46 protein-coding genes and 1 pseudogene (2 of these 47 running past the window's edge) are annotated in these 57,671 nt (G+C 64.6%); 27 read left to right on the plus strand and 20 right to left on the minus strand.

Annotated features, from left to right (window positions below; all coding sequences use genetic code 11):
• Both ABIC75_RS07735 and ABIC75_RS07740 read right to left on the minus strand, forming a co-directional pair.
• Positions 1–2,005 carry the 5' portion of a bifunctional aspartate kinase/diaminopimelate decarboxylase gene (locus ABIC75_RS07735; protein ID WP_354013269.1) on the minus strand. Its footprint begins 614 nt before the window's first position, so the window shows 2,005 of its 2,619 coding nt (coding positions 1–2,005); its start codon is at positions 2,003–2,005; its stop codon lies off the left edge, out of view.
• Positions 2,006–2,300: 295 nt separating this feature from the next.
• On the minus strand, positions 2,301–3,815 hold the full coding sequence (locus ABIC75_RS07740) for a fumarate hydratase (protein WP_354013270.1): 1,515 nt from the start codon (positions 3,813–3,815) through the stop codon (positions 2,301–2,303).
• Positions 3,816–4,237: 422 nt separating this feature from the next.
• Between ABIC75_RS07740 and ABIC75_RS07745 the strand changes: the two genes are divergently transcribed.
• From ABIC75_RS07745 to ABIC75_RS07770, 6 genes are all read left to right on the plus strand, one after another.
• On the plus strand, positions 4,238–6,157 hold the full coding sequence (locus ABIC75_RS07745; RefSeq protein WP_354013271.1) for a S53 family peptidase: 1,920 nt from the start codon (positions 4,238–4,240) through the stop codon (positions 6,155–6,157).
• Positions 6,158–6,291: 134 nt separating this feature from the next.
• Entirely contained in the window at positions 6,292–7,617 is a 1,326-nt protein-coding gene (locus ABIC75_RS07750; RefSeq protein WP_354013272.1) for an APC family permease, read from the plus strand.
• 52 nt (positions 7,618–7,669) lie between these two features.
• Entirely contained in the window at positions 7,670–8,200 is a 531-nt protein-coding gene (locus tag ABIC75_RS07755) for a (2Fe-2S)-binding protein (protein WP_354013273.1), read from the plus strand.
• A complete protein-coding gene (locus tag ABIC75_RS07760) occupies positions 8,197–10,461 on the plus strand; it encodes a xanthine dehydrogenase family protein molybdopterin-binding subunit (RefSeq protein WP_354013274.1) in 2,265 nt (754 codons plus the stop codon). Before ABIC75_RS07755 ends, ABIC75_RS07760 begins: the two co-directional genes overlap by 4 nt.
• Before the next feature lie 197 nt (positions 10,462–10,658).
• A complete protein-coding gene (locus tag ABIC75_RS07765; RefSeq protein ID WP_354013275.1) occupies positions 10,659–12,896 on the plus strand; it encodes a patatin-like phospholipase family protein in 2,238 nt (745 codons plus the stop codon).
• A gap of 108 nt (positions 12,897–13,004) precedes the next feature.
• The gene (locus tag ABIC75_RS07770; RefSeq protein WP_354013276.1) at positions 13,005–13,586 is read left to right on the plus strand and encodes a DUF4136 domain-containing protein; all 582 of its coding nucleotides are present in this window, start codon (positions 13,005–13,007) and stop codon (positions 13,584–13,586) included.
• Between the two features lie 37 nt (positions 13,587–13,623).
• Here ABIC75_RS07770 and ABIC75_RS07775 read toward each other — a convergent pair whose 3' ends face one another.
• From ABIC75_RS07775 to ABIC75_RS07785, 3 genes are all read right to left on the minus strand, one after another.
• Positions 13,624–16,176 carry a hypothetical protein gene (locus tag ABIC75_RS07775; protein ID WP_354013277.1) on the minus strand — a complete coding sequence of 851 codons (2,553 nt, stop codon included), beginning with the start codon at positions 16,174–16,176 and terminating at the stop codon, positions 13,624–13,626.
• Positions 16,177–16,335: 159 nt separating this feature from the next.
• Positions 16,336–18,252 carry a hypothetical protein gene (locus ABIC75_RS07780; protein ID WP_354013278.1) on the minus strand — a complete coding sequence of 639 codons (1,917 nt, stop codon included), beginning with the start codon at positions 18,250–18,252 and terminating at the stop codon, positions 16,336–16,338.
• 57 nt (positions 18,253–18,309) lie between these two features.
• Positions 18,310–19,230, minus strand: a complete 921-nt coding sequence (locus ABIC75_RS07785) for a hypothetical protein (protein WP_354013279.1) — start codon at positions 19,228–19,230, stop codon at positions 18,310–18,312.
• Positions 19,231–19,651: 421 nt separating this feature from the next.
• On the opposite strand from ABIC75_RS07785, the gene fusA reads away from it, so the two are divergent.
• Both fusA and ABIC75_RS07795 read left to right on the plus strand, forming a co-directional pair.
• The gene (gene fusA, locus ABIC75_RS07790) at positions 19,652–21,691 is read left to right on the plus strand and encodes an elongation factor G (protein WP_354013280.1); all 2,040 of its coding nucleotides are present in this window, start codon (positions 19,652–19,654) and stop codon (positions 21,689–21,691) included.
• A gap of 126 nt (positions 21,692–21,817) precedes the next feature.
• Positions 21,818–22,321, plus strand: a complete 504-nt coding sequence (locus ABIC75_RS07795; protein WP_354013281.1) for a GreA/GreB family elongation factor — start codon at positions 21,818–21,820, stop codon at positions 22,319–22,321.
• 75 nt (positions 22,322–22,396) lie between these two features.
• Here the strand turns inward: ABIC75_RS07795 and ABIC75_RS07800 are convergent, their stop codons facing one another.
• Complete coding sequence (locus tag ABIC75_RS07800; RefSeq protein ID WP_354013282.1) at positions 22,397–22,864, minus strand: SET domain-containing protein; 468 nt, start codon at positions 22,862–22,864, stop codon at positions 22,397–22,399.
• Between the two features lie 192 nt (positions 22,865–23,056).
• Between ABIC75_RS07800 and ABIC75_RS07805 the strand changes: the two genes are divergently transcribed.
• From ABIC75_RS07805 to ABIC75_RS07820, 4 genes are all read left to right on the plus strand, one after another.
• Positions 23,057–23,539 (plus strand): LptM family lipoprotein, encoded by a 483-nt coding sequence (locus ABIC75_RS07805; RefSeq protein ID WP_354013283.1) that lies wholly within the window; start codon positions 23,057–23,059, stop codon positions 23,537–23,539.
• 36 nt (positions 23,540–23,575) lie between these two features.
• Entirely contained in the window at positions 23,576–25,351 is a 1,776-nt protein-coding gene (locus ABIC75_RS07810; RefSeq protein ID WP_354013284.1) for an acyl-CoA dehydrogenase C-terminal domain-containing protein, read from the plus strand.
• A gap of 193 nt (positions 25,352–25,544) precedes the next feature.
• Entirely contained in the window at positions 25,545–26,018 is a 474-nt protein-coding gene (locus tag ABIC75_RS07815; protein WP_354013285.1) for a GNAT family N-acetyltransferase, read from the plus strand.
• Positions 26,019–26,053: 35 nt separating this feature from the next.
• Positions 26,054–26,761 (plus strand): DUF899 family protein, encoded by a 708-nt coding sequence (locus ABIC75_RS07820; protein ID WP_354013286.1) that lies wholly within the window; start codon positions 26,054–26,056, stop codon positions 26,759–26,761.
• 24 nt (positions 26,762–26,785) lie between these two features.
• On the opposite strand, the gene ABIC75_RS07825 is transcribed toward ABIC75_RS07820, so the two are convergent.
• Together ABIC75_RS07825 and ABIC75_RS07830 are read right to left on the minus strand one after the other, a co-directional pair.
• Positions 26,786–27,187, minus strand: coding sequence for an ester cyclase (locus ABIC75_RS07825; RefSeq protein WP_354013287.1), 402 nt, complete (start codon positions 27,185–27,187; stop codon positions 26,786–26,788).
• Between the two features lie 196 nt (positions 27,188–27,383).
• The gene (locus tag ABIC75_RS07830; RefSeq protein WP_354013288.1) at positions 27,384–28,148 is read right to left on the minus strand and encodes a SapC family protein; all 765 of its coding nucleotides are present in this window, start codon (positions 28,146–28,148) and stop codon (positions 27,384–27,386) included.
• Positions 28,149–28,402: 254 nt separating this feature from the next.
• On the opposite strand from ABIC75_RS07830, the gene ABIC75_RS07835 reads away from it, so the two are divergent.
• Positions 28,403–29,005, plus strand: coding sequence for an HNH endonuclease (locus tag ABIC75_RS07835; protein WP_354013289.1), 603 nt, complete (start codon positions 28,403–28,405; stop codon positions 29,003–29,005).
• Here ABIC75_RS07835 and ABIC75_RS07840 read toward each other — a convergent pair.
• Positions 29,002–29,424 (minus strand): low affinity iron permease family protein, encoded by a 423-nt coding sequence (locus ABIC75_RS07840; protein WP_354013290.1) that lies wholly within the window; start codon positions 29,422–29,424, stop codon positions 29,002–29,004. The two genes, ABIC75_RS07835 and ABIC75_RS07840, sit on opposite strands and share 4 nt — an antisense overlap.
• Positions 29,425–29,554: 130 nt before the next feature.
• On the opposite strand from ABIC75_RS07840, the gene dxs reads away from it, so the two are divergent.
• On the plus strand, positions 29,555–31,444 hold the full coding sequence (dxs, locus tag ABIC75_RS07845; RefSeq protein ID WP_354013291.1) for a 1-deoxy-D-xylulose-5-phosphate synthase: 1,890 nt from the start codon (positions 29,555–29,557) through the stop codon (positions 31,442–31,444).
• Between the two features lie 65 nt (positions 31,445–31,509).
• Here dxs and prmC read toward each other — a convergent pair whose 3' ends face one another.
• Entirely contained in the window at positions 31,510–32,403 is an 894-nt protein-coding gene (gene prmC, locus ABIC75_RS07850) for a peptide chain release factor N(5)-glutamine methyltransferase (protein ID WP_436407893.1), read from the minus strand.
• Positions 32,404–32,509: 106 nt separating this feature from the next.
• Here prmC and ABIC75_RS07855 point away from each other — a divergent pair, with 106 nt between their 5' ends.
• Positions 32,510–33,109: a hypothetical protein gene (locus tag ABIC75_RS07855; protein ID WP_354013293.1), complete on the plus strand. Its 600-nt coding sequence runs from the start codon at positions 32,510–32,512 to the stop codon at positions 33,107–33,109.
• A gap of 50 nt (positions 33,110–33,159) precedes the next feature.
• Here the strand turns inward: ABIC75_RS07855 and ABIC75_RS07860 are convergent, their stop codons facing one another.
• Together ABIC75_RS07860 and ABIC75_RS07865 are read right to left on the minus strand one after the other, a co-directional pair.
• The gene (locus tag ABIC75_RS07860; protein ID WP_354013294.1) at positions 33,160–34,836 is read right to left on the minus strand and encodes an FAD-dependent oxidoreductase; all 1,677 of its coding nucleotides are present in this window, start codon (positions 34,834–34,836) and stop codon (positions 33,160–33,162) included.
• Between the two features lie 130 nt (positions 34,837–34,966).
• Positions 34,967–35,890, minus strand: a complete 924-nt coding sequence (locus tag ABIC75_RS07865) for a LysR family transcriptional regulator (protein ID WP_354013295.1) — start codon at positions 35,888–35,890, stop codon at positions 34,967–34,969.
• A 100-nt stretch (positions 35,891–35,990) separates the two neighbouring features.
• Between ABIC75_RS07865 and ABIC75_RS07870 the strand changes: the two genes are divergently transcribed.
• The 7 genes from ABIC75_RS07870 (at position 35,991) to ABIC75_RS07900 (ending at position 41,973) form a co-directional block, all read left to right on the plus strand.
• Positions 35,991–37,220: an acyl-CoA dehydrogenase family protein gene (locus ABIC75_RS07870; protein ID WP_354013296.1), complete on the plus strand. Its 1,230-nt coding sequence runs from the start codon at positions 35,991–35,993 to the stop codon at positions 37,218–37,220.
• Positions 37,217–38,284, plus strand: coding sequence for a phosphotransferase family protein (locus tag ABIC75_RS07875; RefSeq protein WP_354013297.1), 1,068 nt, complete (start codon positions 37,217–37,219; stop codon positions 38,282–38,284). The genes ABIC75_RS07870 and ABIC75_RS07875 overlap by 4 nt, the downstream gene beginning before the upstream one ends.
• Before the next feature lie 3 nt (positions 38,285–38,287).
• On the plus strand, positions 38,288–38,977 hold the full coding sequence (locus tag ABIC75_RS07880) for a histidine phosphatase family protein (protein WP_354013298.1): 690 nt from the start codon (positions 38,288–38,290) through the stop codon (positions 38,975–38,977).
• 97 nt (positions 38,978–39,074) lie between these two features.
• The gene (locus ABIC75_RS07885) at positions 39,075–39,845 is read left to right on the plus strand and encodes an SDR family oxidoreductase (protein ID WP_354013299.1); all 771 of its coding nucleotides are present in this window, start codon (positions 39,075–39,077) and stop codon (positions 39,843–39,845) included.
• Positions 39,846–39,861: 16 nt separating this feature from the next.
• Positions 39,862–40,650, plus strand: coding sequence for an SDR family oxidoreductase (locus tag ABIC75_RS07890; RefSeq protein ID WP_354013300.1), 789 nt, complete (start codon positions 39,862–39,864; stop codon positions 40,648–40,650).
• Positions 40,651–40,664: 14 nt separating this feature from the next.
• Complete coding sequence (locus ABIC75_RS07895) at positions 40,665–41,681, plus strand: NADP-dependent oxidoreductase (RefSeq protein ID WP_354013301.1); 1,017 nt, start codon at positions 40,665–40,667, stop codon at positions 41,679–41,681.
• A gap of 103 nt (positions 41,682–41,784) precedes the next feature.
• Positions 41,785–41,973 (plus strand): hypothetical protein, encoded by a 189-nt coding sequence (locus tag ABIC75_RS07900; RefSeq protein WP_354013302.1) that lies wholly within the window; start codon positions 41,785–41,787, stop codon positions 41,971–41,973.
• 193 nt (positions 41,974–42,166) lie between these two features.
• Here the strand turns inward: ABIC75_RS07900 and ABIC75_RS07905 are convergent, their stop codons facing one another.
• The 6 genes and pseudogenes from ABIC75_RS07905 to ABIC75_RS07930 form a co-directional block, all read right to left on the minus strand.
• Complete coding sequence (locus ABIC75_RS07905; RefSeq protein WP_354013303.1) at positions 42,167–42,760, minus strand: hypothetical protein; 594 nt, start codon at positions 42,758–42,760, stop codon at positions 42,167–42,169.
• Between the two features lie 103 nt (positions 42,761–42,863).
• On the minus strand, positions 42,864–45,110 hold the full coding sequence (locus tag ABIC75_RS07910) for a peptidoglycan-binding domain-containing protein (protein ID WP_354013304.1): 2,247 nt from the start codon (positions 45,108–45,110) through the stop codon (positions 42,864–42,866).
• Entirely contained in the window at positions 45,107–46,627 is a 1,521-nt protein-coding gene (locus tag ABIC75_RS07915; protein WP_354013305.1) for a hypothetical protein, read from the minus strand. Before ABIC75_RS07915 ends, ABIC75_RS07910 begins: the two co-directional genes overlap by 4 nt.
• Positions 46,624–47,697 (minus strand): hypothetical protein, encoded by a 1,074-nt coding sequence (locus tag ABIC75_RS07920; RefSeq protein ID WP_354013306.1) that lies wholly within the window; start codon positions 47,695–47,697, stop codon positions 46,624–46,626. The genes ABIC75_RS07915 and ABIC75_RS07920 overlap by 4 nt, the downstream gene beginning before the upstream one ends.
• Positions 47,698–47,787: 90 nt before the next feature.
• Positions 47,788–49,464, minus strand: a pseudogene (locus ABIC75_RS07925) (type IV secretory system conjugative DNA transfer family protein); the annotation flags it as partial.
• A gap of 220 nt (positions 49,465–49,684) precedes the next feature.
• A complete protein-coding gene (locus ABIC75_RS07930; protein WP_354013307.1) occupies positions 49,685–52,375 on the minus strand; it encodes a M1 family metallopeptidase in 2,691 nt (896 codons plus the stop codon).
• Between the two features lie 236 nt (positions 52,376–52,611).
• Between ABIC75_RS07930 and oxyR the strand changes: the two genes are divergently transcribed.
• Together oxyR and ABIC75_RS07940 are read left to right on the plus strand one after the other, a co-directional pair.
• The gene (oxyR, locus tag ABIC75_RS07935) at positions 52,612–53,556 is read left to right on the plus strand and encodes a DNA-binding transcriptional regulator OxyR (protein WP_354013308.1); all 945 of its coding nucleotides are present in this window, start codon (positions 52,612–52,614) and stop codon (positions 53,554–53,556) included.
• A gap of 7 nt (positions 53,557–53,563) precedes the next feature.
• A complete protein-coding gene (locus ABIC75_RS07940) occupies positions 53,564–54,163 on the plus strand; it encodes a hypothetical protein (RefSeq protein WP_354013309.1) in 600 nt (199 codons plus the stop codon).
• 8 nt (positions 54,164–54,171) lie between these two features.
• Here ABIC75_RS07940 and ABIC75_RS07945 read toward each other — a convergent pair whose 3' ends face one another.
• Both ABIC75_RS07945 and ABIC75_RS07950 read right to left on the minus strand, forming a co-directional pair.
• Positions 54,172–54,705 carry an adenine phosphoribosyltransferase gene (locus ABIC75_RS07945; RefSeq protein ID WP_354013310.1) on the minus strand — a complete coding sequence of 178 codons (534 nt, stop codon included), beginning with the start codon at positions 54,703–54,705 and terminating at the stop codon, positions 54,172–54,174.
• A gap of 113 nt (positions 54,706–54,818) precedes the next feature.
• A complete protein-coding gene (locus tag ABIC75_RS07950) occupies positions 54,819–55,097 on the minus strand; it encodes a putative signal transducing protein (RefSeq protein WP_354013724.1) in 279 nt (92 codons plus the stop codon).
• Between the two features lie 199 nt (positions 55,098–55,296).
• Here ABIC75_RS07950 and ABIC75_RS07955 point away from each other — a divergent pair, with 199 nt between their 5' ends.
• The 3 genes in view from ABIC75_RS07955 to ABIC75_RS07965 are tightly spaced (at most 24 nt apart) and all read left to right on the plus strand, a layout consistent with a single transcriptional unit that may run on beyond the window.
• Complete coding sequence (locus ABIC75_RS07955) at positions 55,297–57,069, plus strand: glutamine--tRNA ligase/YqeY domain fusion protein (RefSeq protein WP_354013311.1); 1,773 nt, start codon at positions 55,297–55,299, stop codon at positions 57,067–57,069.
• 24 nt (positions 57,070–57,093) lie between these two features.
• Positions 57,094–57,651 (plus strand): nucleoside deaminase, encoded by a 558-nt coding sequence (locus tag ABIC75_RS07960; protein WP_354013312.1) that lies wholly within the window; start codon positions 57,094–57,096, stop codon positions 57,649–57,651.
• Positions 57,648–57,671, plus strand: the start of a protein-coding gene (locus tag ABIC75_RS07965; protein WP_354013313.1) for a TVP38/TMEM64 family protein. The gene runs 714 nt beyond the window's last position; the window shows 24 of its 738 coding nt (coding positions 1–24); it begins with the start codon at positions 57,648–57,650; its stop codon lies off the right edge, out of view. Before ABIC75_RS07960 ends, ABIC75_RS07965 begins: the two co-directional genes overlap by 4 nt.

Consider the following 57,671-nt stretch of genomic DNA (forward strand, 5'->3'; position numbering starts at 1 on the left):
GCGCGTCAGCAAGGCGGAGGAACGCATCGAGCTGTTCCACCGGCAGGCCGAACTTGCTGCCGCTGCCGCCTGTGCGCACCTTCTCGTGATGGCCCAGGCCACGGCCGAGATCAAGGCGCAGCACCACTTCCTTGCCGCGGAACAACTCGCCCCACTGCTCGAGCTGATAGAGCGAATCCAGCGACAGCGTGGCGCGCGTGGTGAGCGCCCACGCGTAGTCTTCGCGCGGCGCGAAGTTGGGCGTGAACAGCAGCGGCGCCGTTTCCGGCACCACGGCCATCACGGCCTTGAGTTCGCCCGGCGACACGCACTCGAAACCAAAACCTTCTTCGGCCAGCGCCTTGAGGATGGTCGGATGCGTGTTGGCTTTCACGGCGTAATGCAGGCGATCCACCGCGCCCAGCGTCTTCAGCTCGCGCGCCTGCTGGCGCACGGTGGGCAGGTGGTAAACGTAGCGCGGCGTGGTGCCGGCACCGATCTTCAGCAGATCGGCGCGACGCTCCTCGCGCCACCACGAGGCGGCCGGCGGCAACACGTCGCCTGTGCCGTACAGGGCCTGCCAACTCGGACCGAACAGCGCGCTGTCGTCGGTACGCAACGCGCCTGCCGTGATCAACAACTCATGCAGATGCGGCAGCAATTCGTCGACCACGTTCTCGTCAACGACGAAGGTGAGGTTCAAGTTGTTGGACGACTGCGAAATCATGTGCACGCGAATCTGGCCGAACTCGGCGAGCACGGTGGACAGCGTGTGCAGCATCGAACGCATGCCGCGACCCACCAGCGTGATCGCCGCACACGGCGCAATCACCTTCACGCGACACACTTTCGCCAGATCGCTGGCCAACGCGGCAAGCGCGTCGGAATCGAGCAGGTTCTCGGTGGGATCGAGCGACACGGTGACGTTGGTCTCGGCCGAGCCGATCATGTCCACCGACAGGCCGTGCTGCTTGAACTGCGCGAACACGTCGGCGAGGAAGCCAACCTGCTGCCACATGCCCACCGACTCCATCGACACCAGCGTGATGCCCTTGCGCGCGCTGATGGCCTTGACGCTGGGCGCGTGCTCGCGCACTTCGGGACCGATCAGCGTGCCTTCGAGTTCGGGACGGTTGGTGTCCTTGATCAGCAGCGGCACGCGCGGCTCACGCAGCGGCGACAGGCAGCGCGGATGCAGCACCTTGGCGCCGGTCGAGGCGATTTCCTGGGCTTCCTCGTAATCGAGGCGCTGCAGCAGGCGTGCACTCGGCACCTGGCGCGGATTGGCGGTGAACATGCCGGCCACGTCCGTCCAGATTTCCACGCGCTGTGCCTTCAACAACGCGCCGAAGTACGACGCCGACGTATCGGAACCGCCGCGACCCAACAGCACCGTGCGCCCCTGCGCTTCGCGCGCAATGAAGCCCTGGGTGATGAACACCTCGCCCAGCGTCGCCAGGCGGGCATTGAGTGCCGGATCGGGCTTGCACTCCACCATCGCCGACAGCAGCTTGGTCCGCTCGTTCTGGTTGGGCAGCGCCACCGCCGCCAGGCAATCACGCGCATCCAGCCACTGCGTGGTCAAGCCGCTGTGCGTGAGGAACGCCGAGCCCAGCGCGCTGGACATCAACTCGCCGTGCCCCTGCACCAGCGCCGACCACGCCAGCTCGCCGAGCAGCGACGGGCCATCTTCGGCCAGCTGCGCAAGTTCGGCCAGTCGTGCGCCGAGGGTGTCCGGAACCGCCAGCTGCATGTGATCGAGCAGGTCGTAGTGACGCTGCGCGATCGCCTTGGCAGCCTCGATGCGTTTGCCCTTGTCTTCCTGTGCGCACAGTTGTTTGAGTGCGTCGGTGATGCCGGAGAGTGCCGAAACGACAACCAGCACGCGGGCGCCTTCGGCGCGGCGGGTGGCTACCAGTTCCAGAATGTTCTGCCAGCGCGGCAGGGTGGCGACACTGGTGCCGCCAAACTTCATCACGATCCAGGGAGCGTCGTTGGTGAGCGACGCGGGGCTTTGCGGGTTCACGAGTACCTTCGGTTGCGTGGTTGGGAAGAATGATCAGATGAGTGTTGCGCCGCAGCAGGCGGAATGCAACCTGTGAGGGGCGTAGCCGTTTGGATGGCTAAATGCGTATGGGTGACTGAGGCCTATTCCCTCTCCCCTGCGGGGAGAGGGTTGGGGCATAGCCACCTTTATGGTGGTGAGGGGTCAATCTAGCCTCGGTTTCTAACGAAACGAAAGCCCGCTCTAGATGAGTTCGGGCGAGCACCCGCCCCTCATCGCAGCCTTCTCCCCTCCGGGGAGAAGGAGAAGTGTGGTGTTATGCAACCACCACCGGAATCTTGCCAATCCGCGCCTGCCATTCCTTCGGTCCGGTCTGATGCACGGACGTGCCGGCCGAATCGACCGCCACCGTCACCGGCATGTCCTCTACGGTGAACTCGTAGATCGCCTCCATGCCGAGATCCGCGAAGCCGACCACACGCGACGCCTTGATCGCTTTGGAAACAAGGTAAGCGGCGCCGCCCACGGCCATCAGATACACCGACTGGTGCTTCTTGATCGCCTCGATGGCGGCCGGGCCGCGCTCGGCCTTGCCCACCATGCCCAGCAGGCCGGTTTGCGCCAGCACCTGCTCGGTGAACTTGTCCATGCGCGTGGCGGTGGTCGGGCCAGCGGGACCAACGACTTCCTCGCGCACCGGATCGACCGGTCCTACGTAGTAGATGAAGCGGTTCTTGAAATCGACCGGCAGCGGCTCGCCCTTGTTGAGCATGTCGACCATGCGCTTGTGCGCGGCGTCGCGGCCGGTGAGCAGCTTGCCATTGAGCAGCAGCACTTCGCCCGGCTTCCAGCTGGCGACGTCTTCACGGGTGACGGTGTCCAGATTCACGCGGCGACCCTTGCTCGAATCGTAGGTAAGTTTCGGCCAGTCTTCCAGCGACGGCGGATCGAGCGCAACCGAGCCCGAACCATCCAGCGTGAAGTGCGCATGGCGCGTGGCGGCGCAATTGGGAATCAACGCCACCGGCAGGTTCGCCGCATGCGTCGGGTAATCCTTGATCTTGATGTCGAGCACGGTGGTGAGGCCACCCAGGCCCTGGGCGCCGATGCCGAGCGCGTTGACCTTCTCGTACAGTTCGATGCGCAGCTCTTCGATGCGGTTCTGCGGGCCGCGCGCGATCAGCTCCTGGATGTCGATGTGTTCCATCAACGACTCCTTGGCCAGCAACATCGCCTTCTCGGCGGTGCCGCCAATGCCGATGCCCAGCATGCCCGGCGGGCACCAGCCGGCGCCCATGGTCGGCACGGTCTTGAGCACCCAGTCCACGATGGAGTCGGATGGGTTGAGCATGGCGAACTTCGACTTCGCTTCCGAACCGCCGCCCTTGGCGGCCACGATCACCTCGACGGTGTCGCCCGGCACGATGGAGACGTTGATCACCGCCGGCGTGTTGTCCTTGGTATTGCTGCGCTTGCCGGCCGGATCGGCCAGCACGCTGGCACGCAGCTTGTTGTCCGGGTCGTTGTACGCGCGGCGCACGCCTTCGTTCACCATGTCTTCCAGCGACATCGTGGCGTCCCAGCGCACGTTCATGCCCACCTTGAGGAAGACGGTGACGATGCCGGTGTCCTGGCACAGCGGGCGATGGCCTTCGGCGGCCATGCGCGAGTTGATCAGGATCTGCGCCATCGCGTCCTTCGCGGCCGGCGACTCTTCGCGCTCATAGGCGGCGGCGAGGTTCTTGATGTAGTCGACGGGGTGGTAGTAGCTGATGTACTGCAGGGCGTCGGCGACGGACTGGATCAGATCGTCTTGCTTGATGGTGGTCATGGCGGCTGCTTCGACTCCGGGGGATCAGGGCGTCGAAAACGGGGATGTCCACGACGCACAACCCTCCTATTGTGCCGCAAATGGCTGTCGGACCTGAAAAATGCCCGCAAGCCCTTCTTTTCAGACCAAATGCTCTGGCCGAAGGGCCAGCCGGCTAGGCCATAGGTTGTAGGCGCAATAAATTGCGCCAGCAAAACCAGCACCAGCCTCGTTGTCGAAATTAATTGCGTATTGGCATTCACTTCCGGGATGCCCCGGTCAGCGCTAGCTTCGCCGCACCAGCGCGAGTGTGTCTCCAGGGGGCGGGCTGGTTTTTTGGGGAAAGCGATTACGTCCGTTTTACGGCCTCGCTGAAGGGCGCGGCGGCGCGCAGGGGCGTCGTCGACGCGCAGCGTCGGCTGTATCTACCCTGGAGAAACAACATGCTCTCGACGTTGCATCGCAAGTCGCTCGCGGTCTCTCTCGGCCTTCTGCTCTTCGGTGGCGCTACTTCGGTAGCGATGGCCGCTGGCAGCTCGTCACCTGCCGATCTCGGCCCCAGCAACACGAACACGAAAGTGAACGTCACGCTCGTGCTGGGACTTCGCAATCAGGACGCGTTGGAAAATCTCATCTACAGCACGGTGACCCAGGGTAATCCGTCCTATCACCGCTTCCTCACCACGGCGCAATTCGCGGATCGCTTCGGCGCTTCCGCCGCTGACATTGCCCAGGTGCAAGCCTTCGTCAAGCAGCAAGGGCTGACGCAGGTGGAGCTGCTTCCCAATCATCTGGCGCTCAAGGTGAGCGGCACGATCGGGCAGTTCAACCAGGCGTTCCAGACCTCCATCCACGATTACCGCAATGCGGATGGCAGCACCTTCCATCGCCCGAACGCGACGCCGAAATTGCCCTCGTCGCTGTCGAGCACGCTGATCGTGGCGTCCGGCCTCAGCACGGAGGCGAAGTATCGCTCGCACCGCGTTTCCGCTTTCACGCCGGCCACGCCCGCATCCGCCGCCACCATGAGTCCCATGGCCAAGACCGCGGCGGCGGCACCGGCCGCGCCTGCGTGCACGGGCAACCCCACGGCCACCTGCACGCCGGGTTCGTTCACCGTGGGCGACGTGGCCAATCGCTACAACATCAATCCGCTCTACAAGGCGGGCGTGAACGGCAAGGGCGCCACCATCGGCATCGCCACGCTGGCGAATTTCCTGCCGGCGGACGCGTATACGTACTGGAGCACCATTGGCCTGGCCGTGAAGCCCAACCGCATCACCCAGGTGCATGTGGACGGCGGCGGCCCGCTGAGCGGACCGGCGGGTTCGGGCGAGACCTCGCTGGACGTGGAGCAGTCCGGTGGCCTTGCGCCATGGGCGGACATCATCGTGTATGACGCGCCGAACACCGACGCCGGCTTCTTCGATGTGTTCAACCAGGCGGTGTCCGACAACAAGGTCGACAGCCTGTCGGTGAGCTGGGGCCAGCCTGAAATCCTGTACTTCCCGCAGACCGAAGGCGGTGTCGACTACACCGACGAGCTGCGCGCCTTCCATCAGGTGTTCCTGGAAGCGGCGATACAGGGCATCTCGATGTTCGCCACGTCCGGCGATTCCGGCGCCTACGACACCGTGCGTGGCTTCGGCGGTTCGCTGAGCGATCCGGTCCCGCCGCCGCTCACTGCGGACGCACCAGGCTCCGATCCGTTCATCACCACGGCCGGTGGCACCACGGTGCCCTTCACCTACAGTTTCAGCGGCGGCCCAAAGGCGTCGCTCACGCAGGAAAGCGTCTGGGGATGGGATTACATCTCCGCCTATTTCCTGAAGAACTTTGGTGTGGACATTACCGACGAAGTGTTCTCGGTGGGCGGCGGTGGCGGCGTGAGCGTGTTCTGGTCGCAGCCGCTTTACCAGGCGTTCACCCCGGGCATCCGCAAGAGCGAGAAGAAGCAGACGTGGCTGTTCCCCCAGTTCGACATCAACTACACGTTGCCAGCGAACTTCAAGGGCCGCAACGTGCCGGACGTCTCGTTGAATGCCGACCCGGAAACGGGCTACCTGTTCGTCTCGACGGAAGACGGCGGCCTGCTCGGCTTCGAAGGTGGCACCAGCTTCGTGGCACCGCAGCTCAACGGCATTTCCGCCTTGCTCACGCAGGCCACGCATGGCCGCCAGGGCCTGTGGAATCCGCAGCTGTACGCGTTCCAGAACATCTTCCGCTACGGCGCGTTCTCGCCGTTCAACGACGTCAAGGCGGGCGACAACTGGTTCTACAAGGGTGTATCGGGGTATGAGCCCGGTGCAGGCCTGGGCACGCTCAACGTGACCAACCTGGCGCTCTTCATGACCGTGTTCTGATCACCAGCCAAGTGATCGTCGACGAAGGGCCGGCCCATGCCGGCCCTTCCCTTTTCCGGGCACGGCCCGCAAGGGCTTGCTGCCGGCGGCCCCAGTTGCCATGCTCGCTGCACTTTCCGGCAGCGAAGCAATGCATGAGCGACACCTCGACGTCCGGCGGTTACGTCCGTCGCCTCCGCCCATGGGACGCGGCCATGATCGTGGTCGGCGGCATCATCGGCGGCGGTATTTTCCTCAATCCGTACGTCGTGGCGATGCGCACATCGTCGGGCTTGTCGCTGCTGCTGATGTGGATCGGCGCGGGGTTGCTCACCCTCATCGGCGCGCTTTGCTATGCGGAACTCGGTGCACGGCGTCCCCATGCGGGCGGCAGCTATGTGTACCTGCGCGAAGCGTTTGGCCCGCTGGCCGGATTCCTGTTCGGGTGGAGCATGTTGCTGGTGATCTATTCGGGATCGACCGCGGCCGTGGCCACCATCTTCGCCAGCTACGCGGCCTCGCTGTTCGGCCTGCCTGCCAGCGCCGCCACCCCTCTGGCCATCGGCGCGCTGGTGTTCGTGGCGCTGATCAACCTGTTCGGCCTGCGTCTGGGTGCCCAGATACAGAACTTTTTCACCTTGCTCAAGCTGCTGGCGGTGGCGGTGCTGGTGGTCTGCGGCCTGTTCCTGGCCGGTGTGAGTGGCCACGGCATGCTGGCCATCGATCCGCAAACGGCGGACGTGGGTTTCATGGGCGCCGCGCTGCCGGTGCTGTTCGCCTATTCCGGCTTCACCTATCTCAACAACCTGGCGGGCGAAGTGAGCGAGCCGCAGCGCACGCTCCCACGCGCGCTGTTCATCGGCATGCTGCTGGTGATCGCCGCCTATGCACTGGTCAACCTGGCCTATCTCGCTGTGTTGGGCCACGACGGCCTCGCCGCCAGCCGGGCGCCGGCGGCCGACGTGATGCAGCGTGTGTTCGGCACGGCCGGGGCGAAGCTGATCGCCATCGGCGTGGCCATTTCCGCGCTGGGCTTCTGCAACATCACCCTGGTGGCGGGCGCCCGCGTGCTGCAGGTGATGGGCGAGGATGGCTTGTTCTTCCGCAGCGTGGCCCGGCTGCATCCCAAGCACCACACGCCGAACGTTGCGTTGCTGCTGCTCTCGGGCTGGGCCATCGTGCTGGTGTGGTCGGGCAGTTACGGCCAACTGCTCGATTACGCGACCTTCGGCGATTGGCTCGCCTGCGCCTTTGGCGTGGGCACCTTGTTCTGGTACCGCCGCCAGGAAGGTGCAGAGGCCAGTTTCCGCGTGCCGGGTTACCCGCTGCTGCCGCTGATCTTCATCGCCACCATCGGCCTGGTGATGGTGCAAAGCCTGCGCACCAGCCCCCTCAACACGGGCATCGGCCTGCTGATCATGGCGGCCGGCATCCCGGTGTACCTGGTGTGGCGACGCCTGTTCAGCCGGGTTACCTCCTAAGCATCGCGTTGCGATGCCACAATGAGCAGATATCCGAAGGAGCTCCCAGGCGATGGCGCAGGCGCAAGACCAGTTACCGACACCCGGAACAAGCAACACCATCGTGCCCGAGAAGGTGCGCGAGGGAGTCGACCTGGAGATCAACGGCAGGAGCTATCGCCACACCGGTGACGATCAGATGCCCCTGCTGTGGTATCTGCGCGACGTGCTGCGCCTGACCGGCACCAAGTACAGCGGCGAGCACGGCGAAGGCGGCTACGACCTCGTGCTGGTCGACGGCAAGCTCGCCTCGGCCACCAACCTGCCCGTGGTCAAGCTGGCCGGCAAGACGGTGACCACCGTCGAAGGCCTGGCGGCGGCCGACGGCAAACTGCATCCGCTGCAACAGGCCTTCGTGGACGAAGACGCCATCGGCTGCGGCTACTGCACGCCCGGCTGGCTGATGGCCTCGCTCGACCTGCTCAACCGCCATCCGCAACCGAGCGACAACGACATCGACCAGTTACCCAACCTCTGCCGCTGCGGCTGCCAGACCCGCGTGCGTCGCGCCATCAAGCGCGCCGCCAAGGGAGCCCAGGCATGAGCCGCGCGAACGACCACACCTTGCCGCTCTCGCGTCGCCGTTTCCTGAAAGTGCTCGCGGGCACGGCCGGCGCGCTGATCGTGGGCATTCCCTTTGCGGATGCGGCCGACGCGCCGGTTCCCGCCTCGATGATGGGCGACACGCTGTACGGCCTGGGCGCATACGTGCGTATCGATGCGGACGGCGACGTCGTCATCGGCGTGCGCGATCCGGATACGGGCACGGGCACCTCCACCTCGCTCGCCCGCATCATCGCCGACGAACTCGATGCCGACTGGACGCGCGTCAGCGTGGTCTCGCTCGGCCTCGGCGTGGAAGACAACAACGGCCAGCCGCGCTGGATCTACGGTCACCAGACCAGCGGGCTGGGCGATTCCATTCCTGCGGCGTGGGCCGACCTGCGCAGCGCCGGCGCACTCGCGCGCTGGCTGCTGATGCAGGCCGCCGCACGGCGTCTTGGCGTGCCCGCCGATCGCCTGCGTTGCGAAGAAGGCAGCGTGATTGCGCCGGACGGTCGCCGCTTCGGTTACGGCTCGCTCGCCGATGCCGCCGCCAAGATCGCGCCGCCCACCACGCCGGTGCCGCCGAAGTCGCCGGAGCACTACACGCTGATCGGCCAGGGCGTGGGCGACATCGATGCACGCGCCATCGTCACCGGCCAGGCGCCGTACGCGCTCGACGCGTACACCGCCGAAGCGCTGATTGCCGTGCTCTCGCACTGCCCGTGGCCCGACGGCAGCGTGGACAGCCTCGACACCACCGAAACGCTGGCGGTCAAGGGCGTGGTCAAGGTGGTGCAGATCAAGCCCGAAGCAGGCATTCCGCTCGGCCAGACCGTGCGCTCGCCCGCCGTGGCCGTTCTCGCGGAAAACACCTGGGCTGCGCTGCAGGGCCGCGCCAAGCTCAAGCTGCAATGGAAGGCCGGCGCGCAAAGCGAAAGCAGCGCGTGGTTCGAACAGCAGGCGGCCGACATCGTCAACGACAAGAGCGCGCAGCCCACGACGCGCGTGCGCAACGACGGCGACGTCGATGCGGCGTCGAAGAAAGCCGCGCGTCGCGTCGAGGCCACCTACGTGCAGCCTTGGCTTGCCCACGCCACGCCCGAACCGATGAACTGCCTGGCCCGTATCGACAAGGACGGCGCCATGCTCGTCGTGCCGACGCAGGCGCCGCAGCAGGCGTGGAAGGTGGTGCAGCGACTCACCGGCCTCGCGCCCGCGCAGATCGAGATCCGCGTGCCGCGCGTCGGCGGCGGTTATGGCCGTCGCCTCGATCACGACTACGTGGCCGAAGCCGTGATGCTCGCCAAGGCCGTGGACAAGCCGGTCAAGCTGATGTGGACGCGTGACGAAGACCTCACGCAGGACTATTACCGCTCGGCCACCGTGCACAAGTTCAGCGCCACGCTGGACGGCAAGCGGCAGGTCACCACCTGGAACCAGCGCATGGCCAGCGCGTCGGCCATGGCGCAGCGCGGCGTGTCCGACAACCGCCTTTGGACGTCCGAAGTGGACGCCCACCAGTTGCCGGCCGGCCTCGTGCCCAACCTGCGCAACGACTGGTATTCGCTGCCTTCGGCCATGTTGCGCGGACCGTCCCGCGGCATGCCGCATGTCAACAATGCGTTCGCCGTCGAAAGCTTCGTCGACGAAATCGCCCAGTCGCTGAAGGAAGATCCGCTGGTCACGCGCCTGCGTCTGATCGGCGAGCCGCGCATGATTCCTCTGGGCGACAACCGCACGCTCGACACCGGCCGCCTCATCAACGTGCTCAAGCTGGTGGCCGACCGCATCGAGTGGAAGAACTGGCTGCGCACGGTGAACGGCCTGGGCATCGCCTGTTGGCATGTCGACGGTGCGTATGTGGCGCACGCAGTAGAGACCTCGCTGCAAGGCGACAAGCTCAACATCGAGCGCGTGGTGTGCGCGGTCGACGTCGGCCGCGTGATCAACCCCACCGGCCTCGAAGGCCAGGTCGCCGGTGCCACGCTCGATGCGCTGTCCGCCGCATTGAACCTGTCGGTGACCTACAAGGACAGCCAGGTCCAGCAGCACAGCTGGAAGGACTATCCGCTGGCCAGCATGGCGCAACTGCCGGACACGACCGAAGTGATCATCGTGCCCGGCGACCGCGATCCCACCGGCGCCAGTTTCCTCGGCATGCCCACCGCGGCGCCTGCACTGGCCAACGCGGTGTTCCGCGTGAGCGCGGTGCGCGTGCGTCGCCTGCCGCTGCTGAAGGAAATGCTGCGCATGCTGTAACCCGCGCTGTCACATCCGAGCCTCGCACGCGAGGCTCGGATGCACAGACAGCTTTGTGAGGAAGGCGTGTACGAAACCCATGCATGCCGCGCGCGCACTTGAGTAATTTCACGGACGCGCGGTCCCGCGATCTGCCTTAGGATGCCCTGACTTCGGCGCTACCGCAGGTAACGCCGTTTTCTTGCGCGGGGGTGGGAATGCATCGTTGGATCGCGTTGATCGCCTTGCTGTGTCTGTGTGCCGTCATGCCCGCCTGGGCGCAAGCGCCTGCGGCGCCGGCGCGATGCATCGGCGTGGTGCTCGGTGGCGGCGGCGCGCGTGGCGCCGCGCACATCGGCGTGCTCGAAGTGCTGGAACGCGAGCACATCCCCGTCTGCCGCATTTCCGGCACCAGCATGGGTTCCATCGTGGGCGGCATGTATGCGGCAGGTTATTCGCCGCAGGAAATGCACCAGATCATCACCACGCTCGACTGGAACGACCTGTTCTCCGACAACCCGGCGCGCGGCGAAATGCCGATGCGCCGCAAGGATGCGGATTACCGCTACCTGCTCAATTTCGAAGTGGGCTACAAGAAGGGCCGCATCATTACACCTGCCGGCGTGGTGCAGGGACAGAAGCTGCTGCTGTTGTTGCGCCGCCTGTTGATTTCCACCTGGGACGTGCACGACTTCGACCAGTTGTCGATTCCGTTCCGCGCCGTGGCCACGGACATCGTGGCCGGCAAACCGGTGGTGTTCGGGTCGGGCGATCTCGCCCTGTCGATCCGCTCCAGCATGTCGGTGCCCGGCGCCTTCGCGCCCACCAATGTGGACGATCTCCTGCTGGTGGACGGCGGCCTGATGGACAACGTGCCCATGGACGTGGCACGCAGCATGGGTGCCACGCAACTGATCGTGGTGAACGTTGGCTCGCCCCTGGCGCAGCGCGAGGAACTGAGCAACCCCGTGGCCGTACTCAACCAGATGGTGAGCGCGCTGATGGAGGAAAAGACGCAGCGCCAGCTCGCCACGCTTGGGCCCAACGACATCCTCATTACACCCGCGCTCGGCAACATGAGCGCTGCGGAGTTCAATCGCGGCAGCGAGGCCATCGCCATCGGCCGTGCTGCCGCCGAAGCGGTCCTGCCGCGCCTGAAGGCCCTGTCGGTCACTCCCGATGAGTGGGCGCAATTCGAGGCGCAGCATCGCCAGCGCCAGTTCGATCCGGGCCTGGTGGCCTTCCTCAACGTCGATGCGAAGCACACGGACACGGCGCAATTCGTCGACGAGCGCCTTTCCAAGGATGTGGGCCAACCGTTCGATCCGAAGAAACTCGAAGAGCAGATCGGCAGCATCTACGGGCGCGGCAACTACCAGCAGATCGATTACCGCCTGCAACAGCAAGGCAATGATCGCGGCTTGCTGATCATTCCGCGCGACAAGCCGTGGGGCCCGTTGTACGGCAAGATCGGTTTCGAACTGGACGACGATTTTGCCGGCCGCAGCGAGTACCTCATTTCCGGCGAAGTCACCGCCACCAACATCAACAGTCTTGGCGCGGAATGGCGCAGCACGGTGTGGGCCGGTCGCATCGGCGGCCTCGCCACGGAGTTCTACCAGCCGTTCTGGCAAGGCGCGGGCGGCTATGTGATGCCCTATGCGTTGCTGCGCAACGAGGACTATCCGGTCTTCACCGACGATGGCAATCGGCAGCTCGCCGAGTACCGCATCAAGCGCCGTTATCTGGGCGTCGAGTCAGGCTGGTCGCCCTCCACCTATTGGCGCGTCCTTGCCGCCTTTCAGCGCGGGCACGACAGCGGCGACCTGCGCATCGGCAGCCCCACCGAGTTTCCACCCAGCCAGACGGCCGAATACGCGATGGCCAAGGTCGGCGCCGACTGGGACAGCCTCGACAACGCGCAATTCCCTTCGCGCGGCGCGCACGTCAACCTGGACTACGAGTGGTACCGGCCATGGCTGGGCGGCAGCGTGAGTGCGGACGTGGTCAAGCTCAACGTCGATTGGGTGCCGGACTTCGGCATGGCCGACAGCCGTTACCACCTGCTGCTGGGCCTGCGCGCATCGAGCACGCTCAACAACGAAACCTTCTTCGAGACGCAGGGTTTCCTGGGCGGCTTCCTGGACCTGTCGGGCTACCCGGAGCGCTCCTTGAACGGCAACCAGTCGGCGCTAGCGCGCGCGGTGCTGTACCGGCGCACGGGCAGGATGGACGCCATCTTTTCCACGCCCATCTACATTGGCGCCAGCCTGGAAGCCGGCAACACCTGGCAGAGCAAGAGCCAGGTGCGGCTCGACTCGCTGATCTACGCGAGCAGCCTGTTCCTGGGCATCCAGACGCCCCTGGGGCCGCTGTTCCTCGGTTACGGCTACGCCCAGGGCGGGCACAACTCGGTGTACCTCACCTTCGGCTCGCTGTTGCGGCCGTCGCCCTGAGTCCATGAACAAGGCGTGCGGTGGCTATCGCGAAGTCTCCACGATCACCACCGCACAATCGCGCTGCCCCCACCCCTCGCGGTGGGTCTTTCACCAGGAGCCATCGCCATGAAAGCGTTGCGTCTGCTCGTCATCGCTGCCGGTCTCATATTGGGTGCGTGCTCGACCATCAGCATTACCAACCAGTGGCGCGATCCGTCGTGGCCGGGACCACCAGCAACCAGCGTCGTGGTCGTGGGCATCTCGCGCAGCGACACCATGCGCCACATCTTCGAAGACACCTTCTCGCAGCAGTTGCAGGCGGCGGGCATCCAGGCGTCGCCCAGCTACACGCAGATTCCGGCCGGCACCACGGGCGCTGTTGGACTGCGGGACCTGGTGAAATCCAGCGGCGCGCAGGCCGTGCTGGCCACGCGCGTGCAGCGCGTGGAGCAACGTGTGAGCGTGACGCCGAGCGGGCCGATGTACGGCGGTTTCTACGGTTGGTACGGTGGTGCGTGGGCCTCGGTGCCCGACGTGCAGCAGTACGACGTGGTGACGCTGGAAACCAGCGTGTGGGATGCGCGCTCGGAGAAATTGATCTGGACCGTGACCACCGAAGGCATCGGCTCCAAGGACATTCCCAAGACCACCACCGAACTGGCGCAGACGCTGATTCCGAAGCTGAAGACCGAGGGCATCCTGCGCTAGGCAGGATGCCGTGGTTCGCACATGCGTGGGTGACGGCTCAGCGCCGGAACCCACCCATGCGTGCGCCGCCACCAAAGCGTCCACCACCGGCCGATGGACGGAAGCCGCCCATCTGGCCCTGGAAGCGGTTGTCGTAATTGCTGCGGTCGAACTGCGGACACGGCTCTGCCGGCGTGAACGATTGGCTGGCGCCGCCGCGGTCGCGCGCCATGCGATCGTGTGCCGTGTCCATGCTGTCGGGCGCGCTGACGTGATCGAACTGGCCGTTGCGATCCACCTTCTGCCAGCCCTCGCCCGGATCGTATTGGTACACGTTGCCGTCGCGACCGGCATAGACGTGGTCGTCGCCTTGCACCACGCCGCCACGATTCACTTCGCCCGTTTCGCGGTTGTACGTCACGTAGCCTGCGCCACGCGCGTCGCCACCGGCACCTTGCGTGTTGAACGCACCGGCCGCGGCGGCGCCTTCGTTGGTGCGTCCGGCCACGCCGGCTTGTTGCGTGACGCGACCGGTGTTGGTGTTGACCACCGTGCGTTGTCCGCCTGCAACGGCATTGCCGGTGTAGGGATTGACCGCTGCCGCGCCTTGTCCCGCGACGACGCGCCCGGTCTGCGGGTTGTAGCGAATGCCGCCGGCCTGCCCAGAGGTGACGCCGGTGTACACGTTGGTGTTGCGTTCCGCATAGCCACGACCGCGACCACCGGTGACAGGGTTGTAGTAACCGCCCCGAGCGGCACGACTATAGTTGCCGGTCCATGGATCGGCCCACGCCACGCCGCGGCCAGCCACCACGCTGTTGCCCCAGCGGCCGTAGACGTTCCACGCGGAAATCGCACCGCCCCAGTACGGCGGGTAGTAGCCGCCCCAATAACCCCACGGGCCCCACCACGGTCCGTACCACGCCGAGGCCCACGCGGCTCCCCACGCGAAGCCGAAACCCCAGCCGGCCCACGGCGTCCAGCCGAAGGACACGTCGAAGCCGTAGGTAGCGGGGCAGCCGTACCACACGTCGCCCACCCACGAGTCGCAGGCATAACCGGTGCCGTAGACCACCACGCCATCGCTGCTCACCGTGCCGTAGTAACCCGGCGAATAACCGACGTAGACCTGATCGTCGGCGTGACCGTAGACGTAGACGTAGGTGACGTAGTGCAACGGCGAACTGGCGGGAATCGAATAGATCACCGACGGCACTTCCGATGCGACCGACCACGGACCATTCGCCGTTGCCGCCACAAACCACACGCCGTTCTGCACCGCGTAATACGCATCCGCACTCACGCGTATCACTGGCACCGGCGTGTTCCACGCATACGACAGCGGCGTGCCACTGATCTGCTTGAACTGCGGCGGGCCGTCATACGACAGATGCAGTTGCGTGGTGTGCACGTTCACCGTCGCGGTCTGCGGAATGCTGTTGGCGATCAGCGATTCGCGCGCCTCGGGCGTGCCCGGCACCGAAGCGAGCACCGCGCTCTTGGGACTGTCCGAAGGAATCCTGGCGAAGTCGGCGGGCAGATCACTGCCGGCGACGTAACGCCACGGTCCATTCGTCGTAGCAGACGTGAACCAGCGTCCGGAGATCAGCACATACCACATCGAATCCTGCGTCTGGTTCACGAAGACATCCGCCGATGTGTTGGCGACATACGCCAGCTGCGTGCCGGGAATGACGGTGAACTGCGGATCGCCATCGATCACGATCAGTTCGGACGGCTGCGTGCGCACCACGATGTCCGGCAACGCGCCGGAGGCGAGCAGTTGCTTGAGCGCATCGGACGGGTTGTCCAGCGCATCCACCTGCTTGGCGTTCTCCGCCGCCTCGGCCGCCTGCAGCACGGACGACGGCGGTGCCTTCACGGCACGCCATGGACCATCGAGCGCGGATGACGTCACCCAGTGACTGGCGAACAGCAGGTAATACTGGCCACTGTCCTGCAGCAGCAGCGAACGCGTGTTGACGATGCGGCTCACGCTGCCCTTGCCCGTGGGACGCGCCGCCGGCGTGCCGTCGATCAATACCAGCAGCGCAGGCTTGAAGGAGAAGACGATCTGCGGCGGGTCGTTGCGTACCGCGACGTTCTTCACGTCGTTCTGCGCCTGGCGAATGGCGAGCGAGGCTTCCAGCGTGTCGAGATCGGCCACCTGGTTGCCGCGACTGGCGATCTTCTGCAGCAACGACTGGTAATGCGACTGTTGCGCGGAGGCGGTGGGAAATGCCACCTTGTCGATGGTGACGTTGGACAGCGTCACTTGCCGGAGGGTTTTGTCGGTGACGGTGCGCGCGGTGAACCACGCCACGCCATAGGCAAGCACGTCATGCGACTTGCCATCGCTGCCGACTTGCGTGCCCGTCTTCACCGCAACGGCCAGGCGCCCCTTGAGCTGGTTTCCATCCCAGCTTTCAAGCTGCGGGTGATGGAGCACGAGGTGCATGCCATCGACGTCGAAGCTGTGCGGCCACGCGCGCGAGTCGACGTTGGCCGGTGGCGACACGGGCGGGGTGGAGGGTTGCTGCTGGGCGAGGCCGGGATCGTTCATCACCAGGCCAAGCATCAACACCAGACAGGACCAGCGAACTATGCGCATGGGAACCTCGAAGAGTGGCACGCGTCATCGCTGCGTGATTTGCCCGCAGTGACGTTGTCGAGCATGCGTCGCCCTGCGCATGGCCGATAGCGCAAATCTTCGAGACGAAGCTAAGTAGATTTACCTGCGGCGGGTTCACGACCGCCGGGACGGCACGCGTCAGTGGAACTGATCGCTCGCGGGAATCCAAGTGGTGCTGCTGCGCGCGGGCCCGGTGGGAACCGTGACATCCGCCGGGCAGCCTGGCGGCAGCGGACCGCCGGCCACGCGCGCGGCGGCGCACTGCGCGCTGTTGTCCAGCTTCACCGTGGCCATGGTGGGCGCCGCATTGACTGGCGCGGGCGGCACCAGCGGATTGACCGGCGCCAGTTTCATCTTGTCGTAGACCACGTCGTCCACCGGCTCCGGCGGCGGATTGCCATCGCCGCAACCGAACAAGGCCATCGGGAACAGCGGCATGACCACGCATTCCACGCGCACGCCGCGCGGCAGGTGGAAGGTGTGGCGCATGGTGGTCTTCTCCACCGCGTGACGCAGGGCCGTGTCGATCGAGCTTTCGCCTTCGGGCGTCCAGTCCTTCTCGAAGCGCGTCGCCGTGTAGCCGATGTTGGGCGTGCCGTGCGACATGATCTCGGTATTGCCATGCGGCTTGAGCTGCACGTAGGTGCCCACGGCGCCTTCCTGCTCGCCCTGCCCCTTGCCGCCCTGGCCCGGGCTGTTGCCGTTGCCCTGGCCGGGCGGCAACGAGAGGTTGAGCCCTTTGCCGCCCGCCACGTTCGGCGACTGGTTCACGCCATTGGCCTGACCCGGCGTGCCGGTGCGGCTGCCTTGCGGCGTGGCGTTGGGCGCGCTGCTTTCGCCGCTCTCGCTGGACGACGGGCTCGATGCGTTGCTTGCGGTATTCGACGCCGCGCTGGCAGCGCTTTGCGTCGATGCATTGGCGGCCGACGACGCGGCGTTCTGCGTGGGCGTTGCCTCCGAGGGCGTCTCGGACAACTGCGGTCGTTCGATGGACGGCTTGTTGTCCAGCGCGATGGCCTTGGGCGCCGCCACATCCAGGTGCGGTGCTTCAGGGCGCTCGAGCGACGGCTGCGGATTGGGCGGCAACGGCACCGCTTCCAGTTGCGGTTCTTCCGCGACGCGGATGGCGGGCGATTCGATCCTGGGCTGCTCGCGCTGCACCACCGGTGCCACCGGGTTGGGCTGCGGCTGCAGGTTCACCGTGGGCGCAGCTTGCGCCGGCAAGGGCACGGCCTGCATCTCCGGTTCGGGCGGAGACGCAGGCGCTTCCGGTCGCGGCACCGGCGCGATGCTCGGCGGCGTGGTCGCAGGCACGGCTTTTTCCATCGCGATGGTCGGCGGCGTCACCACGGGTGCGGATTGCGGCGGTACTTCGGTGATGGCCAGCGACGCCGGCGGCTGCACTGGCTGATTGCCTTCCGTCTGCGGCTTGCGAATGGGTTCGGGCTGGAATTTTGGCGGCAGCGGCTTCTCGACCGCAGGCGTCTCCAGCGCCACCTGCGGCGGCTCCGGCGCGGTGGGCACGGGTTGCAGTTGTTCGGCCGGTGCGGGCTTGGGCAGCGTCACCGGTGGAAGCGGCGCGGCGGTGGTTTCCGGCTTGGGCGCGGTGGCCTTGGGCACATCCGTGACCACCGGCGTCTGCAGGGCCGGCACCGGCACGGGCGACAGATCGTTGTTGGTGCGCGTGGACGAGCGGCTCTGGCGCGCGGTGCGCGGCGCATTGCTCGCATTGCCCTTGTGCACCGGCCCCACCTGCTTCGGCGGCGTACCGCGCACGGGCGGTGGCGGCGGCGGTTCTTCCTTGGGCTTCTCGATGAGGCGCACGACGAGCGGCGGTGCCTCGTCATTGAGCTCATCCAGTTCATAGGCCGGACCCAGGATCGCGCCGACCAGGAAGACGAGGTGGACGAGCAACGCCCCCGCCAGCGCCACGATGCGCAGCCAACGATCGCGCGGACGCTCGGCGCGGCGCCGGCGATACACGCCCGCGCTCTCCGCCGCCGACTTGGGCGATGGAAGCGTCACTGTCAGCCGGCCCGCGGATTCCCTGTCCATGGGCGAAGTGTAACGGGCACCGATGACGTTCCGGGAAGTCCCCCACGTGCACTCGACTCAGTGGCCGTCCTGCGTCGCGGGATGCGCTGCCCTCTCCTGCATTTCGGCATCGACCGAGCGCGTGGGCGTATCGACTGGACAGCCCTGCGGCAACGGCTTCTCCGCACGATAGATGGCGATGCACTCTTCCACGCTCACCGTCTTGGGCGGCGGCGAACCGGGCGCGAGCTGGCTGGCCGGCGCCATGTTCATGCGCATGTCGCCATCGTTGGAAGGCGGTGGTGGCGGCGGGTCGCCGCCGCAACCACCACCCAGCGCCAGCAGCGAAACGGAGCAATGGATACGCACGCCCGGGGCGATGTGGAACGTGTGCGAGACAGTGCTCTTTTCCACGCCTTTCTTCAGCGCGTCGTCCACCGAACTGCCGCCGCCGTGCTCCCAATCCTTCTCGAAACGCGTGGCCTTGTAGGGCACCGGCGTCGTGTGCTGCATGATCTTGGAATCACCCTGCGGTTTCCGGTCCACGTAGTCCGCTTTAGGCGGTGGCGGCGCGGTGCTCGCCGTGGCGGGCAACGCGGCCTGGCCAGATGCGTTGTAGATATCCGGCCGCGGCGATGGCGGACTCGACGTGGCCGGCGCCGGCGGTTCCGGCGGCAGGCTCACCGTCATCGCGTTCTTCGCCGGCGGCTCGTGTACCGCAGGACGGTTGACCGGGCGCGGCGGCGCAGGCTCCGGCGCTGGAGGCGGCACCAGCGTTGGCGGCGCGATGGGTCCGGGCGGCGTGACCGCATGCGGAATCAGCCGTACCTGAAGGGCGCCGGTGCGTTCCTCCAGCGCCCGCTGCGCCGCTTCCTTCAACTGCATTTCATGCCAGGTGAGCCAGGCGAAGAAGGCGTGAAGTGCCAGCACGATGCCCAGGGCCAGCCAGCGGCGCCCGCGGTTGGGCGGAGCCTTTCGCCAGCGCAGCTGATGCAGCATCGCGCGCGTGGGTCCATCGAGTGGCGCCAGCCCGCGCGCATTCGGTGCGGGCGGCGTCCAGCGATGGTGTTCGACCTGCTCGGTGTGCTCGATGGGGATTCTCGTTCGACGACGGGGAGATGCCGACCGAACATCGGGGCCGGCCTTGCGGGGGTGGAGACATCTGCTGACCCGCGCCGGCGCCAAGGGTTCCCGCCGGGGCTCCCTCGATGGCCTACATCGCACTGCAACTTGACCCCGGCGCCCATTGGCGAAAACCTAGACGAACGGCCACCCCGGCCGTACCCGCCATGACCGCCCCCGCGTCCTGCACGCCTGGACGACCATGACGGCCCGCCATCGTCAGCCGCTTGCGCGGCTTCGTGCGGCGCCGCAGGTCACGTCGGCACGAACCCGCGCCCAGCCATGGGAGGGTCGCATCGTGTCGTACAACACGGAAAACATCCGCAACATCGCACTCGCCGGTCACGCCGGCGCCGGCAAGACCACGCTGTTCGAAGCCCTGCTGCACGCCGGCGGCGTGATCCAGAACCAAGGTTCGGTGGAACGCGGCACCACCCAGTCGGACACCGACGAACAGGAAAAGGCGCGCGGACATTCGATCGACACGGCCATCGCGAGCATCCCGTTCGGCCAGTGCCACATCAACCTCATCGACACGGCGGGCTACGCCGATTTCCGCGGCCCCACGCTCTCCGCCTTCGCCGCGGTGGAAACCGTCGGCATCGTGGTCAGCGCCACCAACGGCATCGAATACGGCACGCGACGCATCATGGAGCGCGCCGCCGAGCGCAGGCTCGCGCGCGTACTGGTGATCAACAAGATCGATTGCGATGTGGCGCGGCTGGGGCCTCTGGTCGATGCGTTACGCGATGAATTCGGCACGCAATGCCTGCCGGTGAACCTCCCCGCCGAGGGCGGCACGAAAGTACTCGACTGCTTTTTCCACAGCGAAGGCGCCACCGATTTCTCGTCGCTGGCCGACGCGCACCAGCGCATCCTCGATCAGGTGGTGGAGATCAACGAAACCGTGATGGGCCATTACCTCGACTCGGGCGAAGGCGATCTTTCGCCGCAGGAACTGCACGACGCCTTCGAGCAATGCCTGCGCGAAGGCCACCTCATCCCCATCTGCTTCGTGAGCGCGCGCACCGGCGCTGGCATCAAGGAATTCCTGGAACTGGCCGAGCGCCTGCTGCCCAATCCGGCCGAAGGCAACGCGCCGCCGTTCCTCAATGGCGATGACGAGGAAATCACCGTCAATGCCGATCCCAAGCAACACGTGATTGCCGACGTGTTCAAGATCGTCAACGATCCCTTCGTCGGCAAGCTCGGCGTGTTCCGCGTGTGGCAAGGCACGGTGAAGCGCGACACGCAGTTGTTCATCGACGACAACAAGAAGCCGTTCAAGGTGGGCCATCTGTTCCGCTTGCGCGGCAAGACGCACGAGGAAATCGAGCAGGCCATTCCCGGCGACATCGTGGCGGTGGCGAAGGTGGAGGAAATCCATTTCGACGCTGTACTGCACGATTCGCACGAGGAGGACCGCATCCATCTCGCACCCATGCGTTTTCCGCAGCCCATGTTCGGCCTGGCGCTGGAACCCAAGCACAAGGGACAGGAACAGAAACTCTCGCAGGCCATCGGACGTCTGGCGGAAGAAGACCCCTGCTTCCGCGTGGAGCATCACAAGGAACTCAACGAGACCGTGGTGCGCGGGCTGTCGGACCTGCACCTGAAGATCATGCTGGAGCGCATGAAGGATCGTTACAGCGTGGAAGTGACCACGCACCCGCCGCGCATTGCCTATCGCGAAACCATCGCCGGCCGCGCCGAAGGCCACCATCGCCACAAGAAGCAGACCGGTGGCGCCGGCCAGTTCGGCGAGGTGTTTCTTCGCGTCGAGCCACTCGATCGCGGCGCGGGCTTCGAGTTCGTCGATGCGATCAAGGGCGGCGTGATTCCCGGCCAGTTCCTGCCTGCGATCGAAAAAGGCGTGCGGCAGGCGCTGGAAACCGGCGCCATCGCGGGCTATCCGATCCAGGACGTGCGCGTCACCGTGTACGACGGCAAATACCATCCGGTCGATTCGAAGGAAGTGGCCTTCATCAGCGCCGGCAAAAAAGCCTTCCTCGATGCCGTGGGCAAGGCGCGGCCGATCGTGCTGGAACCCATCGTGGATGTGGAAGTGGCCATTCCGGAGGCCAACGTGGGCGACGTCACCGGCGGCCTCGCCGGCAAGCGCGCGCGCATCATGGGCACCGACTCGCTGCGCGGCGGCGAACTGGTGATCAAGGCACAGGCACCGCTGGCCGAGCTCACCGACTATCCCACCGAACTGAAGGCGATGACCGGCGGCCGCGGCCGCTACAGCCTCGATCTGAGTCACTACGAACCCGTGCCCCCACCGGTACAGAAACAACTGGCCGAGGCGTGGAAGCCGCACGTGGACGACGAATAGCAGGTTTGTCGCCTGAACGGGCGCGACCGGCGTCGCGCCCGTGCGCCTCCCTCACGCTTGAGGCGCCGCCATCACGCCGCATGTGAATAATGGACACGCGCCGAAACCCGGCGCTGGAGGCATGCGATGAGCCGCTCCTTCGTGAAGGATGCGGACGAGTCCGTCGGCGAGCGGCTGCCGGATATCCCGCTGAGCGAACACCCCAACTACGTGACGCCGCGCGGACTGGCGCAGCTGCGTGCGCGGCTGGTTGCCCTGCGCGACCGACGCGACGCTCTGCGCGCCGCCGCCGATACCTTGCCGCAGCAACGCGAGCTGGCCGACGTGGAGCGTGAACTGCGCTGGCTCAACACGCGCGTCGGCAGCGCCATCGAGATCGAACCGGCGCAGCAGCCCCGCGATCGCGTGGCGTTCGGTGCGCTGGTGACGGTGGACAGCGAGGAAGGCGAGGCGCGCTACCGCATCGTCGGCGAGGACGAGGCCGACGTGGAACACGGACTGGTGAGTTACGTCTCGCCGCTGGCCGCGGCGCTGCTTGGCTCTCGCATGGGCGACGAAGTGACGTGGCAGCGGCCGGCGGGCGATCTCGCCGTGGAGATCGTGGCTATCGAATACCCGAAGGACGATTGAAGCCTGTTTCCGTCGTGCCGGCTCTCCTCGCGGCGGAGGAAGTGCAACGGCACGACGGTAGCAACACGAGAGGGATCAGCGCTTGCCCTTGAGCAGCGTGCCCGTGCAGTGCTTGGAGCCGCACAGGCAGACCCACAGCTTCTTCAGACGCGCGGTGTGCGGGACGTCGAGCGTGATGCCGTAGTCGTACGTCAGTTCTTCGCCGGGCTTGATGTTGCGGATGGCTTCGATCAGCACGCGATCCTTGCGCGGGTTGCCATCGGCATTTTCCTCGATGACCGCCTGGCAGTTCGGGTCGCAGCTGTGGTTGATCCAGCGCGCCGTGTTGCCCTTGCGGTTGGCGTCGATCAGGTAGTCGTCGTTGAGCGTGAACAGGAACGTATGCCCGGTTTCGCCGCCATCGCCGTACAGCACGTCGGCCTCGGCGTGGGTCATCAGCGTGCCCTTGTATTCGATGATTTCCTCGCCCTTCTTGATCGGGGCCACGGCAAATACGCCATTGCCATGGATGGGAGAGCGGCGAGCAACGATACGTCGGGTCATGGGCAGCGCGATGTGGGGGATGAATTCGCGATGATGCCTGCTGCGCTGCGCAATGGGAACCTCCCGCCGCGCCGCGAATCTGTCACGCCAGCGTGATCGCATCCACGCTGAGATCAAAAAGGCGAGCAGGCGGCCATGGACAGACGCCGAGGTCCTCCTGCTAAGATTCAAACAATCGTTTGAGGTGATTCCATGAAACGACTGCTCGGCTGTGTGGCGCTCATCGTGCTGGTGGCGGGTCTGGTGGCCTGCGGGCCGGCGAAGAAGAGTGTGTTTCCGCCCACGGTGAGCATCCAGGAGATGGCGACCCGGCCCGATGGCCAGTGGCGCCTCACGGTGCGTATCCAGAACAACAGCTATGGCTCGATGGATTTCCACTCGCTCGACGGCCAGCTGCAGGTGGCCGAATTCGTGCCGGTGCGCCTGCATGCCCGCTTCGACCTGGACATTCCTGCCTTCGCCGCCGACGTGACCCAGATCGACCTGTTGCCCACGCCCGAGATGACCGCCGCGCTCAAGGCGGCCGCCGTCAAAGGCAGCGCCGGCAGCGTGCCGTACAACGTCACGGGCACGGCCAACGCCAAGCCCGAGCAGGAAAAGGAAAGCCGCGATTTCAATTTCCACGGCAACGACTGGCTGTCGCCGGTGCCGGGGATTCCCAACACCTGGCGCTGATCTCGGCGCTTGCATGACCCACGAAGGAACTTCGCCATGACGATCTACAAGGCCCCCCTCGACGACCAGCGCTACACCCTCTTCGACGTGCTCGGCGCCGAAGCCGTGCTCACCAAGCTGCAGGGTGGCGACGGCCACACGCGCGATCTGCTGGACGCCGTGCTCGAGGAAGCCGGTCGCCTGAGCGAAGCGGTGCTGGCGCCGGTGAACGCCAGCGGCGACGAGGAAGGCTGCCACTTCGACAAGGCCACCCACACGGTGACCACGCCCAAGGGCTTCAAGGAAGCCTTCAAGGCGTTTGCCGAAGGCGGCTGGACCGGCCTGACCCAGGCCGAACACTTCGGCGGCCAGGCGCTGCCGAACGTGATGGGCACGGCCACCACCGAGATCTTCCAGGCGGGCAACCTGGCGTGGAGCCTGTATCCGCTGCTGTCCGAAGGCGCCTGCCACGCGATGGAAATCCATGGCACGGAAGCGCAGCAGAACACCTACCTCAAGCCCATCGTCGAAGGCCGCTGGACCGGCACCATGTGCCTCACCGAGCCGCAGGCCGGTTCCGACCTCGGCCTGCTCAAGACGCGCGCCGAGCCCGGCGAGAACGGCAGCTACAAGATCACCGGCACCAAGATCTTCATCAGCGCCGGCGAGCACGACCTGGCCGAGAACATCGTCCACCTCGTGCTGGCCCGCCTGCCCGACGCGCCGGCCGGCAGCCGCGGCATCTCGATGTTCATCGTGCCGAAGTTCAAGGTGAACGCCGACGGCTCGCTGGGCGAACGCAACGCGGTGGCCGCTGGCGCGATCGAGCACAAGATGGGCCTGCGCGGCTCGGCCACCTGCGTGATGAACTTCGACGCCGCCGAGGGCTACCTCATCGGCGCGCCGCACAAGGGCCTGGCCGCCATGTTCACCATGATGAATGCCGCGCGCTTGGGCGTGGGCGTGCAGGGCCTGGCGCTGTCCGAGCGTGCGCTGCAGAACAGCCTCAACTACGCGCGTGAACGCCTGCAGGGTCGTTCGTTGTCCGGTCCGAAGTTCCCCGAAAAGCCGGCCGACAACCTGATGGTGCAGCCGGACGTGCGCCGCATGCTGCTCACCCAGCGCGCCTTCGTGGAAGCTTCGCGCGCGCTGCTGTTCTACACCGCGCTGCAGACCGACGTGGAAGCGCGCGGCGCCGACGAAGCCACCCGCAAGCAGGCCAGCGACCTGGTCGCCTTCCTGATTCCGATCGCCAAGGGCGTGGTGACCGAGCTGGCGCAGGAATGCACCAAGGAAGCCCTGCAGGTGTACGGCGGCCACGGCTACATCGCCGAAAACGGCGTGGAGCAGTTCGTGCGCGATGCCCGCATCATCACGCTGTACGAAGGCACCACCGGCATCCAGGCGGCCGACCTGCTGGGCCGCAAGATCCTCCAGTTGCAGGGCGCCGGCTTCAAGCTGTTCCTGCAGGAGATCCAGGCGTTCTGCCAGCAGCACGCGAAGGACGCCGCACTCGCCGGCCTGATCGGTCCGCTCGCCAAGGTCACCAAGGAATGGGCCGAACTCACGGCGACCCTCGCCCAGCGCGTGCAGGCCAACCCGGAGGAACTGGGCGCCGCCGCGACGGATTACCTCTACTACTCCGGCTACATCGCGCTGGCCTACATGTCGGCACGCGGCGTGGCGGCGTTGGCCAACAGCAGCCAGCAGGAAGCGTTCAAGCAGGCCAAGCGCGACACCGCGGCGTTCTACTTCGCCCGCCTATTGCCGCGCAGCCTCACGCACAAGGCCGCCATCGAGGCGGGCGTGGACACCATTCCCGCCATCGCCTGATGTGATGCATCGAAGGCCCCTCCGTCATGGAGGGGCCTTTTTTATGGGACACGCGCGCTGGCGGATAGCCGTCCATTCCCCACTCGCCTTCGTGTCTCCCACGAAAATGCACGTCTTCACGCTTTCGGGACTACCGTCCCCACTCGGCTGGGTGTAGAAACGACGCACCTCTCTCGCTGCCGGTTGTTCCCGCATGAGCGACGCCACGTACCTGATCCGTCTCGCCGAGGACGACGACGATTTCATCCTTGGCCTAGTGCCCCGCTTCGTGGATTTCACCTTGCCGCCATGGCGGCGACGCCATGAATGCATCGAAGGCATCCGCAAGGACCTCAGCCGCCATCTCGACGAACAGCCGGCGAACAGTTTCCTGTTCGTGGCCGAGGACGACGACGGCGAGCCGGTCGGCTTCATCCACCTGCAGAAGACGCAGGACTACTTCACTGGCCGCAGCAACTGCCACATCTCGGATGTTGCCGTGGCCGCGCAGCACGAAGGTCGCGGTGTGGGCCGCGTGTTGCTCGAGCATGCCGAAAGCTGGGCGCGTGAACATCGCTGCCAGTTGGTGACGCTGGCCGTGTTTCCCGGCAACGAACGGGCTCGCGCTGTCTACGAAAGCGCAGGCTATGCCGTCGACCTGCTGCGCCTGGCCAAACCTGTGCGCTAAGCCGCCGTGCGGCCGGCCCATGACCGGAGTCAGCCATGAACGATCCCCTGCACGCTGTTCGATTTCCCGGCGAAAGCCATGCCTACCGCATTGCGCGCGATCGACTGCTGCGCGCGGAAATGGAACTGCGACGACAGACCGAAGCCACCGCCGCCTTGAGACGTGCGTTGCCGCTGGGCGGACCGGTGCCGGTGGACTACTACTTCGATGATGAAGGCGACACGCCGATCGATACCGACATCGAACGCAAGACGCGCCTGTCCGATCTGTTCGCCGATGGCAAGGACACGCTGGTGATCTACAGCTTCATGTTCGGGCCGGCGATGTCTGCGCCGTGCCCGTCATGCTCGTCGATTCTTGATGCGCTCGATGGCGAGATGCCGCATCTGCAGCAACGCGTGAACGTGGCCGTGGTGGCCAAATCGCCGATCCCGCGCATTCGTCATTTTGCGCGCGAACGTGGATGGCGGCATCTGCGTCTGCTGTCGTCCGAGCACAACACGTACAACACCGATTACCACGGCGAAACCGCCGAAGGCCGGCAGATGCCGGCACTCAATGTGTTCCTGCGGCGCGACGGCCAGGTTCATCACACGTGGTGCAGCGAGCTGATGTTCGTGGCGCCGGAACCCGGACAGGATCCACGCCACGTCGATCCGATCTGGCCGCTGTGGAACCTGCTCGATTGCCTGCCGGAAGGGCGCGGCGCGGATTGGCGGCCGAGCCTCACCTACGGCAAGTGAGCCGCATCGTCGCGCGCGACGTGGTTACGGCAACGGCAACGCCATCTGGCGAAACATGGACGCGGTATCGCGCACGCCCCAGCGTCGCTCGATGTGGCCTTCCTTCACCACGAACCATTCCATTGCCTGCACTTCGTAATCCTTGCCGGTGACGGGGCTGCCCCGGAACGATTGCACCGAACGGCCGCGCTCGGTGTAGCGCACCACCACCGCGTCGCCTTCGGCCGCGAGGGCATCCACTTCCAGGCTCAATTGGAAGCAGCGCATCAGCTGTTCCCACAGGGGACGCGCCGTATCCAGACCGCCCCACCCCAGCGCGCCATAGATCAGTGCATCGGGTGCAAACATCGCGCACACAGCATCCAGATCGCCGCGATTGAACGCGTCGACGTAGGACATCACCACGCGCTTGTTCTGCTCGGACATGCCTGCCTCGAGTCGGGAGCTGCACCATCGGCGTACGCGAACCCGCCGTCCTGGCGGAGCATATCGCCTGGGCATGCGTGGACAGTGTGAGGGCGCACCATGGCTCCGGACAGAACCATGGAAAGAACCAGCCGCAACGCCTTGCGCGTTACGGAACGGCGTCACGGCACCGTCGGGTGCCGTGACGCCGGGAACATCAGTTCTTCAGGGCAGCCGAGGCTTCTTCGGCCTGCTCGCGCTGGCTGAGGCGCTGCGACACGCGGTCGATGTTGCTCAGCGACAGCAGGTGCGCGTAGATCCAGCCGAACACGCCTTCGCGCAGGAATTCGTGCGTGGTCTTCTCGTCGAGCGCGCGCAGGCGGTCTTCGTTGACCACGAACAGGCCATTGAGGTTGATGGACTTGCCATCCTTCTCCAGGCGGATGTTCCGCGGCTCGAGCAGGTTGTGCTTGCGCAGCTGCTCCATGAACCAGTGCGTGCGCGACACATGCTGCTGGAACTCGCCAAGGAAACGCACGGCGTTGTTCAGCATGTCGGTCTCGCTGCCGTCGTCCTTGAACAGGGCTTCGCCCTCGGCGGTGTTGAAGCCTTCATAGGCTTCGTCGAGGAACACGGTGAAATCGTCGCCTTCGGCGCCAGCCGGCTTCTCGGCCAGCACGAACGGATAGCGACGGATGAAGGCCGGGATATAGGTGTTCGCTTCCCAGGTGCCGTTGGCGTCGATGAACAGGTTCTCGTTCTCGCGCAGGCCCAGCAGGGCCATCGGGCCGGCGTCTTCGACAGTGAGGCCACCGAACAGGATCGGCAGGTCGCGCGCAGCTGCGGGAAATTCCACGCCAGTCAGCGGTACCGAATGCACCGAACCCGCGAACTTGAGGTTCGGGATCGGCTTGATGCGCAGATCCTTGTGTTGGGTGCGGTTGAGCGGAACAGGACGCTCGTAGAAAAGAACTTCAGCCACGTTAACTACCTCTGCCCAGCCGCGCCGGGGTCGCCACCCAGGCTCCCCCTCCCAAACCCGGCCCCGGGTCTACAGATGAACAACCACTATATCAGCCGTCCGGCGGATGCGAGAACACCCCTCGAACCACGCCTTCCCCTGCCCCGACAACCATTTGCGTGTGTTCTGTCATGGATATGGTCTATCCTCAGGCCGTCACGAGCATCTTTGCTGCACCCGCACGTTCATTCCCATGGGTTGAAGGACGGTTTTGCATGCTGATGGAAGTACCTGGCCGCGTTGTCGACCTTCATTCGACCCGCGTGCTGTCGCTGGACGCCGCCGGCCGAATTCTTGACTGGATCAGCTGGCAGGAGGCGGTTTGTCTCTACGTTCGCGACGCCGTGGCATGGACGCTGGGCGACCCCTGCATCACCGTCCGCGGAGGCCACAACCGCCTCAGCGGCCTGCAGAGCACGCTGGACCTGCACCCCATCATCGCCAGCACCGGCCATTGCCGCGACCACGCGATCGATCCATCGCCCGCGCTCACCAACACGGCCCTGTTCGCGCGTGACCGCTACCTGTGCATGTATTGCGGCGAGCGCTTCAGCCGCGGCGAGCTCACCCGCGACCACGTGCTGCCCATCTCCAAGCACGGCAAGGACACCTGGGAAAACGTGGTCAGCGCATGCCTGCACTGCAACCTGCGCAAGAGCAATCGCACGCCGCAGCAGGCCAACATGCCGCTGCTGGCCGTGCCCTACCGCCCGAGCTGGGTGGAGCACCTGATCCTGTCCAACCGCAACATCCTGGCCGACCAGATGGAATTCCTGGTCAACCACCTGCCGCGTGACCGTCGCGAGCACATGGCCTAGGGCGTTTCGATCTCGTCGCCGAAGGGGTTCTCTTCGTCCTCGATGCGCTGCAATTCATTGCGTGCGTCCTGGGCCAGCTGGCAATAGCGGCGGCGGATGCGCTCGAGGATCACCTCGTCCAGTTCTTCCAGGTTGAGCAGAGCGTTGTGCGCCTGCGAGCTGCGGATCAATTCGTCCAGCTTGATCTGCACCGCGACCGAATCCCGGTTCTGGGTGTTCTGGATCAGGAACACCATCAGGAAGGTCACGATGGTGGTGCCGGTATTGATCACCAGTTGCCAGGTATCGCCGAAGTGGAACATGGGCCCCGTGAGGGCCCAGGCCGCTACCACCAGCACCGCCAGGACAAAGGTCACCGGGCGACCGGAATAATGGGCCACGGATCCGGCGAACCGCTGGAAAGCCTTGCTCGTACTCATGGGAGGGCCCTGGCTGAATGACTGCGCCGCAGCCTCGCCCCTGTCGCGTCAGCGCCGTGTGGAGGGCCAGCCCGCAAGTTTTCACCTGGCCGCCCTTGCCCCGCCTCTCCGCTGGGCCAACAATACGGGGATGAACGACCTGTCCCGCTACCCCCACCTGGCGCCCATCCAGACGCCGGCCGACCTGCGCAAAGTGTCCGATGACGAGCTGCCCGCCGTCGCCGACGAATTGCGTCAGTACCTGATTGAAGCCGTGGCCAGTTCCGGCGGCCATTTCGGCGCCGGCCTGGGCGTGGTGGAACTGACCGTGGCCCTGCACCACGTCTTCGACACGCCGCATGATCGGCTGGTGTGGGACGTGGGCCACCAGTGCTATCCGCACAAGATTCTCACCGGCCGCCGCGATCGCATCACCACGATCAAGAAGAAGGACGGTCTCGCGCCGTTTCCGCGTCGCGAGGAAAGCGAGTACGACACCTTCGGCGTGGGCCACTCGTCCACGTCCATCTCTGCCGCGCTGGGCATGGCCATCGCCGCGCAGCGCAAGGGCGACCACCGCAAGGTCGTCGCCGTGATCGGCGACGGCGCGATGACTGCCGGCATGGCGTTCGAAGCGCTCAACCACGGCGGCGACGTGGAACCGGACATGCTGGTGGTGTTCAACGACAACGGCATGTCGATCAGCGAGAACGTCGGCGCGCTGACCAAGATGGCTGCGCGCGCCATGTCCAGCCGCCGCCTCAACGCGCTGCGCGAACGCGCGAAGAAGGCCATTCCGCGGCAGTCCTTCTTCGGCCGCTTCTTCAAGCGCTGGGAAGAGCATGCCAAGGGCATGATCGTACCCAGCACGCTGTTCGAGGAACTGGGCTTCCATTACACCGGCCCCATCGACGGCCACAACATCCCGCAGCTGCTTGCCGCGCTGCGCACGGTGAAGGATCTGCCTGGCCCGCAGCTGCTGCACGTCATCACCACCAAGGGCAAGGGCTATGCGCCCGCCGAGCAGGCGCAGATCGAATACCACGCGGTGGGCCCGTTCGACCCGCAGGCTGGCCTGGTGAAGAAATCCGGCCCGTCCAAGCCCACCTATACCGACATCTTCAGCGACTGGCTGTGCGACCAGGCGGCCGCCGATGAACGCCTGCTGGGCATCACGCCCGCCATGCGCGAAGGCTCGGGCCTGGTGCGTTTCTCCAAGGAATATCCGCAGCGCTATTTCGACGTGGCAATTGCCGAGCAGCACGCGGTGACGCTGGCAGCCGGCATGGCCTGCGAAGGCGCCAAGCCGGTGGTGGCGATCTACTCCACCTTCCTGCAACGCGCGTTCGACCAGGCGATTCACGACGTATCGATCCAGAACCTCGACGTGACCTTCGCCATCGACCGCGCCGGCGTGGTCGGTCCGGACGGCGCCACGCACTCGGGCAGCTTCGATCTCTCGTACCTGCGCTGCCTGCCGAACATGGTGATCATGGCACCGGCCGACGAAAACGAATGCCGCATGATGCTCAGCACCGGCTTCGCCTATCACGGCCCCGCCGCCATCCGCTATCCGCGCGGTACCGGCCCAGGCGTGCCGCTGCAGAAGGAACTGGAAACACTGCCCATCGGCAAGGCCGAGCTGCGTCGCCGCGGCCATGGCCTTGCGCTGCTCAGCTTCGGCGCGATGCTGGCGCCGGCCGCGGAAATTGCCGCGGAAATGGACGCCACGCTGGTGAACATGCGCTTCGTGAAGCCGCTGGACGAAGCGATGATCCTCGAGCTCGCGCACACGCACGATGCCTTCGTCACGCTGGAGGACAACGCCATCGCCGGTGGCGCCGGCAGCGGCGTGGCCGAATGCCTGGCTGCGCATGGCATCGTCAAGCCGATCCTGCATTTGGGCTTGCCGGACGCCTACCTCGAACACGGCAGCCGTGAGGAAGTGTTGACGATGGCGGGACTCGACTTGCCAAGCATTCGCCACGCGATCCGCGCGCGTTTCCCGCAGGTGGGCACGCGCAGCCAGGTCACTGCCTGATCAGCCGCACCACCGAAGCATGATGAAACGCCGCGCCCTGCGCGGCGTTTTCATTTGGACGTCCATTACACGCCAGGCCAGATGCCGCCGCTGACACGGTCGCGCTGTTCCAGGTCCTGCTCGGTGAACACCTCGCTGTAACCGGCCGCTTCGAGAACAGCACGCACGGCTGGCCCCTGGTTCCAGCCGTGTTCCATCAATAGCGAGCCGCCCGGCGCGAGATGATCGCGCGCCTGCGCCACGATGCGGCGGATATCGTCCAGGCCGTCGGCACCGGACGCCAGCGCCGACGCGGGCTCGAAACGCAGATCGCCCTGCCCCAGATGCGGATCATCCGCTTCGATATACGGCGGGTTGGAAACGATCAAGTCGAAACGCTCGCCAGCCAGCGGCGCAAGCCAATCGCCTTGCGCAAAACGCACGTTGCGGATGCCGTGCCTGGCGGCGTTGCGCTCGGCGACCGCCAGCGCATCGGCGCTCGCGTCCGTGGCCACGATGTTCGCCGTGGGGCACTCGCGCGCCACGGCCAGCGCAATCGCGCCGCTGCCGGTACCGAGATCGGCGACGCGCGCCGTCGCCACGATGCGGGCGAGCGCGAGCTCCACCAGCAACTCCGTCTCAGGACGCGGAATCAGCGTGGCGGGCGTGACTTCCAGGTTCAGCGTCCAGAACCCGCGATGCCCCGTGATATAGGCCACCGGCTCGCCGTCGCGACGACGCTGCACCAGTGCGCCGAACGCGGCGAGCTGCGCCTCGTCGAGCACGTCGTCCGCATGCGCGATCACCCAGCTGCGCGGCTTCCCCAGCACATGCAGCAGCAACAGCTCGGCTTCCAGGCGGTCTTTCAACTGCTGCGCGGCATCGTGAAGGGCATGGCGAACTTCGATCACACGCGAATCCTCAAATGACGAGGTGAAAGTTACCGATAGCGAGCGAATGCTGCTTCCGCCGTTGGCCATGCGAGTTTACGGGAGTATGCCTACGATCGCCCGCTTCTTTGGCCCTAGCGATCAAACGCGGCGTTGCTGATAGTCCAGCGAACGCCCTCACTGGCCATGCGATTCGATGCATTCACTACAACCTGATCCAGGCAATCCCTCCGCCAACAACATGGGCCGTATCAACAGTGCGTTGAGCTGGATCGTCACACTGGCCTTTGTCGCCGCTCATGCATGGCAGTGGACTGTCGTAGGGAAAGCGTTCGGCAGAGACGCACGCACCCCTATCGTACTGATTCAGCTTCTCGGCATGACGGGATATCTATGGGCTCAACGGAGCGAAAAAGCATGGTCGCGACGGTTACAAACGCTGATCTTCGCACTGCTGTTCCTGAGCACGACGATCGTGCCTGCGATCCGGTTTGCGGAATCCACACTCTATGCATGGAATCCCCAGCGCATGATGTGTCCCATGCCGGGTGATGGACGCATGGTCGTTTGCAGCATGTTCGGCGGAGAGCTGCTGTACATGCCGTTGCTGTGCCTGGGCGTGCTTATCTGGTATCTCGCACGTGCACCTCGCCTACCACGCGAGCGCACCGCCGTGCGCCTCGCGTTGGCCATCGGCCTGTTCGGCAGTGCACTCTCCGCAGGGTCGATGTTGCCATGGGGCGATTGGGCAGCACGCCTTAGCAACTCCGATGTAATGCTCAGTACGCCGCGCTAGTCCCTCGGATGCCCGAGGGGATGCCGACGTCAACTCAACAATCACCCGTGTCACACGGGCGACGGCGCCAGATAGCTGTGCACCGCCTGGATCACCACGGAGCCCTCACCCACGCTCGACGCCACGCGCTTGACCGAGCCGGAGCGCACGTCGCCCACCGCAAAAATGCCGGGCTTGGTGGTGGCATACGGCGATTCCAGCAGATGCCCCTGCGCGCAGCGGCCGGTGAGCACGAAGCCCTTGTTGTCGAGCGCGAGGCAATCCTTCAGCCAGTCGGTGTTGGGTTCGGCGCCGATCATCACGAACACGTTGCTGACCGGCCGCGTGGTCAGCTCGCCCGTCTCGCGCTGCTGCCAGGTCACATGCTTCAGGCGCCCTTCGCCCTCCAGGCCCACGATTTCGCTGTGCGTGTGCAAGGTGATCGACGAGGAAAGCAGGATGCGCTGGACCAGGTAATCGGACATGGTGGCCGCAAGACCGGAGGAACGCACCAGCACATGCACGTGCGAGGCGATGCGCGAGAGGAATACCGCCGCCTGTCCGGCGGAATTGCCGCCACCGACGACCACCACTTCCTCGTTCTTGCACAGCTGCCCTTCCATCGCCGTGCAGGCGTAGTGGATACCCGCGCCTTCGAACAGTTCGTAGCCGGGCACGTCCAGCTTGCGGTAACGCGCACCGGTGGCCACGATCACCACGCGCGCCTGGATGGTCTGGCCGTCGTCCAGCTGCATGCGGAAAGGATGCACGGAACAATCCAGCGCCGACGCTTGCCGCGAGATGGCCAGACGCGCACCGAATTTCTGCGCCTGCGCCTGCGCGCGACCGGCCAGCGCCTGTCCCGAGATGCCGGTGGGAAAGCCAAGATAGTTTTCGATCTTCGACGAGGTACCGGCCTGCCCGCCCGGCGCCACGCCCTCCACCACGATGGTGGAAAGACCTTCCGAGGCGGCATACACGGCGGCGGCGAGGCCCGCGGGGCCCGCGCCCGCCACTGCCACGTCGTACACGAAGTCCGGATCGATGACTTCGGTGAGGCCGAGTTCATCGGCCAGCTCCGACGTGGTGGGATTCTGCAGGAAGCAGCGCTCTGGGCAGATCACCACCGGCAACTGGTCGGGATGAAGCTGGAAGCACTCGATGAATCCATCCGCATCGGGGTCCACCTCGGTATCGATCAACCGGTGCGGATAACCGTTGCGCACGAGGAAGCGTTCGAGCCGCAGCGTATCGCCGCTATGGCCCGGCCCCACCAGCACCACGCCGCCGAAGCCCGCGCGGATCAAACCCACGCGCCGCAGGATGAAGGCACGCATGATGATTTCGCTGATGTCCGCTTCCGCGGCCACCATGCGACGGAAATCCGCCGAACGCACGCGCAGCACGCGGCTGTCCATCGCCACGCGCGCCGACGCCATCACGGCGCGCTGGTTGAACATGTTCATCTCGCCGCTGAACTGGCGGGCGGCGTACATGGTGAACACGTTCGACTGGCCATGCTTGTCGACGTCGAAGATTTCCACCAGCCCGTCGAGCACAAGGAAAAAATCCGCGCCGCGCTGCCCGCGCTCGAACAACATCGTGCCCGCCGGCACGTTCTCTTCCTGGCCATAGGTGGCGATGCGCCGGATCATCGCGTCCTCCAGGCGCGGAAACATCTGCTCCTTGCGGTTCATCGGATCGGTCGGGTCGTAGACGACCTCGGGTGCTGGCGACTGCTCGGACATGCAAGACACCTCGTCATGGGGGCGGCCCGGCAGCGAGCCAGACGCGTCCTTTCAGTTCATATCAGCGCGCATCGCGGGTCCGCGCGGCGCTGCTGCATGCATCGTGCGCCGCCCGCGTGTCGCTCGCAAGTCATTGCGGCGACGCCTGCATGGCGCCGGTAATCGACTTGACGAGGCGTTCACGAAACCAGCGATGGGCCTGGTCGTTGTCCTTGGAATCGTGCCAGTAGGCAAGGATGGGAATGGCCTTGATGCGCACCGGCAACGGCTGCATGGCGATGGGCAGCAACGGCGCCAGGTGATCGGCATAGGCCTTGGGTACGGTGAGCAGCAGGTCGCTGGCGGCAGCGATCTGGCAGGCCGAGAAGTAGTGCTGCGCCACCATGCGCACCTCGCGGAACATGCCGTTCTGGCCCATCAGGGCATCGAGCGCGCTCTGCTCGCCCAGGGGAGAAACGGTGACGTGCTGCGCGGCGAGATAATCCGCGCGACGCAGTTGCCGCGACAGTGGATGGTCGCGCCGCATCACCACCACCAGCGTCTCATCGAGCAGGCGCCGGTGCGAGATGCGCTCGCCGGCCCGCAGCGGACGATCGACGGCGAGGTCCAGCGCGCCGGTACCCAGTTCGCGTTCCACCTCGTCGGCCGCCACGCGGCGACTCACCACGCGCACGTCCGGCGCGTCGCGGCCGATGCTGGCCATCAATCCCGGCAAGGCAATGGATTCGAGGATGTCGCGAAAACCGATGACGAATTCCATCTGCAAGCGCGACGCGTCGAACGTCGGCTGGGCATGCGTGCTGGCCAGCAAGCCCTTCAGATGCCCCTGCACGGCCGGCATCATCGCGCGCACCTTGTCGGTGGGCAGCAGGCGGTTGCCCTGGCGCACGAACAGCGGATCGTCGAGCTGATCGCGCAGCCGGCGCAGCGCATGCGTCACCGCCGGCTGGGTGAGATGAAGCACGCGCGCCGCCGCGCTGACGCCGCCCTGTGTATAGATCGCGTCGAGTACGCGGAACAGGTTGAGGTCGATACGGCTGTCGCGTTCCATCATCCCCACCCATTCATGCGGCTAATGCACACCCATAAAGTATATTCATTTCAATTATTGGTGGCCTGAGGCGTACGCTCCTTCGGAGTCGAGGAGTACTGCCATGGATTTCGCCCCGTCCGAGCGCACCCGGGCGCTCACCGAGCGCCTCGAACGTTTCATGCGCGTAGAGGTGTTTCCCGCCGAGCCGGTCTATGCCTCGCAACTCGCGGGAGGCGCGGACCATGGCCAATGGCGCCAGCCGGTGGTGATGGAGCAGCTCAAGGCGCGTGCGCGCGAGGCGGGCCTGTGGAATCTGTTCCTGCCCGACCTCGACGGAGGCCCCGGCCTGAGCAACGTGGAATACGCGCCGCTCGCCGAGATCATGGGCCACTCCTTCATCGCGCCCGAGGTGTTCAACTGCAACGCCCCGGACACCGGCAACATGGAAGTGCTGCACCGCTACGGTTCGGCCGAACAAAATCAGCGGTGGCTGGAACCGTTGTTGCGGGGCGAGATCCGCTCCGGCTTCGCCATGACCGAACCGGATGTGGCCTCATCCGATGCCACCAACATGCGCGCCACGGCCACGGTGGAAGGCGACGAGATCGTATTGAACGGCCGCAAGTGGTGGACCACCGGTCTTGGCCATCCGCATTGCCGCTTCGTCATCTTCATGGGCCTGAGCGATGCGAACGCCGAACCGCATCGCCGCCACAGCATGGTGATCTGCCCGCTGGATACGCCGGGTGTGCACATCGAACGCATGCTGCCGGTGTTCCACGACTACGACGAGCCCTCAGGCCACGGTGAACTCCATTTCGCGAACGTGCGCTTGCCGTTGTCCCACGTGATTCTCGGTGCCGGGCGCGGCTTCGAGATTGCGCAGGGACGCCTGGGGCCAGGTCGCATACACCACTGCATGCGCGCGCTTGGTGCAGCCGAACGCGCACTGTCGCTGCTGTGCCGGCGCGCGCAATCGCGCGTGGCATTCGGGCAGCCGCTGATCAAGCTGGGCGGCAACGCGGACATCATCGCCAACCTCCGCATGGCGATCGAACAGGCGCGACTGCTCACGCTGAAAACCGCGTGGACGCTGGACACGCAAGGCAGCAAGGCCGCGCTCAGCCTCATCTCACAAATCAAGGTAGTGGTTCCCATGGTTGCGCAGCAGGCGGCCGATGCGGCCATCCAGATCCACGGCGGCGCCGGCCTTACCGACGATTTCCCGCTGGCGCAGCTTTACGCCTATGCGCGCGTGCTGCGATTGGCCGATGGTCCGGATGAAGTCCATCGCGCCGTCGTCGCCAAGCTCGAAGCCAAGGCCCAGCTCGCCGCGGAGAACCAGGCATGACCGCTCGCCCCGACCAGGCAAGAGATGTGCGCGAGGAAGACGCGTTCGACGTCGCACGCGTCGATGCCTTTCTCAAGCAACGCATCGAAGGGCTGCAAGGCACGCCGGTGGTGAAGCAGTTTCCCGGCGGCGCATCGAACCTCACGTATCTGCTGAGCTATGCGAATCGCGAGTTGGTGCTGCGTCGTCCGCCGCGTGGCGCGAAGGCCAGGTCCGCGCACGACATGATGCGCGAAGCGCGCGTGATGGATGCGCTCAAGGCGAGCTACCCGTACGTGCCTGCGATCCTAGCGCGCTGCGACGACGAGGCCGTCATCGGCCAGGACTTCTACGTGATGGAACGCCTGAAGGGCACCATCCTGCGCCGCGACCTTCCCTCCGAACTCGGCCTCAATCGCGATGGCGTGCGCGCCTTGTGCCTCGGCTTTGTCGATCGCCTGATCGAACTGCACCAGGTCGATGCGAGCCAGCCCGGGCTCAAGGAACTCGGCAAGGGCGAAGGCTATATCGCACGCCAACTTTCCGGCTGGAGCGAGCGCTGGAGGCAAGCGGCCACGGAAGGCTCCGATGCGTGCGAAGACATCATCGCGTGGCTGCAATCGCAGCAACCGAGGCACGACAACGCCAGCTGCGTGATCCACAACGATTTCCGTTTCGACAACGTGGTGCTTGCTGCCGACAACCCGCTCGGCATCGTCGGCGTGCTGGATTGGGAACTGGCCACGGTGGGCGATCCGTTGATGGACTTGGGCAGCTCGCTCGCCTACTGGGTGCAGGCGGACGATGATCCGGTATTCCAGTCGTTCCGCCGCCAGCCTACGCATGAAGCCGGCATGCTCACGCGCCATCAGGTGGTGGCGTATTACGGCGAGCGCACCGGCATGGATGTCTCGCGCTGGCGCTTCTATGAAATCTTCGGGTTGTTCCGCCTGATGGTGATCATCCAGCAGATCTACCGCCGCTATGCGCTGGGACAAACCACCAACCCGCAATTTGCCGGCTTCGGCGACGCCGCCCGCTACATGGCGATGCGTTGCCGCCGGCTCATGGCCGGCATGGACTGACGCATGCGCGAGCTGCTGCTGATACGCCACGGCCAGGCGAGCTTCCACGCCGAAGACTACGACCAGTTGTCACCGCTGGGTGTGCAGCAGTCGTCGCTGCTCGGTGCATGGTTCGCCGAATGCGGACAGCAACCCGACGTGGTGGCGATGGGGCCACGCGTTCGGCATCGCGATACGGCCATGCCATGTCTCGAAGCGGCGGGTGTGGCCGCATCGCCCATCACGCTGCCGGGCCTGGACGAAGTCGATCATCTGGAACTGCTGGCGCGGCTGCGCCCTGAACTCGCTGCGCCCGGCGCATTGCGCGCCGCGATGACGCAGGAAGCCGATCCGTATCGATCGTTCCAGCGCCTGTTCGTCGACGCCATCCAGCGCTGGACAAGCGGTGAGCACGATGCCGACTACAGCCGCAGCTGGAGCAGCTTTCGCCACGGCGTGCTCGACGCACTCCAGCAACTGATGGATTCGCGCGCCGACACCATCTGGGCATTTACCTCCGGTGGTCCCATCGCCGTCGTTGCGGCGGCGCTGCTCGATGCTCCACAAGCGAAAACCTTCGACCTCAGCTGGTCGCTCGTGAACACGGGAGTGACAAGGCTTCGGCTAGGCTCCCGCGGCGCCAGCCTCGTGTCATACAACGCGTGGCCGCATCTGGAACGGGCGCGCGATGAGACGCTGGTGACCTTGCGGTGAGTCATTGCCGCAACCGTCCATGTCACTCGAAACACGGTCGACACGACGATCAGGATTCAACGTTGGGCTTTCTCCTTCGCCACGGAAACCACATTTCATGACCACACCGACCACCTTCGACCTCACCAGCAAGATCGCCATCGTCACCGGCGCCAGCCGCGGCATCGGCGCCGAGATCGCGAAACTGCTGGCAGCGCATGGCGCGCATGTCATCGTGTCCAGCCGCAAGCAGGCAGACTGCCAGGCAGTGGTCGATGGCATCGTCGCCGAGGGCGGATCGGCCGAGGCGTTCGCCTGCCATATCGGCGAGATGGAACAGATCGATGCGTTGCATGCGCACGTGGCGAAGACGCACGGTCGCCTGGACATCCTGGTCAACAACGCCGCGACCAATCCATATTTCGGACACATCCTCGATACCGATCCCTCGGTGTTCCAGAAAACCGTGGACGTGAATATCCGCGGCTACTTCTACATGTCCACGCATGGCGCGCGACTGATGGCGAAGAACAGCGGCGGTTCCATCGTCAACGTGGCGTCGGTGAACGGCGTGGTGCCCGGTTTCCAGCAGGGCATCTACTCCATCACCAAGGCCGCGGTGATCTCGATGACCAAGGCCTTCGCCGTGGAATGCGCCGAGCAAGGCGTACGCTGCAACGCCTTGTTGCCGGGCCTCACCGATACCAAGTTCGCCTCGGTGCTGGTGAATACGCCGGCCATCCTCAAGCAGGCGCTGGCGCATGTGCCGATGCGGCGCGTGGCGCAGCCGTCGGAGATGGCGGGTGCGGCGCTCTACCTCGCTTCCGATGCGGCTTCGTACACCACCGGCGCCGTGCTGAATGTGGACGGCGGTTATCTCAGTGTCTGATGCCAAGGAACAACGCATGAGCTCGTCACTACCCGCGCGTGCCGCCGGCAAGCGCGCGTTTGTCACCGGCGCTGCCGGTGGTCTCGGTGCCGCGTCGGCGCGCATGTTGGCGCGTCATGGCGCCAAGGTCTTTCTCACTGATATCGATGCAGCGTCGGTGGCTGCCGTCGCCGCGGAGATCAATCGCGAGAACGGCGCTACGGTGGCGTGGTCTGCCATGCAGGACGTGCGCGACGAGGCCAGTTGGGAGCGCACGCTCGCCGATGCAGTGAAGGCCATGGGTGGTCTCTCCGTGCTGGTGAACAACGCGGGCATCGGCTCGCTGGGTGGCGTTGAGCGCATCGAGTTGAAGGAATGGCACCGCGTGATGGGCGTCAACGTGGACAGCGTGATGCTGGGCTGCAAGCACGCCATGCCGTACCTGCGCGATGCACAGCCGGCGTCCATCGTGAACATTTCTTCGCTGGCGGCGTTCAAGATCGATCCCGACTACACCGCCTACAACACGTCCAAGGCTGCGGTGGCGTCGCTGACCAAATCGGTGGCGATGGATTGCACGCGTCAGAAGATCGACGTGCGCTGCAACTCGATCCACCCTGCCTTCATCCGCACCGGCATCGTCAAGCCGTTCTTCGACAAGTTGGGCGAAGAAGAGGCCACCAAAAAATTGATACGCGGCATTCCCATGCATCGCCTCGGCGAGCCGGACGATGTGGCGTATGCCGTGCTTTATCTCGCTTCCGATGAAAGCCGTTACGTGACGGCGGCGGAACTCGTCATCGACGGCGGCGCTCGCGCCGTCTGACCCGGAGAACACTCATGAGCTTCACCAATCGCCAACTGCTGCTGAAGACGCGCCCCGAAGGCCTCGTAAGCCTCGACAACTTCGACCTGCGTGAGGCGCCCACCGCCGAGCTCACCGACGGCCAGGCGCTGGTGCAGGTGCTCTATCTCTCGATGGACCCCACCAACCGCGTGTGGATGAGCGACATCCCGCAATACATGCCACCCGTCGCCATCGGCGAGGTGATGCGCAGCATCGGCATTGGTCGCGTGGTGGCATCGAAGGCGAAGAACTATGCGGTGGGCGACCTCGTGCAGGGCCTGGTGGGCTGGCAGGACTACGCCCTGCTTGACGAGAACGCGATGGGTTACTGGGTGAAACTCCCGCCCAACCCGCCGGTGGCGCTGCCCACCCTGCTCGGCGCCTGCGGCTTCAGCGGCATCACGGCGTACTACGGCCTCGCCGAGATTGCGCCCGTAGCGGCGGGCGAAACGCTGGTGGTTTCCGCCGCGGCAGGCTCCGTCGGTTCCATCGCGGGGCAGATCGGCAAGCTTCGCGGCGCGCGCGTGGTGGGCATTGCCGGTGGCCCGGAGAAATGCCGCCATCTCGTGGAGGATCTGGGCTTCGATGTCGCCGTCGACTACAAGGCCGACGATTTCAAGCAAAAGCTCGCCGAAGCGACGCCCGACGGCGTGCACGTGAACTTCGAGAACGTGGGCGGCCCCGTGATGCGCGCGGTGTTGTCGCGCATGGTCAACGGCGGACGCGTCGCGTTGTGCGGACTCATAGCCAACTACGCGAGCGGCACGCGCGCCTCCGACGACTACAGCGTGATCATCGTCAAGCGCCTCACCGTGCGCGGCTTCCTCGCCTTCGACTACAAGGACCAGGCAAAGGCGGTGCAGGACCTCGTCGGCTGGGTGGTGAGCGGCAAGATCAAGGCGGGCGAAACGGTAGCCGAAGGCCTGGAGAACGCGCCGCTGGTGCTCAACCGCCTGTTCGACGGCAGCCACACCGGCAAGCTGGTACTCAAGGTCGCGGACGACCGCTGAGTTTTCGCGGCTGAAAAGAAAAGGCGCCGCGTTTTTTTGCGGCGCCTTTTTTGTGGTGACACGCTGTTGGTCTGATCCAGAAACCGGCTGAGCCGCCGGGCGAATGACCGCGCAAGCTGATCCTCTCCTTGGGATTGCCCTGTTTCTCCGCTATGACGAGTACCTCATCGTTAAAGACGTCCGCGGCATGCTTCTGCCGATTGGTCTGGTCTTTGACCATCTCGAAGCCGACACCGATGCCCTGTGCCCCGGTGCGCGCGTGGTGGGCAAAATCGGTGCGGTGCCTCGGTAGGCGATGATGATGTTGTGGGGTGGAGCGACTTCTTTATAGGCCGTTGCGTGGAAGCCGGTTTTGGGGTCGGCAGTATAGGCGTAGACCTTATACGGAAGGCCACCGAGGTCAACAAACGTGCTGTCAATCTGGTTTTTCGATCGGTCCAGATACGCATCACTTGCCGCCCTGGCAGATTCTTCGGAAGAGCGATTCACGGCTTATCCTCCTTGACCGTGACAGTTATTGAAAAAAAGTCATCGGGTTGTCGCTCGTATTCCGAATCGGCCTCGACAAAATATTGTGCCGGGTAGGGATTTGGTGAGCGATCAAGAAAATCACTTTTCCTGAAGTAATCGACTTGAGGTCTTTGCAGGGCATCCTTCACCCAATGGCCGGTACCGAAGCGCACCCCATGGACAAAGAACTGCGGAGCAACTTGGGTTCCATCCCAACGACAAACACCTAGAACGTGATAATCCTCATCGTGAAATAAATCGCGATAGAAGTATCCTCGCCACCTGTGCTCGCCAACTTGCGTGATTTCAATCTCTACGTCTTGCATCATCGGTATTTCCAAGTGCCCACCGATGAACACAGGCGCTTCCGGCGTGCACGTCTCCCAATTAGTGACTTCATAAAACACCAAAGCTTTTGCGCTGTCCCATGCCTCTGGCGCATCTGTAGTGATGGTCACCTCATAACGCTGCGTGGGATGCGGATTGCGCGACGGATGGTTGGGATCGCTGCAGCCGACCAGCGCGCCGGCCGTAAGCGCGGCTGTGGCCGCCAGATGACGCAGTTTCATGGACTCATCCTCATGCCCGACATGATTTCCGGCATTCGCCACGGTCGTTGATACCGGCGGTTCCGGTGCGCCTGGTCGCGCCACCTCCGGCTTGCGATCGCACTCAGTGCAGCGACCGCGACAGGCTCTGGCCACCCTGGCTCGGCGACTGCTGTGGTGACAAGATTTGTTGCTGCGACTGTTGCTGGTGGATGTTTTCCATTTTCTGCAGGCTCTGCTGCAGCGGTGGCGAGGGGTGGCTCATGTCCACATTGGCGTAACCGGCGAGACCGACGATCACGGCATGCTTGTTTTCCAACGTGATGGATTCGATCCGGCCGGGCTTGATGTTGCCCTGATGACAGGCCAAGGTGAGCTGGGCAAGGCGCTCCTCGCTGGCGGCCTTGGGAAGAAGCCCTTTGAGTTCGCTGTACAGGGCGTGCTGTGGATGGCTGGGATCGCTGAGGGGGCGTTGCTGTGACGCCTGGGTTTCCGCGCGATCGACAACCAGGCCGTGCGGCACCTCCCTCGGTTGCTCGGCAGGTGTTGCCCTGGGAAGGGTGGCCGCGACAGTTTGAGGATCGAGAGCGGTGGATGGTTTCTGTAGCTCAGCGATTTTGACGTGTGCTTCCAGCAGCGACACGGTGGCCCTGTCGGGCAGCCCCGTCACCGGCAGGCCATGCACTTCCTGGAAATCTTCGACGCCCCGGCGTGTGGCGCGATCGTATGTGCCGCTTACGGCGAGCGGTTGACCCCGCGTATCCCGCACACCCAGGGTGTTGAGGTGGGTTTGCATCGCGCGCAGGGTGGCCGGGTCCAGCGAAGGCGCGGCGGGAAGCACACCGAGGGCTTCGTGCCCAGGAGGCGTGGGATGGAGGCGTCGATCGACTGCGTCGAGTGTGTGCGACACCGCGCTAACCACATCGGCGGATGCATGGTTTACTGCTTGGCGGGTGTCCGTGATGGCATCGGCACCGCGTACGACCACCGCCTCGGCCACGTGAACCACACCTTGAGCTCCTTCCGCGACTGCGTGCGCGCCCTGCTCGACTCCGTGCCCGGTCGTCTGGACCTGGTTCGCGATGAATTGACCCGCCACACGGGCGGTGTGACCAGCCATTTGGGTGGCCTGCGCATAATCTTCGGTCTGGGTGTGCGCGACGTAGCCGGCAGCTTTTACGCCTAACGCGGCGGCGCCCACGGTGAGCGGATCGATGGAAGCCACGGCTTGGAGACGATGTGACAGGTCATCGGCCTGTTGTTCCACGCGGTGGCCCATGGCACGCAGATCGTTCGCGCTCCGATCGGCGGATTGCTGCATGAGGTCGCCACCGATGCGCAAGGCCACGTTGGCCTGATCCAAGCCCAACTGGGTGCCTTTCACCACGGCGTTATGCTCGACGGCCTCTTGAATGGGCTTGTCGACCTTGAGCGCATGGAGCTCGGCCAGCTGTTGTTGCATGTGGGTCGGCAAATGCGCGTAGGTTGAGATGAGGTTGCGACTGTCGGGACTGCGCAATGCCTCGGCCAGTTGCGTGCGTTCGCGATGAACGTCATCCCGAAAGTGGTCAATGCCGGCCTTGTGGTTTTCGTAGTTTTGCTGATATTTGGCCAGCAGCTCGGGGCTCAACACGCTGACCTGATGGCTACCAGGTTCAGGCGCGAAGTGCGCGCGACCGTGAGCACCCGGATTGTCTGCGACCACCAACAACGGATTAGGTGGTGGTGAGCCGGAGGCGGCATTCAGATAACGTCCCGCCGTCAGTGCACGAATGTCGTTGTCGTCGGCCAGCGTGATCACCTGGCCACTATGGCGGCTGCCGGCGCTCACCATGTCGCTGGCCATTCGGTAGTTGACCACGCGATCGCCGCCTTCGGGCACGCCATAATTCAGGTCCACTGCGCCGTAGCCGTTGATGGTGACGCCGCGTAGCCCGTGCCGATGGGCTTCGATTTCCACGAAGACGCCGCCGAGCGAATGACCGGCCAAGCTGATCTGGTCCCTGGGAATGCCCTGTTTCTCCGCCTTGGCGAGCACCTCATCGGTAAAGACATCCGCGGCATGCTTCTGCCGATTGGTCTGGTCTTTGACCATCTCGACGTCGACACCGATGTCCTGTGCCCCGGTGCGCGCGTGGTGGACAAAGTCTGTGTCGGTGCCGCGATAGGCGATGATGACGTTGTACGGCGGCTCAGTATTTTGGTAGGCGGTCGCGTGGAAACCGGTGCGAGCGTCGGCCGAGGTGGCATATATCGTGTACGGATGTCCGCCCAAATCAACATTTACGCTCTTGTTGTCGACATCGCTTAGAGGGCGGTCTTTGTAAGCATCGCTTGCAGCAACAGCGGAACTTATAGCAGAAGGCTTCACGGCCTATCCTCTTTGACTGTTACCGTAATGGGAAAGAATTCATCCGATTGCTCAACGATGGGATCAATTGCGGAGAAGTCTCGTACCGCATAGGGCTGTAGCGAGCGATCCAGGAAGTCCCTTTTCTTGAAATAACGCGTTCGTGGCGTTACGTAACGGGTCTGTAAACCGACCCGAGGAAACTCCAGCGAAGCACCCGCTCCAAATTTGTTTTTCGCAGTCGTAAAAAAAGTTGCGCCAGCACCCACGGCATCCCAATGGCAAACACCACGGCCGTAATAATCTTCATCGTGTAGTAGGTCCCGATAGAAGTAACCTCGCCATGTGTTTTCGCCCACTTGGCTGACCTCGATCTCTACCTCTTGCCCCAACGGACCGCCGAGATGTCCACCAATGAAAACCGGAGCTTCCGGCGTGCATGCGTCATCGGTAACCTCATACGACACCGATGCCTTTACGCTATCCCACACCCCCGGCGCATCCGCCGTAATGGTCAGCTCGTAACGCTGAGTAGGGTGCGCATTGCGCGACGGATGGTCCGGATCGCTGCACCCCGCCAACGTGCCGGCCGTGAGCGCGGCTGCGGCCGCGAGATGACGCACTTTCATGGACTCATCCTCATGCCCGACTGATCTCCGGCATTCGCTTCGAACGTTGATACCGGCTGTTTCGGCGACCAGTTGCGTGCGTTCGCGATGAACGTCATCCCGAAAGTGGTCAATGCCGGCCTTGTTGTTTTCGTAGTTTTGCTGGTATCCGGCCAGCAGCTCGGGGCTCAACACGCTGACCTGATGTTTACCAGGTTCAGGCGCGAAGTGCGCGCGACCGTGAGCACCCGGATTGTCTGCGATCACCAACAACGGATTAGGTGGTGGTGAGCCGGAGGCGGCATTCAGATAACGCCCCGCCGTCAGTGCACGAATGTCGTTGTCGTCGGCCAGCGTGATCACCTGGCCACTATGGCGGCTGCCTGCGCTCACCATGTCGCTGGCCATTCGGTAGTTGACCACGCGATCGCCGCCTTCGGGCACGCCGTAATTCAGGTCCACCGCGCCGTAGCCGTTGACGGTGACGCCGCTTAGCCCGTGCCGATGGGCTTCGATTTCCACGAAGACGCCGCCGAGCGAATGACCGGCCAAGCTGATACTTTCCTTGGGAATGCCATCTCTAGCCGCTTTGGCGAGCACCTCATCGGTAAAGACATGTGCGGCATGCTTTTGCCGATTGGTCTGGTCCTTGACCATCTCGACGTCGACACCGATGTCCTGTGCCCCGGTGCGCGCATGGTGGACAAAGTCGGTGTCGGTGCCGCGGTAGGCGATAATGATGCCGTGCGGCGCCCTGGTATTTTGATAGGCCGTCGCGTGGAAGCCAGTCGCAGCGTCAGCCGTATAGGCGTAGACCTTGTATGGATGGCCGGCGAGATTGACGTCCTTTGGTTTATCGCGATTTCTTCTCTGCTGATCCAGATACGCATCACTCGCCGCAGCAGCAGATATTTCGGGTGGAGGATTCACGGCTTAACCTCCTTTACTGAAACAGCGATAAAGAAGAATTCGTCAGATTGACGGACTTCTGGATCGGACTCGTCAAAACTCATGGCCGCAGGGTTGCTTTCCCTACGCCCCCAAAAAACGCTCTTCCTAAAAAATCTAACTTGAGGGCTTTGAAGGGCATCCTTCACCCACTGGCCATCACCAAAGCTGACACCACGAGCAAAAAAATCCGGGGCGACCTGTGTCGCATCCCAATGACAAACGCCCAGGCCGTGATAGTCCTCGTCGTGGAAGAGATCGCGATAGAAGTAGCCACGCCACGTGTTTTCGGCCACCTGTGTCATTTCGATCTCCGCGTCCTGGCTCAGCGGTATGTCCAAGTGCCCACCGATGAACACCGGCGCTTCCGGCGTGCACGTCTCCCAGTTGGTGACGTCATAAAACACCACCGCCTTGCTTGCTTCGTCCCATGCCCCCGGCGCATCTGTAGTGATGGTCACCTCATAACGCTGCGTGGGATGCGGATTACGCGACGGATGGTTGGGATCGCTGCACCCTGCCAGCGCGCCGGCCGTAAGCGCGGCTGTGGCCGCCAGATGACGCAGTTTCACGGACTCATCCTCATGCCCGACATGATTTCCGCCACTCGCTTCAGTCGTTGAAACCGGCGGTTTCGGCACGCCTGCTCGCGATACCTCCGGCTTGCGCTTGGCCTGCACGGGCAGTCCGCCGTTGGGTAGCGGGCCAAGTTCTTTAATGGTGCGTTCGTTGATGATCTTCAGATCGCGCAGCAATTGCAGGTCGTGCAATGGATCGCGCGTAGGAGGCGCATGCACCGGAATGAGCGAGGTTGGCCGCGCTCCTTCATTGTCTATGACGCGACGAAGGTCTGGATCGGGCTCATCGTGGATGCCGTAGACCAGATCGCGACCGTACTTGAGCTCAAACTCGGTTGCCTTGCGGAACACGCGCCATGTGCCGGCGCTGGTGCGCACACGTTCGCAGCCTTCCGGTACGGGGCTGCTCGGCGCGGGTAGATCGGGTTCGGGCGCATACAACTTGCCGATGCGAATGTCGTCACGAATGCCCATGGCCATCCCCGCCCGTTAATTATGCAAGAGCCGCAAGGAGACATCGTCCGGCGCACGCACAAGGGTGCGTTCCGATGCACCGGCAGCGCCCAACGTGACCGGCGCGACCTCTACGTTGCCCTTTAAACGCTGCGTGAAATGCTTGTCCTGGTAGTACTTGATCTTGTCGCACTTCACCGGATGGGCAATGCCTTCGTACAGGAACACTTCCTTGTCGAAGCCCATGGCCTTGAGTTCCTGCGGCAGCATCAACGCGCGACGTTCTTCCGATTCGCTGCGACTGAGGTCGCGTCCTCGCGTGATGTTCTCCTTGCGCACGGTGGTGTAGCCGAGCATGTCGGAGTAGTCGTTGGCGTCCTGCTGTTCGCGCGGGGCGTAGATGATCTGCAGGGCATGGTTGGTAATGAGGGTGCGCGCCTGTTCCTTGCCATAAGTGGCATCCAGCTGCGCCATGCTCTGGATGATGGGCAACAGGCGCATGTTGTAGCCGGCCATGTAGCTCACCGCCTTGGCAATGATGTCCACCCGGCCAATACTGGTGAATTCGTCCATCAACAGCAGGCATTGGTGTTTGAGTGCCGGGTTGTTCTGCGGCAGCTCCTTGGTGTTGACGTTGATGAGCTGGCTGAAGAAGAGGTTGATGATGAGGCGGCTTTCAGCGAGCTTGTTGGGCTGAATGCCGATGTAGATGGTCATCCTCTTCTTGCGCACATCGGTGAGCAGGAAGTCGTTGGCACTCGTCGCAGCATCCAACACGGGATTGATGAAGGCGTTGAGTGGTTCCTTGAAGGTGCCAAGGATGGAATTGAAAGTGTCGTCGGCCTGGGAGACCAGGTTGGCGAACGCGGTGCGCGTGTGATGACTGATGAAAGGCGCCTTGCACAGCTCCTGAAAGTAGGTCTTGAGGTCGCTGCCGTCGCCCGAGGAGAGGCGGTAGATTTCGCCCAGGGTGGGATGACGAGGTTGTGCGCCACCGGTGGTGTCCCGCTGCAGAAGCTGGTTTTTCTCGAACAGGAACAGCGCGAAGGCGAGGAACGCATTGCGCGACTGGCTCACCCAGAACTTCTGGTCGTCCGTGCCGTCGGGATAAAGCATGGCCGCGATGGCCTGCAGGTCGGAGATGCGAAAATCGGGATCGGGCGAGACGTAACTGAGCGGGTTCCAGCGGTGCGTGCGTCGATCTTCGGCGAAGGGATTGAACAAGTAGATTTCCTGTCCCTGACTCGCTCGCCAACCGCTGGTGAGATCGAAGTTCTCCTGCTTAATGTCGAGCACCACCATCGACTCCTGGTAGTCCAGGAGATTGGGAATGACGATGCCCACGCCCTTGCCCGAGCGCGTGGGGGCGGCAAGGATGGCGAACTGCTGGCCTGGCAGACGTAGGAGGCGACCGTTGAACTTGCCGATGACAATGCCGTTGGGCGCCGGCTTGAACAGGTTGTGCTTGGCCAGGTCGCCACCGTGGGCGAAGCGGGCATCGCCGTGAAGCGACCGCGCTCTTTCGCGATAGATAGGAATGAGCAGCAGGAGCCACAGGATCAGCGGAACGCCCATACCCACGGCGGCGCTGATTTTGACCTTTTGCGCGTAAGGCGCCATTTGCGGCAAGTCGAGCGCATGGATGTACAGCCAGGCCGTATTCCGTGACAAGGCCACGTCTTTCAGGCCCAGCCATCGCAGCATGGCGAAGCCAGAAAGGTAGATGCCGCCCACGACGGCCACCACCAAGAACAGGGCTGCCAGCGCGGCTTTCCATCCCTTGCTCACTTCATCGCACTCCGTGCTTCGAAACGAGAAAGTCTATCGATGGAACGCTTGGCTATCTTTCGTCGATACGTGTGCAACCACGAGGTTTTTTATCTCGCATCAATGCACGGAAAACCTCACAGTAAACACATGAGGTGTTTCCTGACTACGTACCGGCCCGACGAAAAAAACCGGACGGCTTGCGCCGTCCGGTCGTGTGTTGCCGAGTTGAAGCCGGGTTTTAGCGCAGGATCGCTGCGGCGTCCTGCTTCTTGGCCAGAACCTGGCAGAGCACGGTGGACTCGGTGGCTTGCGCGAGGCCGCGCTCGGCACCGGTCACCTGCTTCACGCGATCCTTGAAGAACGCCTGCAGGCGATCGGCTTCGTCCTGCGAACAGCCACCGCCGCCGACGAGTTCCGGCAGCTTGCCGCCCGCGAAGCTGCCGGTGCGTTCCACGATCCTGTCGTAGTTGGCGGTGGCCCACTGCCACGAGGCATCGCGTTCGGCACGGGTATAGCGACTGCCGCTGAGCAGCATGGCCATCTCGCCCACCTTCACCTTCTTGTCGAGGGCGAAGTTGCGCACCTCGGTGGTGAGCGCCGGATCTTCGGCTTCGCTCAGGCCATCAAGGATGGCGTTGCGCAACGCCGGGTCGCTGGTCTGCGGCACTTCGGCGATGAGCGCGTCGACGGCGCTCTTGCCACGTTCCTGCACGGCCACGCCCAGCGAGACGCCGAGCAGGTCGCGGTCGGCATCGGCGCTGCCCAGGTCGAGGCGACCATCGGCCTTGCGCTTGAGCGCCGCATCACCTTGCTTGAGCAGTTCTGCGCGCACTTCCGGCACCTTCACCACCAGCGCCAGTTCATCGGCGAGCGTGCTGCGCAGCAGGGAGTCGCTGTCCGCTTCGTTGGCCTTGCGGTGGTAGCCGAGCTGCTGCAGGCGCGGCAGATAGGCCGCCTTGGCCCACGCATCGAGCTTGGCGCGCTCTGCGTCGGTCTGGGCGAGGTTGCGGCGGATCCAGCTGAAGCTGGTGAGCGGCGCGAGGGCCACTTCGCGCGTCTTGGACGACGTCAGCGGCTTGAGCGCGGCGAGCACGTCGCCGGCATCGATGTCGCCATGCTTGAAGCTGGCGTACACCGCGTCGGCGTAGGCGAGCTGTTCGGCGTCGTCGAGCTTGCCAACCTGCTGGCCGAGATTGGCCAGATCCTTCTTGACCATGGCGAAGCGGTAATAGCCCGAGCCATTGGCGTTGGGCAGCACCCAGGTGTTCTTGCTGGCGCCTTCGAGCACCATGGAACCGGTGGCCTGGTCGAACAGTTCGCAGCTCACCTTGCTGCCACTGGCGGTGCCGTAGCGCACGCACATCGGCACGCCCCACACCTGGCTCGCGTTGCCCTTGCTGCCCACGGGCAGGTAACGGCTCTGGCTGAGCTTGAGCACGGTCTTGCCGTTCTCCTGCGCCAGTTCGGTCTGCACGTAGGGCACGCCCGGCTGGTTGAGGAAGCTCTTGAACGCCTGCTTGAAGTTGTCGCCCTTGTCGGCGGCGGTGGCGATGGCGTCGATCAGGTCATCGGCGGTGGCGTTGCCGAACTTGTGCTCCTGGATGTACGCACGCATGCCCTTCTGGAACGTCGACTCACCGACGTAACCCTCGAACATGCCGAGCACCGCGGCGCCCTTCTGATAGGTGATGCCGTCGAACGCGGTTTCGATATCGCCGTTGCCGGTGATCGGCTGGCGGATCTTGCGCGTGGTGACCAGGCTGTCCCCGTTCATCGCACCCTGCGCGCCGCGCACGCGATCGAGATCGGCGCGGTATTCCGGATGCACCTTCTGCGTCACCTTCTGCTGCATCCAGGTGGCGAAGGCTTCGTTGAGCCACAGGTCGTCCCACCAGGCGAGCGTCACGGTGTCGCCCGTCCACTGGTGCGCGAGCTCATGCGCGGTGACGTTGAACGAACCGCGCACATAGTTGGCCGGGGAATCCGGATCGATCAGCAGCAGCCAGTCGCGGAAGGTGACGAGGCCCGGGTTTTCCATGGCACCCGCGGAGAAGTCCGGTGCGGCGAGCAGGTCGAGCTTGTCCCACGGATAGCCGAAGCCGTAGTAGTCCTCCAGCGCGTGCACGATGCTCGGCGTTTCGCCCAGCACATGCTGCATGCGATGGCCTTCGCCCTTGGCGGCGACGCCGCGCAGTTCCAGCGCATCGGCGCGGTATGGCGTGGACGAAATGTCCGGACCCTTCACCACGTCCCACGGACCCACGCCGAACGCAACGAGATACGTCGGCAGCGGCTTGGTGGTGGAGAAGGTGAGCTTCTTCCAGCCCTCGCCGGCCTTCTCTTCCTTCACCTGCTTGGTGTTGGCCACACCCGCTTCATCGTTGGGAATGGTCAGGCGGATGTCGAACGGCGTCTTGAAGCCTGGCTCGTCGAAGCCCGGGAAGGCGTAGCGCGCGCTGATGGGTTCCATCTGCGTCATCGCGTACGGCTGGCCTTCGTGACTCACCTTGTACAGGCCCTGCAACTGCTGGTTGAGCGGCGCGGTGTAGTTGAACGACAGCGTCAGCTCCTGCGGCTTCAGCACGCCGCCGAAATCGACGCGCACCACGCCTTCCTGCGGCGCCACGTCCACATACTTCGCGGCGTGCGCCTTGCCGGCGGCATCCGTCACGGTGACCTTGCTCACCTTCAGCTCGCGGCCGTGCAGCCACAGGTGATCGGACGCCTGCGTCAGCTTCAGCTTGATCACGGTGGTGCCGGAAAAATCCTGCTGGCGCGGATCGACCTTGAAGTCGAGCTGGTAGGACTCCGGCTGGGCCCAGCTGGGCAACCGGCCATGCGGCTGGTCATCGGCGGCAGGAGCGGCCAAGGCGGCGCCGCAACAGGCAGCCAGGGCGGTAAGAACGAGTGGACGGACGAAACGGCGCATGCGCGGAAAGCTCCCCTGTGAACAAAGCAAACCACGAAGCTAGGTGCTGCCGTGACTTTGGACACAGTGCCAAAAGGCATGCCCGGCGCCGGCCTCTGGCGTGGGGGCCAAATCTGCCGAGGCTCATGGCGCCGCCAGCAAGCCCGGGCTTTTCCGTGCGGCCAAGGCATTGCCTATGACGATCAATAACCCCACAATCATTGACAACACCTATCAATAGGACATGGACCCCACCCATGAACCTGCGCGATCTGCACTACCTCGTCGCTCTCGCCGAACACCGTCATTTCGGCCGGGCGGCCGAGGCCAGTTTCGTCAGCCAACCCACGCTTTCCACGCAGATCAAGAAGCTGGAGGACGAACTGGGCGTGGCGCTGGTGGAACGCACGCCACGCAAGGTGCTGCTGACGGAAACCGGCCGCGAGATCGCCCGCCGCGCGCGCGGCGTGCTATCGGAAATCGAAGAGATCAAGGCGATTGCGCAACGCACGCGCGATCCGGAATCGGGCACGCTGCGCCTTGGCATCTTTCCCACGCTGGGCCCGTACCTGCTGCCGCACCTGGTGCCGCTGGTGCGCAAGCATTTCCCGCGTCTGGAACTGCTGCTGGTGGAAGAAAAGACCGAACAGGTCATCCGCATGCTGCGCGAAGGCTCGCTCGACGTGGGCGTCCTCGCGCTGCCGCTGCACGAGGAAAGCCTGCACACGGAATTCCTGTTCGAAGAGCCCTTCGTGCTGGCCGTGCCCGAAGATCATCCGCTGGGCCAGAAGAACAAGCGCCTGAAGCTCGACGATCTGGAAGACGAAAGCCTGCTGCTGCTCGAAGATGGCCACTGCATGCGCGATCAGGCGCTGGAAGTGTGCCAGCTTGCCGGCGCCGGCGAACGCTCCGGTTTCCGCGCCACCAGCCTGGAAACGCTGCGCCAGATGGTGGCCGCGAACGTCGGCATCACCTTGCTGCCCACGCTCGCCATCAAGCCGCCGGTGTCGCGCACCGACAACGTGCGCCTGCTGGAATTCGCCGGCCATCCGCCGAGTCGCCGCATTGCGCTGGTATGGCGCAAGAGTTCGTCGATGGGCACGTTCCTCAAGCGGTTCGCGGAAGTGATCGGCGACTTGCCGCCGGGGCTGCTGCAACCGGGACTTGTCGACACCAAGCCCGCCCAGAAACCCGCACGCTGACGCCTGCATGCAGCGTTTCATCCTGGTCGGCCTGCTGCTGATCGCGCTGCTTGGCGGCGTGAACTGGTGGCGTCATCGCGCCATTACCCACGCGCCCGGCATGCTGGCGACGGATGTGCCTACGCAGATCGATCTCGACGAAGCAGCCACGCTGCGTCGCGGCGATTTCACGCTGGTGACGCGCGCACGTTTCGAACTCACCGCGCGCGTGCTGTCACGCGAGGATTACCGCTTCGATGCCGGTGCTCCGCTGGCGCCGATCGATCTCGCGCTCGGCTGGGGACGCATGTCCGACAGCGAAGTGTTGTCACAGATCGAGGTCAGCCAGGGCAATCGCTTCTATCACTGGCACGTCGACCGTTTTCCGATACCGCGCCGCGAGATCGAACAGTCCAGCGCCAACATGCACATGATTCCCGCCGACGACACCGCACGGCGCGAACTGGAACGCGTGCGCGCCGGCGAGGTGATCCATCTGCAAGGTTTTCTGGTGGACGCCAGCCGCCCCGATGGCTGGCGCTGGCGAACATCGATGTCGCGCGACGACACCGGCGACGGTGCGTGCGAACTCGTTTACGTGGAGAGCGTGGAACCTGCAGCGCAGTGAGTACGCACTCAGTAACGCAGCAAGGCGTGCAGCGGTATGCGTTCGTCCTGCCAGCCTGCGCGTCCCTGCAATGCGGCCAGTTCGATCACCACGCTGGCACCCACCAACTGCGCGCCCAGCTTCAACACCAGTGCACGCGCGGCGGCCACGGTGCCGCCGGTGGCCAGCACGTCATCCACGATCAGCACGCGTTCGCCGGGACGTAACGCGTCGTTGCGCGCCTCCAGGCGATCCACGCCGTATTCGAGCTGGTAATCCACCGATACCACCGGCGGCGGCAGCTTGTTCGGCTTGCGCAGCGGCACGAAACCCGCGTGCAGCTTCTGCGCCAGCGCGGCGCCAAAAATGAAGCCGCGCGATTCGATGCCGCACACGGCCTGCACGCCGCTGCCCTGCCAGGGCTCGGCCAGCGCGTCGATGCAGCGGGCAAAGCCGCCGGCATCGGCCAGCAGCGGCGTGATGTCGCGGAACATCACGCCGGGCTTGGGAAAGTCCGGCACGGCGCGAATCAGGGATTGGATCTGTTGCAACGTGGCATCCATGGTTGATGACTCCTACGAGGCCGGGCGGCGACCTCACACGATACCGTGCCACGTAAAACGGGCCGGGGCGACATGGCAAAGGATGTACCGGCAGGGCCGGCCAGGAGCGCTGGTCAGCAGAACGCGGGCAGCGGCGAATCCGGGTCTTCGTCGGCATCGTTGAGGGCCAGGCGGGCCTCCTGCAGATCCCGCTCCACCTCGCGGACCACCGCTTCGGCCGCCGGCAGGCTGGTTTCAGGCACCAGCACGGCCACGTAATCCAGGGCGGGCAACTGCCCCACCGCCCCGGTCAGGTATTCGCCGGATACGAACGCCGGAATGTCGGCGCGCTCCAGCGCGTCCTTCACCAGATGGGCGTCGATCAGGGTTTCGGCTCGATAAGCAATGCGCATGATGGTCACGCTACCCCTGCGGCGGTATTCGGGCAAGTTCTCGTTGACGGCGTATTGCCGGGGTGAAGGGCGCGGTTCACGGGTGATCGAGGCTCGTTCCTCGCCCCGGTCGACCGCTGAAAAGCAGGCAGGACACCCCCATCTACGGGACAGGGTAAACTTCACCGTTTCCGCCACCGCGACCGAGCTTCGATTCCCGATGTCCACCGAAAACGCCGCCGTTGAACCCACTGTCTCCGCCGCTGCCCCACAGGCCGCCGAGGGTCAACGCGACTTCATCCGCCAGATCATCCGCGAGGACCTGGCCACCGGTAAGCATCACGCCATCCGCACGCGCTTCCCGCCCGAGCCCAACGGCTACCTGCACATCGGCCACGCCAAGGCGATCTGCCTGAACTTCGGCATCGCCAGGGAATTCGCTGGCTGGTGCAACCTGCGCCTGGACGACACCAATCCTGGCAAGGAAGACCCGGAGTTCGTCGAAGGCATCAAGGACGACGTGCGCTGGCTGGGTTACGAATGGCACGACCTGCGCCACGCCTCGGACTATTTCGAGGTGTTCTACGACTCGGCCATCAAGCTGATCAAGGACGGCGTCGCCTACGTGGACGACCTCAGCCCGGAAGACATGCGCGCCTATCGCGGCACGCTCACCGAGCCGGGTCGCAACTCGCCGTTCCGCGAGCGCAGCGTGGAGGAAAACCTCGACTTGTTCCAGCGCATGCGCGCGGGCGAATTCGCCGACGGCGCCAAGACACTGCGCGCGAAGATCGACATGACGTCGGGCAACATGAACATGCGCGACCCGGCGATCTATCGCATCCGCAAGGTGACGCACCAGAACACCGGCGACGCGTGGCCGATCTATCCGATGTACGATTACGCGCATTGCCTTTCCGATGCGCTGGAGGGCATCACGCATTCGCTGTGCACGCTGGAATTTGAAGACCACCGCCCGCTGTACGACTGGTTCGTCGACAAGGTCGATCTGGTGAACCATCCGGAGTTGTGGACGCATCTGCGCGAAGGCGGTTTTCGCACCGAGCCGGCCAAGCCGCGGCAGATCGAGTTCTCGCGCCTGAACCTCTCCTACTCCATCACCAGCAAGCGCAAGCTCGCGCAGTTGGTGAACGAGAACCTGGTGGATGGCTGGGACGATCCGCGCATGAACACGCTGCGTGGCCTGCGTCGCCGCGGCTTCACGCCGGGCGGCTTGCGACTGCTGATCGAACGACTGGGCGTGAGCAAGCAGAACAGCATCATCGACTACTCGATCCTCGAGAACTGCATCCGCGAAGATCTCGACGCCACCGCGCCGCGCCGCATGGCGGTGCTCGATCCGATCAAGCTGGTCATCACCAATCTGCCGGAAGGTCACGAAGAGCAGCTCACGTTCTCCAACCATCCGAAGGATGAGAGCTTCGGCACGCGCAACGTGCCGTTCTCGCGCGAGCTGTGGATCGAGCGCGAAGATTTCGCCGAAGTGCCGCCGAAGGGTTTCCATCGCTTGAAGCCCGAAGGCGAAGTGCGCCTGCGTGGCGTGGGCATCGTCAAGTGCGACGAACTGGTGAAGGACGCGGACGGCAACGTGATCGAACTGCGCTGCTCGCTCGATCTGGAATCGCGCCAGGGCATGCCGGGCGCAGACCGCAAGGTGAAGGGCACCATCCACTGGGTGAGCGCCAAGCATGGCGTGGCCACCGAAGTGCGCGTGTACGACCGCCTGTTCAACGTGGCCGATCCCGACGACGAAACCGACGGCAAAACGTGGATCGAACACATCAACCCGGAGGCCAAGCGCATCGTCACCGCATGGCTCGAACCGGCGGCGGCGCAGGTGGATGCGGAACAGCGCTTCCAGTTCGAGCGTCTCGGTTACTTCGTGGCCGACCGCGTCGATCACACGTCGGACAAACCTGTTTTCAACCGTACCGTCACGCTGCGTGACGCATGGGCCAAGCAGGCTGGCTGACACCGGCGTCACAGGGAGCGTTGCATGCTGCGTCAACAGATTCACCTGACCCTGCCGCCGTGGATCGGCGACGTGGTCGACACCAACAAGCGTTACATCACTGATGAGGAACGCGTGGCCCTGGCCATCGAACTCTCGCGCCTGAACATCGAGCGCAGCCATGGCGGCCCGTTCGGTGCGGCGGTGTTCGATGGACAAGGTCGCGTGGTGTCGGTGGGCGTCAATCGCGTGGTGCCGCAGACGTGCTCCGTCGCGCACGCCGAAATGATGGCGTACATGAGCGCGCAGCAGCGCCTCGCCGCGTTCCGCCTCAATGCCGATGGCGGCCGCTACACCCTCGCCACCAGCGCACAGCCGTGCTGCCAGTGCTATGGCGCTACCGTGTGGGCAGGCGTGGATGAGCTGCTGATCGGCGCCCGCGCCGAAGACGTGGAAGAGCTCACCGAATTCGACGAAGGCCCGCTGCCGGCCGATTGGATCGGCGAGCTCGAAAAGCGCGGCATTGCCGTGCGACGCGACATCCTGCGCGAGCAGGCCCGCGGCGTGCTGGCAACCTACGGCCAGAGCGGACAGCACTATTGAGCCGCCTGCGCGCCGCTCTT

The organism is Dyella japonica, assembly GCF_040545895.1.
In the GTDB taxonomy this organism is placed as follows: Bacteria; Pseudomonadota; Gammaproteobacteria; order Xanthomonadales; family Rhodanobacteraceae; genus Dyella; species Dyella japonica_D.

Excerpts from the sequence above, each read along its gene's own strand:
- ABIC75_RS07805 (WP_354013283.1), top strand. The coding sequence starts at position 23,057 with ATGAAACGACTGCTCGGCTGTGTGGCGCTCATCGTGCTGGTGGCGGGT.
- ABIC75_RS07815 (WP_354013285.1), top strand. The coding sequence starts at position 25,545 with ATGAGCGACGCCACGTACCTGATCCGTCTCGCCGAGGACGACGACGAT.
- ABIC75_RS07860 (WP_354013294.1), bottom strand. The coding sequence starts at position 34,836 with ATGTCCGAGCAGTCGCCAGCACCCGAGGTCGTCTACGACCCGACCGAT.
- ABIC75_RS07785 (WP_354013279.1), bottom strand. The coding sequence starts at position 19,230 with ATGCTGCATCAGCTGCGCTGGCGAAAGGCTCCGCCCAACCGCGGGCGC.
- ABIC75_RS07825 (WP_354013287.1), bottom strand. The coding sequence starts at position 27,187 with ATGTCCGAGCAGAACAAGCGCGTGGTGATGTCCTACGTCGACGCGTTC.
- ABIC75_RS07885 (WP_354013299.1), top strand. The coding sequence starts at position 39,075 with ATGACCACACCGACCACCTTCGACCTCACCAGCAAGATCGCCATCGTC.
- ABIC75_RS07905 (WP_354013303.1), bottom strand. The coding sequence starts at position 42,760 with ATGAAACTGCGTCATCTGGCGGCCACAGCCGCGCTTACGGCCGGCGCG.
- oxyR (WP_354013308.1), top strand. The coding sequence starts at position 52,612 with ATGAACCTGCGCGATCTGCACTACCTCGTCGCTCTCGCCGAACACCGT.
- ABIC75_RS07740 (WP_354013270.1), bottom strand. The coding sequence starts at position 3,815 with ATGACCACCATCAAGCAAGACGATCTGATCCAGTCCGTCGCCGACGCC.
- ABIC75_RS07945 (WP_354013310.1), bottom strand. The coding sequence starts at position 54,705 with ATGGATGCCACGTTGCAACAGATCCAATCCCTGATTCGCGCCGTGCCG.
- ABIC75_RS07900 (WP_354013302.1), top strand. The coding sequence starts at position 41,785 with ATGACCGCGCAAGCTGATCCTCTCCTTGGGATTGCCCTGTTTCTCCGC.
- ABIC75_RS07855 (WP_354013293.1), top strand. The coding sequence starts at position 32,510 with ATGCATTCACTACAACCTGATCCAGGCAATCCCTCCGCCAACAACATG.
- ABIC75_RS07870 (WP_354013296.1), top strand. The coding sequence starts at position 35,991 with ATGGATTTCGCCCCGTCCGAGCGCACCCGGGCGCTCACCGAGCGCCTC.
- ABIC75_RS07780 (WP_354013278.1), bottom strand. The coding sequence starts at position 18,252 with ATGGACAGGGAATCCGCGGGCCGGCTGACAGTGACGCTTCCATCGCCC.
- ABIC75_RS07775 (WP_354013277.1), bottom strand. The coding sequence starts at position 16,176 with ATGCGCATAGTTCGCTGGTCCTGTCTGGTGTTGATGCTTGGCCTGGTG.
- ABIC75_RS07800 (WP_354013282.1), bottom strand. The coding sequence starts at position 22,864 with ATGACCCGACGTATCGTTGCTCGCCGCTCTCCCATCCATGGCAATGGC.
- ABIC75_RS07760 (WP_354013274.1), top strand. The coding sequence starts at position 8,197 with ATGAGCCGCGCGAACGACCACACCTTGCCGCTCTCGCGTCGCCGTTTC.
- ABIC75_RS07895 (WP_354013301.1), top strand. The coding sequence starts at position 40,665 with ATGAGCTTCACCAATCGCCAACTGCTGCTGAAGACGCGCCCCGAAGGC.
- ABIC75_RS07865 (WP_354013295.1), bottom strand. The coding sequence starts at position 35,890 with ATGATGGAACGCGACAGCCGTATCGACCTCAACCTGTTCCGCGTACTC.
- ABIC75_RS07835 (WP_354013289.1), top strand. The coding sequence starts at position 28,403 with ATGCTGATGGAAGTACCTGGCCGCGTTGTCGACCTTCATTCGACCCGC.
- ABIC75_RS07875 (WP_354013297.1), top strand. The coding sequence starts at position 37,217 with ATGACCGCTCGCCCCGACCAGGCAAGAGATGTGCGCGAGGAAGACGCG.
- ABIC75_RS07840 (WP_354013290.1), bottom strand. The coding sequence starts at position 29,424 with ATGAGTACGAGCAAGGCTTTCCAGCGGTTCGCCGGATCCGTGGCCCAT.
- dxs (WP_354013291.1), top strand. The coding sequence starts at position 29,555 with ATGAACGACCTGTCCCGCTACCCCCACCTGGCGCCCATCCAGACGCCG.
- ABIC75_RS07810 (WP_354013284.1), top strand. The coding sequence starts at position 23,576 with ATGACGATCTACAAGGCCCCCCTCGACGACCAGCGCTACACCCTCTTC.
- ABIC75_RS07955 (WP_354013311.1), top strand. The coding sequence starts at position 55,297 with ATGTCCACCGAAAACGCCGCCGTTGAACCCACTGTCTCCGCCGCTGCC.
- ABIC75_RS07820 (WP_354013286.1), top strand. The coding sequence starts at position 26,054 with ATGAACGATCCCCTGCACGCTGTTCGATTTCCCGGCGAAAGCCATGCC.
- ABIC75_RS07930 (WP_354013307.1), bottom strand. The coding sequence starts at position 52,375 with ATGCGCCGTTTCGTCCGTCCACTCGTTCTTACCGCCCTGGCTGCCTGT.
- ABIC75_RS07950 (WP_354013724.1), bottom strand. The coding sequence starts at position 55,097 with ATGCGCATTGCTTATCGAGCCGAAACCCTGATCGACGCCCATCTGGTG.
- ABIC75_RS07920 (WP_354013306.1), bottom strand. The coding sequence starts at position 47,697 with ATGGGCATTCGTGACGACATTCGCATCGGCAAGTTGTATGCGCCCGAA.
- ABIC75_RS07890 (WP_354013300.1), top strand. The coding sequence starts at position 39,862 with ATGAGCTCGTCACTACCCGCGCGTGCCGCCGGCAAGCGCGCGTTTGTC.
- ABIC75_RS07750 (WP_354013272.1), top strand. The coding sequence starts at position 6,292 with ATGAGCGACACCTCGACGTCCGGCGGTTACGTCCGTCGCCTCCGCCCA.
- ABIC75_RS07745 (WP_354013271.1), top strand. The coding sequence starts at position 4,238 with ATGCTCTCGACGTTGCATCGCAAGTCGCTCGCGGTCTCTCTCGGCCTT.
- ABIC75_RS07765 (WP_354013275.1), top strand. The coding sequence starts at position 10,659 with ATGCATCGTTGGATCGCGTTGATCGCCTTGCTGTGTCTGTGTGCCGTC.
- ABIC75_RS07940 (WP_354013309.1), top strand. The coding sequence starts at position 53,564 with ATGCAGCGTTTCATCCTGGTCGGCCTGCTGCTGATCGCGCTGCTTGGC.
- ABIC75_RS07755 (WP_354013273.1), top strand. The coding sequence starts at position 7,670 with ATGGCGCAGGCGCAAGACCAGTTACCGACACCCGGAACAAGCAACACC.
- prmC (WP_436407893.1), bottom strand. The coding sequence starts at position 32,403 with ATGGCCAACGGCGGAAGCAGCATTCGCTCGCTATCGGTAACTTTCACC.
- ABIC75_RS07880 (WP_354013298.1), top strand. The coding sequence starts at position 38,288 with ATGCGCGAGCTGCTGCTGATACGCCACGGCCAGGCGAGCTTCCACGCC.
- ABIC75_RS07960 (WP_354013312.1), top strand. The coding sequence starts at position 57,094 with ATGCTGCGTCAACAGATTCACCTGACCCTGCCGCCGTGGATCGGCGAC.
- ABIC75_RS07770 (WP_354013276.1), top strand. The coding sequence starts at position 13,005 with ATGAAAGCGTTGCGTCTGCTCGTCATCGCTGCCGGTCTCATATTGGGT.
- ABIC75_RS07795 (WP_354013281.1), top strand. The coding sequence starts at position 21,818 with ATGAGCCGCTCCTTCGTGAAGGATGCGGACGAGTCCGTCGGCGAGCGG.